The following is a 57,671-nucleotide window of genomic DNA, read 5'->3' on the forward strand; positions in this document are numbered from 1 at the left end:
GTGCGTGGTCGTGGCGCGTTGGTGAAGTATCTGAGCCATGGATCCTCCTCCGTTAGTGAGTCATACCATAAACCACTACACTCCGGGACCATACACCTAGCACATGGCAAATGCTGATTAGAACGACATTTTTTGCATGGCGCCCGCTTTTGAGTGGGCGCTTTTTTAAGTATTATGATCGGGTTTATTAGCCTTGCGTGGATTCGCGCCCTTTATTTAACAATTTAATTGTATTGTTAAACTTTGTGTTATAGATATCATGTGGACGCGATCCAAGGTTGGTGGCGACGATATATTTTTTAAGCTAACAAGTTGGTTTTGAAAGATGTCAAGCAGTGGAGTTAAAAATCTGCTTGCTCGGATAGGTAAACGAGGATGCTTAATAGTATCCGTTAGGATTGAGTATAAGGGAAGAAGTGCAAGAGATTTCATGGGTTTCAGCTGCATTTTATTGTGCATTCAACATTTTTGTTTTTTATCAGAGATTACATATAAAAAATTTTGGTGGTTCAAGCCAAGCCTTTCTCGTGGCGCTTAATATTTCAGCGTTTACAGGTATGCTAACCGGTCTTGGTTACCTTATATATTATGGCTGGTCAGTTGTCTGGTGGGCTCCTGTGTTAATTTTTGGTTTGGGCTTTTTGGCATCAATGCTTAGTTTCTTTGTGGAGCGTATTTTTGGGCCATTAGTGCTGAGCTTGAGCGCGTTTATTGGCTGGCCAGTCTGTGCTTTTTTGATGTTTCAATATGTGCCTCTCGTAAATTAAAGAGATGTTGCGATTGAATGTTTAGGTGTTTTGCCCTTCGGGTTTCGATTCATTCGCTCGACCTGACCATTGGTCCGCTGATGGAAGGATCGGATCAGGTGGTGCTCGATTACATTTTCATAGCAGATAGTGGCGGCGCGAACGTTGTAAAGCGTCCGTCTTGACGTACGTACCGTAAGGCGCACACTCCATCAAAATTGAGCGCATTGGGGGAATCATGATTGGCATTACGGCCACTGAGGCACGCAGCAACCTTTACCAGTTGATCGACGAAACCGCCGAGTCTCACCAGCCCATCGTCATCATGGGCAAGCGTAATAAAGCGGTATTGGTGTCGGAAGAAGACTGGTCGGCCATTCAGGAGACGCTCTATCTGCTGTCCGTGTCCGGCATGCGTGAATCCATTTGTGAGGGAATGGATACCTCCATCGATGAGTGCGAGGGGGAGCTGGACTGGTGATATGGATACTGATGTACACCAGGTAGGCTCAGCATTACGAATGATGCCTGCATTGGTCAGCAGCCCAACCCCTACCTCGCCGTATATCCCCCATCGATCGGCAGGCACACGCCGCTGATCATCCCCGCGCCATCGCTGAGCAGAAAGAGGATCGGTTCGACCACGTCTGCAAGCTCTGCAAAGCGGTTGAGCGGGATGGCGGCGAGCATCGGGTCACGCTTTTCTGGCGCCGACCACACTTTCTGCGCCATGGGGGTGAGCGTGACGGTCGGGTTGACGCTGTTGACGCGAATATTGTGCGCGCCCCATTCCAGACACAGCGACCGGGTGATGGCGTCCATCGCCGCCTTGGAAGCGCTGTAGGCCAAGTGATCATCGAGCCCCACCAGGGACGCCTGACTCGAGACGTTGACGATGCTGCCGCCCTTGTTGGCTTCGATCATGCCGCGAGCCACGCCGCGCGCGGCCATGGCGGCGGCGCGGGCATTGGTGTGAAAGACCTGGTCGATGGCGTCGGCTGGCAGGGTCAGCGCCGGTTCGACGTGAGTGATGCCGGCGCTGTTGACCAGCCCGTCAAACGGGCCGTGATCAAAAATGGCCTGCTCGAGTGCCTCGGTGTCGGTCAATTCCAGCGCGCAGGTGGTGCAGCCGGCGGCCTCGAGGGCGGTGAGCGCCTCGGGATTGCGCCCCAGCGCCACGACCTCGGCGTGCTGTTCGCGCAGGGCCAGTGCGACGGCCTGACCGATGCCGCTGGTCGCACCGGTGACCAGATAACGCCGGCCATTGAGGCCTGCATACGGCGTGACAGTACGGGTAGGGCTCATGGCGTCCTCATCGTTGGCAGGCGTTCGGGGAAAGCGTGGCATGTCCGGGCTACCAGAGGAAGTTTCGGGCATTGTCGGCGGTGACCAGGGTGGTATCGACCGGGACGGTCTCGGGCGCCTTTTCGCCGCGGTACTGCTTCACGGCCAGTGCCAGCGCCCGGGCGGCGATGTCGGCCGGGTGCTGCGCCATCATGGCGATCAGGGGCGAGTTGGGGCGGGTCAGCATTCTGACCGCTTCCGGACTGCCATCCACGCCGGCCAGTTTTACATTCCGGCCGGCGGTCTGGATAGCGACCAGCGCCCCCAGCACGCCCGTATCGTCGACGCTGAAAATGCCGGCCAGCTCCGGGTGAGTCTCAAGCATTTGTTCTGTCACGCTCAGAGCCTTGTTGCGCGCCTGATTACCGTTCTGCCGGTCGACCAGCTCGATGCCCTGGAACTCGGCCAGAGCCTTCTGACACCCTTCGACGCGCTGACGCATCGGGGCCACCGCCGCTCCCTCAAGAATGGCCACCTGCCCGCGGCCATCAAGCTGTTCGCCCAGATAGCGACAGGCCTGATAACCGGCGCCGACGTTGTTCGAGCCCACGAAACCGTCAATCGGCCCTCTGGCCGGTGTATCCACGGCGACGACCGTGACACCCGCCTCGTGCGTCGAGACGATGGTCTCCTCAATGGCGGCCGGATTGGCCGGGTCGATCAGCAGGATATCAATGTCGCGCGCCAGCATGTCCTCGACATCGCGGTGCTGTCTGGCGGTGTCACGGCGGGCGTCGGTAAAGATGAACCGTGCCCCCATGTCGTCGATTGCCTCCTGTAGCGCCCGCTGCAGGGTCACGAAGTAGACGTTATCGAGCGTCTGAAAGGACATGCCGATGACAAGCTCGTCATCATTCTTGTCATGAGGGTTGGCGGCCCGGGCCGTGGGCAGGGCGAGCAGCAGGCTGACCAGTACCGCGCACAGCAGCCACCGTATATGTTTGAGCGTGATGGGCATGGCGTTCCCCGACGATGTGTGAGGGCAGCGGTGCTGATGTCGTCATTGATCATTTAGCGGCGTTTTGCACACACTGACCATTCATCTTTGGATGATTGAATCAGGATGGATCCTGCACGGCGGCAGGATCGCGCCACGCCATCATCAGGAGCCTCCATGAGCGCCTATTACCTGGGAATCGATGTGGGATCGGCCAGTGTCAGGGCCGGCGTGTTTGATCAGCACGGTCACTGTCTGGCGCAGGCCGCCTGCGAGATCGAGCAGTATCGACCGCGTGCCGGGTTTGTCGAGCAGTCGAGTGACAACATCTGGTCGCAGTGCGTGACGGCGGTGCGCGCGGCGGTGAGCGAGGCGGGCATCGACGGTGAGGCGGTCCGGGCGGTCGGTTTTGATGCCACCTGCTCGCTGGTGGCGCTGAATGATCAGGGCGCGCCGGTGTCGGTCTCTCCCGACAATGATGACGCCCACAACATCGTGATGTGGATGGATCATCGGGCCATCGAAGAGGCCAGCGAGATCGCCGCCACCGGACATCCGGCGCTGGAGTATATCGGCGGACAGGTCAGCCCGGAGCTTGAACTGCCCAAGCTGTTGTGGCTCCACCGCCACCGGACGGATCAGTTCGAGCGGGCGGCGCTCTTTCTCGATCTGGCCGATTTCATGGTGGCGCGGGCCATTGGAGATCTGGACGGCCGGCATGAGCCGGAGCGCAGCGTCTGTACGCAGGTGTGCAAATGGCTCTATCTGGCCCATGAAGGGCGCTGGCCGGAGGATCTGCTCGAACGGCTCGGTCTCGATGAGCTGATGTCGCGTCCGGCCATGCAGGGCGAGATTCGTGCCCCCGGTTCCCGGGCCGGCACGCTCTCCAGTGAGGCGGCCGAAGCGATGGGGCTGTCACCGCAGACGGTGGTGGCCACCGGGCTGATCGATGCGCACGCCGGGGCGCTGGGCATGCTGGGGGAGGACCCGGAGGGCAGTCTGGCCGTGATTGCCGGGACGTCGGCCTGTCATATCGCGTTCTCCCGCGAGGCCTGTTTCGTACCCGGCGTCTGGGGGCCCTACTGGGGCGCGGTCCTGCCGGATGGCTGGATCAACGAAGGCGGACAGAGTGCGGTCGGGGCGCTGATCGATCATGTGATTCACGACAGCGGAGCGTTCGAGGCGCTCAGCCGTGCGGCCGAGGCAGACGAGGTCAGCCATTTCGAGTGGCTCAATCGCCGGCTGGCGGCGCTGGAGGAGGAGCGCCGCGACGAGCTGACCCGGCATCTGCATCTGCTGGACCATCACCACGGCAATCGTTCGCCGCTGGTGGATGCGTCGCTGACGGGCATGATCAGCGGGCTGACGCTGGACCGTGACCTCGATGCACTGGCGGTGCGCTATCTGGCCACGCTGCAGGCGGTCAGTCTGGGCACGCGCCATATTGTCGAGACCCTCAACGCACACGGCCATGACATCAAACGATTGCGCCTGTGCGGTGGGGCGCTCAAGAATGCGCGCTGGCTGAAGGAGTTAAGCGACGCGACCGGCCTTGTGATCGAGCTGCCCGAGGAGCGCGAAACGGTGCTGCTGGGCAGTGCCATGCTGGCGGCGACCGCCTGCGGCGATTACGCAGGGCTTCGAGACGCGGCGGCGGCCATGAGTGCGACCGCGCAGAGAGTGGCACCGGATACCACACGCCGTGCCTTTTTTGACGCCAAATACCGGGTCTACCGGCAAATGCACGCTGATCAGCTGCGCTATCGCGACCTCATGAAGGCGCGCGGCAACTGACGCGGGATGAGTCCGACGCCGTCAGGTGACTGACGGCGCGTTGTCGGCCAGCACCTTGCGCAGAAAGCTGCGGGTGCGTTCATCGCGCGGATTGGTGAACAGCTCCGAAGGCGGGGCCTGTTCGACGATGCGTCCGCCGTCCATGAACACCACTCGATCGGCCACTTCGCGGGCAAACTGCATCTCGTGGGTGACCACGATCATGGTCTGCTGCTCGGCGGCGAGCTGTTTCATCAGGGCCAGCACTTCCTCGACCCACTCCGGGTCAAGCGCCGAGGTCGGCTCGTCAAACAGGATGACTTCAGCGTTGGCCGCCATGGCGCGGCCGATGCCGATGCGCTGCTGCTGCCCGCCGGAGAGCGCCGCCGGGTAGGCATCCGCCTTGTCGGCCAGACCGATGCGCTCGAGAATCTTGCGCGCGCGTGCGTGGGCTTCAGCCTTTGACAGCCCCTCGACCACGATCATGCGCTCGGCGATGTTCTCCAGCGCCGTCTTGTGGGCAAAGAGCGCATAGTTCTGAAACACGAACGCCGTGCGCCGACGCAGGCCCAGAATGTCCTCACTGCGCGCTGCCGGCACATCGACCGTCAGGTCTCCCACGGTGAGCTGTCCGGCATCGGGGCGCTCGAGAAAGTTGATGCAGCGCAGAAGCGTTGACTTGCCGGTGCCGGACGGGCCGATGACCACGATGATCTCGCCGCGCTCAAGCGACAGGTCGATGCCATCGAGCACGGTATGCGCGCCAAAGCGCTTGGTGATGTTCTTGAGTGCAATCATCGCTGGTAGGCCCGGTTGAGACGTTTTTCCAGCCGCCGCTGACACCAGGAGAGCGCCTCGACGATGACCCAGTAGATCAGCGCCACGACCAGAAAGGCCTCGAAATAGAGAAAGCTGCTGGCGGCTTCCTTCTGGGTCGCGCCCATCAGCTCGGTCACGCCCAGGGTAAAGGCCAGTGAGGTCGACTTGATCATGTCGATGAAGTAGTTCATCAGCGTGGGCGTGGCCACGCGCGTGGCCTGGGGGAGAATGATGCGGCGCATGGTCTGGGCGTGGGTCATGCCGATCGACTGGGCGGCTTCGGTCTGGCTGCGATCGATACCGGTAATGGCAGCACGGATCGATTCGGCCATGTAAGCCGAAAAGTGCAGCGTCAGCCCCATGATGGTGGCGGTCACGCCATTGATGGAGACCAGAAAGGAGAGAAACTGCGGCAGTCCGTAATAGAACAAAAAGAGCTGCACCAGCAGCGGAGTGCCGCGAAAAAACGAGATGAAAAGCTGTGCGGCCTGATCGAGCCCGGGCAGACGCGAGACGCGAATGACGGCCAGCAGACAGGAAAGCATCAGGGCACAGACCATGCCCGCAGCGGCCATGCCCAGCGTCAGCGGGAGATAGTCCAGCAGCACAGGCACCAGCCCGGCCATGTAATCAAGATTGAGTGCGTGCATGGCAATGCGCTTTAAAACGAGCGACCCGCATCAAATGCCTGCGAGGCGCTAGAGAGTGGAAACAAAACGCCCCGGACATGCCGGGGCCATCGGGCAGAGCATAGCGCCGATCAGGCGTCGCTGCCGGTCTTTTCCGATCCTTCGGACTGCGGCGCTTCGGTGATGTCGTTGTCGAACCACTTCTCGGAAATCGCCTTGAGTTCGCCGCTGTCGCGCAGGGTTTCCAGTGCCTTGTTCACGCGATCGCGCTGGGCACGGCCCTGCGCGTTGTCACGAAACGGCAGGGCGTTTTCGATCTTCGAGAAGGGCTGACCGGCCAGCTGCAGCGGCAGCGGCTTGTCCTTGATGACCTGAGAGGCGCTGGTACGGTCCATCACGAAGGCATCGGCGCGCCCCAGGGCCACATCCTGCTCGATGTTGGACTCATAGGTCTTGAGGTTGATCTCATCGGCGTAGGGCAGCGCCTTGAGCAGGGTTTCGTAGTTCGAGCCCAGGTTCATGATGACTGTCTTGCCCTTGAGATCTTCCACGCCGTGGATGTCGTTGTTGCCCTTGCGAACCACCACCTGGGCACCGTCATAAACGTAGGGCTCGGAGAAGGCGTATTTGGCCTGGCGCTCCGGGGTAATGGTGATCTGGTTGGCGATGGTATCGATGCGGCCGGAATCCAGCATGCCGGCCAGGCCCGAGAAGCTGGCGGTCACGAATTGGATGTCATCACCGGTCTGCTGGCCGATGGCGTTCATGACATCGACTTCAAATCCCTGGAGTTTGTCGTGATCGACAAACGTGAAGGGGTAGTAGCCGCCGGACATGCCCACGCGCAGCGTCTCGGCCTGAGCCGCCGTGACCGTGCCCATGAAAGTGGCCAGTCCCAGCGACGTGATCGCAAGAGTGCGTGCCAGTGTTTTGAAAACTGCCATGGAGATCTCCTGAAAGAGGGCGCCCAGAGACGCTGAATGCGTCCAGCGTAACGCAACCTGCCTTGAAGGAATAAGAAAAAGTTTTTATATGCGAAGCGGTTTTTAACTATGGCCGAACGGTAGAGAGATCCTGTTTCCGGGTGTCTGGCCCTGGAGTGAAAAACGCCTCGGAAACGGAAGATGACAGCAGGCAGGGAAGGAGACCTTAGAAGGAGGCCAGGCTGGGATCGGACTCGTTGTCGATCTGATTGGCAAGCACCATCTCGATGAAATCGGCAATGATGTCCTGCACCCTGTCCTGGGTGAGATCGCCGCAGGAAATCCAGGATTCCCCCTGCTCTTCATGGCGATGATGCTTCATGAAGCTTCGATCGATGCGCAGCCCGTCATGGTCGGCATCATGGCTGATGCGCAGATGATTGAAGTTGGTGAAGCCCTTTTTCATCCGCACGTGCTGCACCGGCAAAAGGTGAAACTCCACCGCCTCGATATCGCGGGTTCTGGATTCATCTTCGCAGTGCACGTGAATCTCGCTGGCGTAATGATTGCTGCCGGCGATATCGCGCGCCCACTCCATCGCGGGAATCAGGACGCGCTGGGCAATCTCGTCGAAGCTTGCCGGCTCTTCGGGGTCAGCATCCTCAACCGCTTCCTGAGCGGGATGCGGGCGCAGGGGATTCCTGCCGCTGACCTGCTGCTCATAGTGTTTGAATACACGATTCAGGTCTTTCATGTTCCTCTGCCTTCTGTGCACCGCTCCAGCGGTTCGAGTGTCTGATAAAGAAGTGAGGGGGACGCTGCCGGAATTGAGTGCTTCAACGTCTGTTGAAAGGAAAAGAGAAGATCCCTTTGCGGTGCCGAGCGATATGGCGCAGGGAGACGTTCGGGCATTGATAGCACGCTTTGAGGCGAGAGGCTACCGCCAATGGTGCTTGCTATTCCTTAACACAGGTTATCAATCTGTATGGCCGTCTACCGCTCAAGGGCGATGCAGACTGTAGAGATGGGGATTCAGAGCCCTTTTTCAATTGCAGGGCCCTGATGGCATGAACATCGAAGGGATGACGCGCCTTTTTCAGGGATTGGAAAGAGGGAGCGTCCTGAGGCACGAGAAGGGCTCTTCCCTTCGTTATTTTGTATCCCGCGGCCAGTCGTGATCGAGCCAGTGCTTGAGCTGCTCGTCAAAGGTGCCGCTTTCCCGGAGCTGGCGCAGCCACTGATCGACAAAGAGCTTGAGGTCCATGTCCTTTGGCAGCAGGACCGCCTTCTCGGAGAAGTTGAAAGGTTGATCAGGATGGATGGCGCACAGCTCGGGATGCAGATTGGCCTGCAGGCGCGTCTCGATGGCGTCGGTCATCATCAGATCCGCCTTGCCCTGCACGATCTGGTCGAAAATGGTGACGTTGTCGTCGTAGTCGACAATCGTGGCCTGGTGCAGATGCTCGCGGGCAAAGCGCTCGTTGGTACCGCCGGGATTGACGATGACGCGAACGCCGGGCTGATCGATCTGCTCCAGCGTCTGATAACGCGATTGATCATCACAGCGGGCGATGGGTGTTTTGCCGTCGCGCTGGTAGGGCGTGGAGAACCAGGCGTTTTTCTGACGGTCCAGATTGACTGAAATGCCGCTCATGGCGATATCGAAGCGGTGGTTCTGAAAGTCCTGCATCAGACTCGGCCAGCTGGTGGGCACCAGTTCGAGTTTTACGCCCAGGGTCTCGGCCAGATCAGCAGCCATGTCCGGATCAAGGCCGATGAAGCGGTCATCACCGGTTCGATAGCTGAAAGGCTTGTAGTCGCCGGTGGTGCCGACCCTGAGCGTGCCGCGCTCGATGATCTGATCCAGCGCTGACGGCTCGGGGGTATCGGCCGCCTCGGCATGCGGCGAGAGACAGATGGCCAGCATCAGGGTCAGGGAAGTGATCCAGAGCAGGACCGCCACCAGAGCGGAAGAGAAGCGGCGACCCGGCAGGGTGCGGGCATGCGTGCGCAGCAGTCGAACCATGAGATGTTCCATTGATGCCGGGCCCGACAGGTGGCGGGCGGATAGCGGGAATTTTAAAGGCGCGAGATTACCTCCATAGTGATGGCCGGTCAAAATCTGTGTATCCCGCGCCGCCTGTCATGAGTCTTTGCCTGTCTAGTGCAGGTCCTCGAGCAGCATGGGGCTTCCCCAGCCTTCAAGGTGTGCGTTGCCCCGCTCGAAATAGCCGGCCCAGAACGTTTTGAGACGATCCATGGTGCGCTCGCTGCGATAGGCCGCCTTGTTACCCTGAGCAATCAGCCCGGCGCCGATGATATAGACCCGAGCGCCATCCCACTCGCTTTCAAGCCCGGCCCTGTCGAGCCTTGCAAGCTCCTGATCCGGGTCGATCGTTCGGACATTGCCGCGCTGATAAAAGCTGGTGAGATCCGAATTTTCCAGCATGTCGGAAAACAGCAGCACCACCTTTTGCTCTGCTTCGCTGTTGCGCACCAGCGTGCTGATGGCGGCCAGGTTGCCCGCCAGCTCCGTTTTGGGAATGTCGGGGTGATCACCAAAACTGTCGTTGATGGCTTTACCCAGTTGACGCTTGACGTAAGTGGCCTGCCGCTGGAAACAGCTGTCAAAGCTGTTCAATGCCCGCTTTGAGATCGAATAACGCTGGTCTTCTGACAGTCGTTCATCGATGCGGCCCTTGAGCATCAAACGCGAGTAGTGATCGCCGGTGAAGGCGGCAAACCGGACAACCTCCAGCGCATCGCCCGGGCGAATAAAACGCAGGGTCTTTTCAATGACGGATTGTTGAATGCGCTCATCGGCATCGACGGTTTCATCGATCAACACAAACAGTTCGCGCTCCGGTGCGCCCTGCTGCGGTGCATCCTTGCCCAGCGTCTGGTAACAGCTGGGAAAGTCATCGCGCGTATCGGCATGGGCCAGAAGGCCGGTGCTGCCAAGCCAGAGGCCTGCCAGCGCGATCAGAAAGTGTTTCATGACGACGAGCCTCCACTGTCCAGACCCATTTCCCGACGAAGGCGCGCTTCATAGGCGGCATCATCCTCTTCCTGAGCCTTGAGTGCCTTCTGGCGGCGCTCTTCCTCGAGGCGCTGACGTATGGCTTCGCGACGATCGGTCGGTGACCTCTCGTCTGATCCCTTGTCACCCGTCATGGCAGGTGTTGCTGTCGGCTGGCTGGATGACGTCCCGGGCGTGGTTTCGGGCGTCGGCGTGGCGGCATTCGCGGTCATATCGCCGGCACGTGTTTGATGCTGGTGCGCCAGGTCACGGGAGTCGGATTCGCGCTGCTCGCGCTCGGAGGTTTCTGCATATCTCTGAAAACTGCGATCACCGGCGTGTTTTAAAAGCTCGATGCTGTGGCTGTCGGTATTGTTCTGCAGCGCGCGACCGAGCATGCGCTGTTGCAGGGTCGAGAGGTGTTTTTGAGCAATATGAATAACCCGGTTGCGCCGCCGAACGTGATAATTGACGTACTCGTCCTTGTTGCGGAACTTGCCGATGTAGCTGCGCGCCTTTGAGGATTCCTTGCCTGCAAAGCCGGTGAAGTAGCCGATCATGGTGCCCATGATCTGAAGGAAGACAAAGATGAAGGCCAGCACGATGAAGGTGCCCCAGCCGCCCTTGCGCTGATGGTCAATAACGCTTTGTTCGGCACCGCTGTCAGCGTCACGCTGAATGCTGGCGAGCTCATCGGGCAGGGCAGCATCGGAGTAGGGGTCCTGATACTGGGCGCCGGCCATGCCGCTGCCCTGGGACATCTGCTGGCTGGAGAGCATTTCATCCAGCGCCTGTCCTCGGACATAGGTGGCGCCGATGGCGATCGCGATAATGAACGCCGCCGTGATACCTGTAATGGCCCAGCTCGGCTTGACGTTGGCATTGGTCCTGAGCCGATTGAGCAGCTGACGCCAGGTGGGCGCGCCGTCATCGATCTCATTTTGTTCCAGGGTGACACCGCCGTCCGGCATCAGGTTACCGTCCTGACCGTTGAACCAGGTGCGTACCTTGCGCACCAGATGGTTTTGATGCATCTCCTGTCCGGTCTTGTGGGTCAGATACACCAAAAGCGCCGAGATCAGAAAGGCGATGCCCAGCGCGCCCTTTTGCTGCAGGGCCTCACTGGCGCCGGGAATGGTCCAGCCTGCCAGCACGTAGGAAAATCCCATGGCTTCCACGAAGACCATGGCGGCGATCAGCACCCAGCCCAGCAGGGGCAGCTCCCGACGGCCCGTTTCCTGCGCCTTGTCCAGATAGCTCTGACATTTGACGAAAAAGGCCGGGCTGGCCCGGTCACGCTCTTCAAGATGTTGCCTGAAATGGGCGCACAGCTCGTTTTCGCTGGTGAACCAGCCGGTCTGGCTGTCATGGGACTGGCTGTTTTTGGAAAGCCTTGCCACCTTACCGATGCCGGGCAGGGCGCAGTGAATTCTCAGTACCATCAGGCTGATCCGATCCCAGAAGCGATGGATGAGCAGGGCGGTCAGCAGCAGCAAAACGATCGCACCCAACAGGATGCGATAGCTGTTGATCAGATGAAGAAGATCATTCATTGGTGTTCCCCTGAAATATTAGCGCTGCGGTCGAGCCGGCTGGTAGGTAGCGGCCATCAGGCCGGATTCACCCTGATAGAAGAGACGACCGTCCTGAGCCCGCTCACCGCCAGTCTTGTCAAAAACGATATCCATGCATTGAACCGGTGCCTTTTCATCCACCATGAAGGCGCGATACAGCAGCGTATCCGCGCCTTCATACACGTTGACGTGCGTTTTCATCCTGAGATCGGCACGCTTTTGGTTGGCCGCATCGTAATAGACATATACCTGCGGCTCGGAGGCGGGCGAGTAGTCCTTCAACACTGCCACCGGACCCACGCCCACCAGGCTGTCCTGCATTTTTGTGACCAGCACGCTGCCGTTCAGGCCCTGCAGATAATCCGACGCCGAATGTGAAATGGCCTTGCCGCTGCCCAGCGAATGGATATCGCCGCTGGGGCGGAACTCGTCCATGTAGCACGCATGCTGCAAACGCTCTGCCTGATCGCTGGCCCGGGCACTGGCCACCGGCGAGAGCCGTTTCAAAAGGCTGCGATTATCCTTGAGCTGAAAGCGGTTATAGAGTTCCAGGTCAGCCTGGTCGATGCGCTGCCCACCCAGTGCCAGGCCCTTGTAGGTCGACGCCGACACTGAAGGTGCTGCAGGTTCGGACGACGTTTCGGGGGGTGCGGTGCGGCGTTCCCCGGATGCGCCTGAACGCTTGCTCGGGCTGCGGTGGGGATCAGGCGAAGACGCGGCAGGCGTCGAGGAAGCCGCGCCGATGTTACGGGTGCGCTTCTCGACGTTGTCCTGTGACAGCGTGGAGTAGGACAGGTTATCCAGGCTGCGCTGACTGCTGTTGGAGTATTGGGCCAGCGCCTGCTCTGACGGGATTTCAACGATCTGGACACGCCGGTTGAGCGCTCTGCCCTCGGGCGTCTCGTTGCTGGCCACGGGCCTCGAAAGCCCGGCGCCCTGGTAGTAGATCTGTCCGGCATCAAGCCCGGTCTGCTGAAACAGGCGCGCCACGGTTTTTGCCCGCTGCTCTGAAAGTCGCTGATTGAGTGTGCCCGAGCCCGTGGCATCGGTGTGCCCGATAATCAGAACCTTTTGCTGAGTCCCGGTATAGGCCCCGGCGACCTGACGCAGCTTGTTGTTTGCCTCCGGTGTCAGGCTGGCCGAGCCGGAGGCAAACATGGCCTGATCATTGATGGTCGCGCTCAGGCCTCGCTCGGCCTGCTGCGACGATGTCTTTTGGGTGTCGATCTGTTGATAGACCACCGCCAGATCATTGGCTTGTGCGACCTCTTCAAGCGCCTTGCGACGCTGATCGACCCACGAGCCGATGGCCCAGCCGGCACCGGCACCGGCCGCCATGCAGGCTGCCTTTTGAACATCGTTTTTATCCTGGCAGGCCAGATAGCCAACGCCTGCCCCAACGGTGGCGCCGATGGTGCGGCCGGCATAATCCGACATGGTGCTCATGGTGTCCTGCATTGAGGCGCAACCTGACAGCAGCAATGCAGGCATCAGGCTAAGCGATATGAGACGCTTGCTCATGGCCCGGCGTTCCCTTGATGATATTTTAATTGAGTTTTACTGAATAAACCGGCAACTCTAAGGGCAGACCGGGGGGCATGCAAGACAGGTCTCAGGTTTCTGCCGCGAGATGACGCCAGAGCATGGGGCTCCGGGGTTTCAATCAACCCGGCATCTCAAAAAAACGCCGCGGCATCCATGGATGCCGCGGCGCTTGAGACACGAGCCTTCGTCCGTGGTCAGGTCACCGTAAACTCGATCTCCTCACCACTTTCCGAGCAACTGCCGATCTGCGCCCGGAAAAGCCCCGGCTCCTGCACGCGTTCGAGCTCGGCGTTCAGAAAGCTGCGCATGTCGGGCGTGATGTGGAAGACCACGCGTTCGCCTGCGCCCGGGGCCAGCTGGATTCGTCTGAAATCCTTGAGTTCACGCAGCGGGCGCACGACGCTGGCATGCACGTCCTGCAGGTAGAGCTGAACCACCTCGATGCCGTCACGCTCGCCGGTGTTGGTGACGGTAAGACTGACCTCGAGCGTGTCGTCCGGGCCAATCTCCGAACACGCCGTTTCGATCGCGCCGTATTCAAACGTGGTGTAGGAAAGCCCGAAGCCAAAGGGGTAGAGCGGCGCGTTGGGGATATCCAGATACTGCGAGGCGTACTTGGGATCGACGCCTTTGGGGCGCCCAGTGTTGAAAGCGTTGTAGTAGATCGGGACCTGACCGACGCTGACCGGAAAGCTCATCGGCAGCTTGCCCGAAGGGGGCACGTCTCCGAACAGCACGTCCGCCACGGCGTTGCCGGCTTCGGTGCCCGGCCACCAGGCTTCCAGAAGGGCGGGCGCCAGGTCGTCAAGCTCGGTCAGGGTGAGCGGGCGGCCGTTGAAGAGCACCGTGGCCACGGGGGTATCGCCGGCGGCTTCCAGCACGCGGCGGGCCAGTTCAAGCTGCGCCCCGGGCAGGCCGATATCGGCGCGGCTGGCGGCTTCGTCGGCGTAGTCCTCGTCCTCGCCCAGCGCCAGCACCACGGCGTCAGCCTGACGCACCAGATCCAGCGCCTCCTCGATGCCCGAGGTGTCGTCTTCGCCGATCTGATTGGAGACACCCTGAGCGCAGAGGATGACCGCGTCCTCGCCGAGCCGGTTGGCAAGGCCTTCGCGCAGGGTCACGGTGTCGTCGTGATCACCATTGCCGCGCCAGGAGCCGAGCAGGCGTGGCGTATTGCCCAGCGGCCCGATCAGGGCGATCTTTTGATGCTGATCGGACAGCGGTAGCACGTTGCCCTCATTTTTCAGCAGCACCATCGATTGTGCTGCCTGTTCGCGGGCGGCGCGGCGGTTTTCGCCGGTCAAAAGACACTGCGCCTCGCGCTCATCACTGGTGTAGCGATACGGGTCCTCGAACAGGCCCAGCGCGGCCTTGAGCCACAGGATGCGCCGCACCGCCTCGTCGATGCGCGTCTCTTCGACCTGACCGTTCTGGACCAGTGTCTTCAGGGTCTCGATGAAGTAGCCGGACTGCATGTCCATGTCGACGCCGGCATTGACCGATTTGCGCGAAGCCTCCGAGGCATCGGCGGCCACGCCGTGCTGCCCGAGTTCCATGATGGCGGTGTAGTCGGTCACTACCATGCCTTCAAAGCCCCACTCGCGACGCAGGATCTGATCGAGCAGCAGCGGGTGACAGGTGGCGGGAAGGGCGTTAAGGGTGTTGAACGCCGTCATGACACTGGCGCAGCCCTCCTCGAGCGCGGCCAGAAAGGGAGGGAGATAGATCGAGCGCAGACGCCACTCGGACATGTCGACGGTGTTGTACTCACGCCCGGCTTCGACCGCACCATAGGCGGCGTAGTGCTTGACGCAGGCGGCCAGCGTGTCCGTTGCGCCCGGCTCGTTGCCCTGAATGCCGCGTACCTGGGCACGGGCGATCAGCGAGGTCAGATGCGTATCCTCACCTGCACCCTCCATTACCCGGCCCCAGCGCGGGTCACGGGCGATATCGACCATGGGGGCAAAGGTCCAGTGCACGCCAGCGGCGGCGCCTTCCTTCGCCATGATGCGGGCGGCACGCTCGATACCCTCCAGGTGCCAGCTGGCTGCCTGACCCAGCGGAATCGGGAAGATGGTACGAAAGCCGTGGATGATGTCGTAGCCAAACAGCAGCGGAATACCCAGCCGCGAGTGCTCCACAGCATCGCGTTGCAGCTCGCGGGTAAATTCGGCTCCGAAGGCGTTGAATACCGAGCCGACCCGGCCGGTACGCACGTCTTCCTCGATATCGGTATTGGCCGGCGCGCCCGTGGTATCGCGACTGCCGGCCACCTGATTCATCTGACCGATCTTCTCTTCCAGCGTCATCTGACACAGCAGCGCTTCGACCTGCTCACCCAGCGCCAGGTTGCGCATTTGATCTACCCCGAAGGGCCGTCCTGCCGTCTGATTCAACCCCGTTACCGCCATTGCCGCCTCCCTCAGGTCGAGCGTTCGAAGTAGTGCACGTCAAAGAGTCCCTGATCATCACTCCAGTGACCCTGCAGGGTAAAGCCGGCGTGACCGGCCAGTGTCTCGAAGCCGGCGCGGCTGTATTTCCACGAGTTTTCGGTGTGGATGTGTTCGCCTGCGGTCAGCGCGATGGTCTGGTCATCAAGGCTGAAGGTCTGGTCGCGCTGGCTGACCAGATGCATCTCGATGCGCGAGGCGGACTCGTTGTAGAAGGCCAGATGCTCGAAATCCTCGGGGGAGACCTCGGCGTCCAGTTCGTCGCGCAGGCGGTGAATGAGATTGAGGTTGAACTCGCGCGTTACGCCCGCGGCATCGTTGTAGGCGGCTTCCAACCGGTTACGGTCCTTGATGCGATCCACCCCGATCAGCAGCCCGCCGCCGGGCGGGAGCTGGTCGTGCACCCGGCCGAGCAGTTCGCCGGCCTCGCGGGGAGTGAAATTGCCGATCGAGGAGCCGGGGAAGAACACCACCGGCCGGGCATCCCCTTCCAGTTCCAGCAGGCTGAACGGCGCGGTGAAGTCGGCGCACAGGGCATGTACCGACAGCCACGGATAGTCATCGGCCAGGCGCTGGGTATTTTCCAGTAGAAAGTCACGAGAGATATCCACCCCCACATAGTGGTGCGGTCGCAGCGCGTCGAGCAGCAGCCGAATCTTGTGCGAGGCGCCACTGCCCAGCTCGATCAGATCGATCTCGCCACCTGCCCGAGCGGCGATGTCGGCCACCGAGCTTTCCAGAATCGCTTCCTCGGTGCGAGTCGGATAGTACTCCGGCTGCTGACAGATTTGATCAAACAGCTCGGAACCACGGTGATTATAAAAGTGCTTGGGTGAGATCCAGCGCGGCGAGTCGGTCAGCCCGACCGTGATCGCCTCCAGCAGGCTCTGTTCACCGGCCGGATCTGCCATCTGATCGTGAAACCGCACCCGGTGGCGATTGCTCGGAGAGGAAAATGCAGAGATGAGTGCCTGTGACATGACGACTGGTCCTTTTTTCAGGAGTGCCAGAGCTCAAGGGTCCGGATCGGGCCGCCCGGCAAGCAGGCGGCCCGCCGAGGTTCAGACATCGCGCGCCAGCCGAATGCCGGAAAAGGCCCAGCGCGCCTGGGGTGGGAAGAAATTGCGATAGCTGGCCCGGACATGATTGCCGGGCGTGGCACAACAGCCGCCGCGCAGCACCATCTGGCCGGACATGAACTTGCCGTTGTACTCGCCAAGGCTGCCTTCCAGCGGCGTAAAGCCGGGGTAGGGCAGAAAGGCGCTGCCGGTCCACTCCCAGACGTCGCCAAACATCTGCTGCGGCCCCTGGTCCTGCGTGTCGGCCGCCCCCAGCGGCTGAAACACGCCATCCTCGACGAAGTGGCCCTGAACGCTCTGATCGACGGCAGCGGTTTCCCACTCGGCCTCGGTCGGCAGGCGGGCGCCGGCCCAACGGGCGTAGGCATCGGCTTCATAGAAGCTGACATGACACACCGGCGCGTCCGGGTCGACCGGCACCAGTCCGCCCAGGCTCATGGTGTGCCAGCGGCCATCGACCTTCTCCCAGTATTCGGGCGCCTGCCAGCCGGTGTCATGGATCGTGCTCCAGCCGTCCGACAGCCACAGCTCGGTGCGCGAGTAGCCGCCCTCCTCGATGAATTCGATGAATTCGGCGTTGGTGACCGGGCGGTCCGCGAGCTCGAACTCGGCCACGTACTGGCGGTGGCGCGGGGTTTCGCTGTCAAAGACGAAGCCTTCGCCGTCATGATCAAAGGCAGACTGCGTCGGGTAGTCGGCGCCGATCTGGCGCACGCCAGCGGCAAAACGGTGCCAGCGTGGTTCATTGTCGCCAGAACTGTGAACGTAAGAATTCTGGACGGCAAGGGGCTGAACGGCAGAGACCTGCTCGCCCCGGGCCAGCAGCCGCTGTCGAACGTCGTCGCGATAGACCGGATGCAGCGGGTTGCAGGAGAGGATGTGCTTGATGTCCATCACCAGCAGCTCCTGATGCTGCTGCTCGTGGTGCAGACCGATCTCGAGCCGGTCGATGATCTCGTCAAGATGCTCAAGCGGCGGGGCGCTCAGAAGCCGTTCCATCTCCTGATCGATGTGGGCGCGGAACTGATAGACCCCGGCCACCGTCGGGCGCGAGATGGTGCCGCGCAGATGGCGCGGAAACGGCGTGCCGTGGGTTTCGTAATAGGAGTTGAACAGGAAGTCATACGCCGGATCGGGCGTTTGATAGTCCTTGAGATAGGGCGTGAGGATAAAGGCTTCAAAGAACCAGCTGACATGGGCCAGATGCCACTTGGGTGGGCTGATGTCCGGCATGCTCTGGACCATGTAGTCCTCGGTTTCCAGCGGCGCGCACAGGGCCTCGCTGGCGCTGCGCACACGCTGAAAGCGCGCCAGCCACTCCCGGGTGTGAGCGCTTTCGGCGCGATTGATCGGCGCTCGAGTCGTCTGGGTCATGACGTGTCCTCGTGATGCTGTCGCATCAGGTCTGCATCAGATATAAAACAAAAAGCGGCCCGACGCCGATGCCGGCGCGAGGCCGCACTTTACTTCAGCGTAGCAACGCCCTAATGACATGCCCGATTCGATCTCCGGAAATTTGTGACGGTGGGTAAGGGCATGTGCAGAGCGTCCTCATGCCGTGATGCTGGACTGGCGCCTTTCTGCTGGCCGCCAGCGGCCCGCGGCTGTTCGGGGCGCTGCACGGCGTGACCGGCGGCTGGAGCGTGTCGATGGGGCTGTTGCTGGAGCTTCCGGGCCTTCAGACCGTGACCGGCCTTCTGGCCGGCCGGCCACGGATGGTCACACTGCGCAAGGAGGGTTAGTTCGCCTGTTGAGAGTCGGTGCTTTTGGCACACTCATCGATGCTGGTGGCGATGTGGGTGATCAGCGCGTCATAGAGCCCCGGGCCGGGATCGATGCCGGCGCCCAGCGGATCCAGCACGATCGAGGTGTTGATCGCCGTGTCGCCGAAGATGCTCTCGATCATGCGCGGGTTGAACTGCGGCTCGGAAAAAACGCACTGCACGTTCAGCGACTTTACCTTGTCCTGCAGCTCGCGTATCCGGGCCGGTCCCGGGCTTGAGGCGTCGCCGATCGAGATGGCGCCGGCGGCGTGGACGTCAAAACGCTCCTCGAAGTACTGATAGGCGTCGTGGAAGACGATGAAGCGGGTGTCGTGATCGTCTTTCAGGCGCTGCTCGGTGTCCGCGATCAGCGCATCGAGATGCTGCTGGGCTGCTTGAGCGTTGTGACGATAGGTGTCGGCATGTTCGGGGTCGGCCTCGGCCAGCGCTTTCGCCATGACGCCCAGCCAGGCACGGGCATTCTGCGGGTCGAGCCAGGCATGCGGGTTCAGGCCGGTATGGCTGTGACTATGGTCGTGATCGTGGCTGTCGTCGTGAGTGTGTCCGCCGTCGTGGTCATGATCGTGGCCATCGCCGTGATCATGTTCGTCACCGTGTCCATGCTCGTGTTCATGGGCATGGGACTCGAACGTGGCGCCTTCACGGTAGTCAAGGCGGGTCGTGCCGGGCGCGTCGAGCAGCACGACCGAGTCGGCATCACCGGCCAGCGTGTTGATGGCATCGGCCAGCCACGGCGTCAGGGGTGGCCCGACCCAGAACACCACGTCGGCATTGTCCAGCGTCGAGGCTTCCGACGGGCGCATCGAATAACCGTGCGGCGAGGCGCCGGCCGGCATGACCATCTCGGGTGAGCCCAGATCGCCCATGACCTGGGCGGCCAGCGACTGGATGGGGGCGATGTCCACTGCCACGCGAGGCACATCGGCCAGCGCCAGCGACGGAGTAAAGAGCAGCGGCAGTAACCAGCGGCAGGGGTGTTTCATGAGAGGCCCTCTGAATGGGAGTGAATCGGCGTTTAATGTTATGTTATAACGTGTCACATTAATGATCGGCGCACCGGCTGACAAGTCCTGCGCCCTCGGGCCGGGTCAGACTCGCCTGATACGCATGACGCGCGCCCACCCCCTTTTATCGGCAGGAAACGGCATGTCCCTTTTGATGCTTGACGCCATTGGTGTGGTCAGAAACGGCAACGTCATTCTCGATGACGTGAGCCTTGAGCTCGCCAGAGGCGAAATCGTGACCATCGTCGGGCCCAACGGCTCGGGCAAATCCACCCTCCTGAGGCTGATCATCGGCGCGCTGGCCCCCTCCTGCGGTCGGGTCACCCGCGACGAGCATTTGAGCATCGGCTACGTGCCGCAGCGGATTCAGATCGACCCGACCCTGCCCGTGACGGTCGGGCGTTTCATGGCCCTGCCGCATCGCCGCCACCAGAGCGATATCGAGGCGGCGCTGACCAGTGCCGGCGCCGGTGATCTCATCAAACGCCAGCTCTCGGCATTGTCGGGCGGTCAGCTGCAGAAGGTGCTGGTGGCCCGGGCGCTGCTGGAGCGCCCGAGTCTTCTGGTGCTCGATGAGGCCAACCAGGGGCTGGATCACCGCGCCACGGCGGAGTTCTATCGCCACATTGATCGGGTGCGCACCGAGCTGGGCTGCGCGGTACTGATGGTCAGCCACGAACTGCATGTCGTCATGAAGGCCTCGGATCGCGTGATCTGTCTCAACGGCACCGTCTGCTGTCAGGGGCGTCCCGAACGTGTGGCCGCTTCTCCCGAATGGCAGTCGCTGTTCGGCATCGAGGAACGCGATGCGGTGGCGTTTTATCGTCACACCGAACCGGGCCATGCTGAACCGGACCAGGGTGAGCAGGCGCATGACGCACAGAGCCATGCCGGGTCGGGGCACGAGGCCCCGGCAGCACCGCAGCAGGAGAGGGCCTGTCGCCATGCTGGATGATTTCATGATACGCGCGGCGCTGGCCGGCACCGGGGTAGCGCTGGCGGCGGCGCCGCTGGGCTGTTTCGTGGTGTGGCGGCGCATGGCCTATTTCGGCGACGCCACTGCTCATGCCGCGATGCTGGGGGTGGCGCTGTCGCTGGTGCTGTCGGTGTCGCTGCTGGCCAGCGTTCTGGTGGTAGCGCTGATCATGGCGCTACTTGTGTCGCTGCTCAGTGACCGCGGCTACACCATGGATACGCTGCTGGGAGTGATGGCGCACGCCGCGCTGGCCTTCGGGCTCGTAGCGGTATCGCTGGTGCAGGTGGCCCGACTGGATCTGATGAGCTACCTGATTGGCGACATTCTCGCCGTCGGCCGGCAGGATCTGATGCTGATCTGGGGCGGCGCGCTCCTGGTGGTGCTGATCATCGCCCTGCGCTGGTCGGGGCTTTTGATATCAACGCTCAATCCGGATCTGGCCCGCGCCAGCGGCGTCGACCCACGGCGCGAGCAGCTTTTGCTGACCCTGTCGCTGGCCGTGGTCGTAGCGGTGGCGCTCAAGGTGGTCGGCGTCCTGTTGATCGCGGCGTTTCTGATCATTCCGGCCGCGGCAGCGCGCCCCTTCAGCCGCACGCCGGAGGGCATGGCGGTGCTGGCCGCCGCAGTGGCGATCGTGTCCGCCAACGGCGGCCTCGTGATCGCCTGGCATTTCGATACGCCGGCCGGCCCATCCATGGTCAGCCTGGCCGCCGTCTGTTTTGTGCTCATGACGCTGGCGGGGCTGGTGTGTCGCCGCCTCGGTGAGCGCCACACCCGAACCACCTGACCGGAGAGACCATCATGTCCCACTCCAGCGCCCTGGAAACGCCTGATTCCGCCCTGTTGATGGCTCGTGAGCTGGCCACTATCTTCGATGCCGAGCGGGAGATCGCCATTGCCCCAAGGGCACTGCCGGCCGATCTGCAGGCAAGCGTCGAGGCCCAGTGCCGAACTGCCCACGGCTGGAGCATTACGCTGACGGGCGCACCCGATGCGGCGCTTGAAGCCGAACTGTGCGAACGGCTGCCTGTTCCTGAGCAGGCGCAGGCGCTCGTTGATGATGTGATGGGGCTGGCCCGGCTGATGGCCTTGCTGATGGAGGCGGATACCCTGCGGATCAAACTGCGTCTGCTGGAGGAGACCATGTGCCCGCGCTTTCACTGCGACAACGTCACCGTACGGCTGATCACCAGCTGGCTGGGGCCGGGCAGTGAATGGCTGCCCGAACACGCGCTGGACCGGCAGGGGCTCGGGGCGCCGTCCCCTGACAAGCCGGAAATCGTGGTGAACCCGAATGCCATCAAGCGGCTGGCGACCGGCGATGTGGCCTTGATCAAGGGCAGCGCCTGGCGCGGAGAGGGCCGGGGCGGGCTGGCGCATCGCAGCCCGAGCCTTGCCCCAGGCCAGCGCCGGCTGATGATGAGCATCGATCCGCTGTGAGCAGACGTTCGCGGGGCCAGTGTGATCCGACCAAAGACCAGGCGCGATCAAGGACATAACTGATCACGATCAAGTCAGGGTGATCGGCGTTGCGCCATGCTGATCGCCTGCGATGGCGCCTGCCGGCGTCGTCGATTCCACCGGAGAATGCGCCATGTTCACCTCACTGCTCGTCCCCGTGGATGGTTCGGCTCATGCCCGCAAGGCCATGAGCATCGCTGCGCAACTGGCGTCACCCGATGCCACTCTGCACCTTCTATATGTACGCGAGCTGCTGCCGCATCTGCACTACGGCAGTCTGCTCAGCCTTCAGGAGGCCGTTGCGGCCTCGTCACCGGAAAACGCCGAGACAGAAATCAGGACCGTTCTTGAACAGTCGCAGGCACACCTGCGCCAGCGTTTTGACGGGTGCATCGAGACCCACGGCCGCCACGGCGACCCGGCCCGGGTGATCGCCCATGAGGCCGATACGCTGGGCGCGCAGGTCATCGTCATCGGCAGCCGGGGACTGAGCGACTGGAATGGCATGATCATGGGCAGCGTCTCTCACAAGGTCAGCCATATCGCTTCCTGCATGGTGATCAGCGTGCATGACGACGAGGACACGGCCCTGCCGGACGAGGTCGACGACAACCCGTATCAGGGGCTGTAGTCGACGGCGGTGGAGCTAGGGCAGGCGATGGGTCAGGTCGTTGATGTCAGCCCCAGCGTTTCAAGGCAGGCGGTGAGCGAGCGTTCGCTGCGCTTCTCATAGAGGGCGAACTCGTCTTTTACCGCCACGCCGAGGGCGGCTTCGAAGTCTGCCTGGCTGTCGGTGGCGGCGTAATGCTGTGCGCTGCCATCGCCCAGGTTGGAGCGAAAGATGCCCGCCGCGCTGACCGGCAGAAAATCCTCATAGATGATCGGCCGTGCCTGGATCAGATTACGCTCAATCAGCGCCTCGGCCAGCGCGCCGCGCTCGCTCGGCAGGTGCTGCGAATCGGTCACGCTTGCCCCTTCCTCTACCTGATACTCAAACCAGGCCAGTCCCTCGCGGCGCAGGGTCGCCTCGTCATCCGGGAAATCATGGAAGGCTTCTGCCAGTGCCCGTTGCTGGGCGTCACTCTCCAGGCCGTGCGTCACCTCGCGCGAAGCCGCCAGCAGCTGGTCGTACCGCTTGCGGCCGCGCCGGGTGAGTGCGGCGCCGCGCTGTTCGATCTCACCGAAACGCGCCGTGTGGGTGCCGGCTTCCTCGCCGCTCTCGTCGCCATTATCGGCAGGAAAGATGATCGGCTCCTCCAGCGCCTTGAAACTGGTCTGGCGCAGCAGGATTGGGCAGTCACGCTGCGGCGGACCTTCGATGGTGGCCTTGGGCGTGATGCCCCACTCGGGCATGGCCTGCTGGGTGGCATCAATGTCCAGCGTGCGCGGCGTCAGATGGTTGATGTGCGGCCCGCGAAAGCACACCACATCGGCGATCAACCGGTGGGCCTGATGAAAGGCGTGGTAGGTCTCGGCATCAACGGTGGCGTGGCTGTGCCAGCGAAAGGTCTCCAGCGCCTCGATCACAAAGGCGGTGGCGTCCCGGTCATCAAGCCCGCCGTCCAGATCAGATTTATCCAGCAGGGCGAGAAGGCCATCGGTGAAAATCTGTCGACGCTCGAGAATGTCTGCCGCGCGGTGTCTCAGGCTGTCATCCTCGATCAGTTCCAGACGCAGCAGCGAGGTGAACACCCGAAACGGATTGTGGGCCAGTGCCTCATCATCCACCGGCCGAAAGGCGGTGGCGTGCACCGGCATGCCGGCCGGGGCCAGGTCGTAATAACTCACCGGGAACATGCCCATCACCGCGAACACGCGCCGCATGGTGTGCAACTCTTCCGGCGTGCCCAGTCGAATCGCGCCGTGGCGCTCGATTTCGATGCGCGCCATCTCACTGCCGCCGCGGTTGGCCAGAGCGTTTGCCTCCGGGGTGCGGTGATAGAGCGTTTGCGCGTTGATATCGGCGACCAGCTTCAACAGCGTGCCGTACTGAGGCACCTCCGCGCGATACATGTCGGACATGGCATGTGAAAAACGGGTGCGGATGTCGTCGGGACTGACGTGCCGGGCCATGAGCGTGCTCCGTGACAACGATGAAGGTGTTACGATTTAACGCCCGCGAGAGGCCGGCGTTCAAGCACCATGCGTCACGCCGCGGTTTCTGTTCAGGACAGAAGCGCCCTGAGATGGCTGAGCAGTTGCCCATGGTAGAGCACGCTGGCGGCCAGGGTCAGTCCGGCCAGCGCGATGATCAGCGTTGTTACGCGGATGGCCAGAATCGCCGGGAGGGTGACCGGTGCCTTGCTGGTCATGATCATGCGCAGGCGCCACCCGGCCCAGGCATACATGGCGCCGGTTGCCATCAGCAGTACTACCCCCGACCAGGCAAGCCAGTGTTCATGGTGAACAATGCCGCCACGCAGCAGCAGCGCCGACATCAGCAGCATCACAAAAGCGGTACGTGACCAGGCCAGTCCGGTTCGTTCGGGTTGCAGGCCGGGGTCGCGCGTCGTCGGCGGTTCGGAGTCGGTCATGACTTCAGCCCGAGAGCAGCAACAGGCCCAGCACCAGCGCCACGGCCATGACAAACAGCGCCAGAATCAACAGCAGTCGCGTATAGGGCAGGGCGGCATCGCTTCGCATGGCCTGCTCATTGCCGGACCAGCGGCGATAGGCCGCCAGTGCCAGCACGGCGCCTGCAAGCGACAGCAGCACCGCCATCGCCTCGCGCGCCCAGGGCGTGGCGACATCCGGAGCAAATTGATAAAGGCCCACGGCGCCCGCCATGAACGCCAGAGACGTGCGAATCCAGGCCAGAAAAGTACGCTCATTGGCCAGCGAGAAACGATAATCCGGATGCTGGCCAAGGCGCTGCCAGCGTGGTCTGAAGGCGCGTCGGCGACTATGGTCAGGTGGCGGTGTGGTCATGGTAAACGTGGTCTGATCATGGGCCGTGAAGGCTGTAGAATAAAATGGCCGGCTATTTTCGGCGTCCGTCGTGTCACAACGTTATGGTAGCAGGAGAACGTCATGACCCTTCTCACTAGAAGCTGCGCCCTTGGGGCCCTGATGCTGCTGGCCGGCTATCTGTCTGGCGCTGTGCTGCAAAACGATCCGGCCTTCATGCACTGGCCGCTACCGGTACGGCTGACGGTAATCGTATTTGCGCTCGCTGTTGCGGTGGTATGGCTGCTGGTACATCTGTTCGTTCGCGATCAGGACTGATGGGCATAGCCCGCCATGATAATCACCGAACCTGCCAGCGCCAGCCCGCCGCCCACGTAGTCGGTCAACTGTAGCGGCTGACCCTCCACCAGACGCAGCCACGCCAGTGCTGTGATGAGATAGACCCCCGCATAAGCCGCATAAATGCGCCCGCTGGCCGCCGGATGCAGGGTCAATAGCCAGGCAAACAGCGCCAGTGATGCCGCCGACGGAACCAGCCACCAGGCACTTTTGGCCAGTACCCACCAGCGATAGACCAGATAGCAGCCGACGATCTCGGCCAGCGCCGTCAGGACAAAGAGCAAGGTGGCGATCACAGGGGGCATGGCGCGCTCAAACAGTGAAGGAGCCCTTACTCTGCCACAGGGGCTGGGCAAGGCAAAAAGGCATGGCTAGAATGAGCGTCGGGTTCGCCGGTATAGCTCAGCTGGCAGAGCAACGCATTCGTAATGCGTAGGTCGGTGGTTCGAGTCCACTTACCGGCACCATATATATCAGGGAGTTAGCGCCAATAAGCGCTGACTCCCTTTCTATTTATGGCCTATCTGGTGCACTAAACCAAAGTCAATAATGGCGTCTGTAATAAAGGATGTGATGCTTTGAGTCCTGTGCAAAGCACTATTCTATATAGGATGTCGCTGTGTTGCTCAGTGCTTCTCGGTGTGAAAAAATTTCTGTTAGTGCTGATACGTCATGCTTTTGTTCTTTTCCTTCTATAAATAGTCCGATACGCCAAACACTTTTTGAATTGAAGTGCAGGCGGCAAAGTGGTTTTCGGTTATTGTTATCCAGCAGTATTGCGCAATAGGATTTTGCATCGCGCATGTGTATACGGCTTGGATCGACAATGTCCGCCAGAATAGCGCGCACTATATTGTAAGCGTCGATTTCTTCTTGCGTGGTAATAATGTCATTATTTTCTTCGACAGCTGCTTGTGAGGTTTTGTTGTCGCTGTCATTAATCTCTACTTGTTCTGGCTCCTCACCAGATGTGGTGGCTAACGCTGACTTCAGACGATGAGAGACCTGCTCTTTGATATGCTGGGCCATTGCGTCACGCACTATCGGTGTGAAGTCATCAATCACTTGTTGAGTCATACGACCCTCATAAAAATTCTGCGCCAGAGATTTGATAAAATCGCGTGATGGGTCTTTTACCAAATTGGCAAAAGCTGTCTTGGCCAGGTTGGTATACTTTAATCGATTGGCAGTGCTAAGGATTGCATCGACATCAAAAACGGGTTTGGCAAACTTCTTTAGTTCATCTACATCGCGTTCGTTGTAATCGTTTAATTTGAAAGTAAAAAAAGGTCTGGTGTCGAGTCGATTGGTGTCGTCTAAATCAGAGTAAAAGCGATATTCGATTCCGTTGGTCAGGATAGCGAACTTTGCCTCAGTACAGTTGAAATATCGATATAGTTGACTGAATTGAGTGTTAGCAAGATCCGTTGTGCGTGGCTTACATTCGACCAGGATTGAAAGCTCACCACCGTGTTTGATGGCATAGTCTACCTTCTCGCCTTTTTTTAGTCCTACATCGGCAGTGAACTCAGGCATCACTTCTGTAGGATCAAACACGTCATAACCCAGAGTCTGTATGAAGGGCATGACCATCGCGTTTTTGGTTGCTTCCTCGTTCACGACGTGTTGCATCTGCTCTTTGACCCGGCCTGCCAAAATGGCAATCTTTTGTGTTATATTCATTGGTATCCCCGCCCATTCTTCGTTTCATTTGTTCACGAGCAACTATCTGATAGTAAACATGGAGGGAGTATCAGGTAAAGTTAATATGTGATGCGTTATATAGAGCTCGAAAAATTGATGATGATGTGATTGTTGAGGGGTTTTTGGGGCAAGCAGTTTCACCTGAAAGGCTTACCTTTTTTCCATGCACGGATAGGACGTTTTTTTCGCGTGCATAACTTGATCAATGATGCTGGTCACCTATGTGCTCGTGCTTCAGTACCGGGAAAAAAATTGCTGGACCGGAGTGGCTGCACCCTGCGCTACGTCATATCACCAACTGCGCTATTCATATCCGTCTTTCTTGTCTCCTCACGCCTGCAAGCCGCCTCCATTTCGCTCTGATGGTCTTAGGGCTGGTCATCTTGTCTCGGTAGCGCACGTTGGCGAGCCAGTTGAAGCTGCCTACGATCGCGTACTGCTTATCCACAATCAGAAGCTTCCCGTGCTTGGCGCGCTGCAACACAGCCAGGCGTCCCTGCGTCCCGGTTTCATTAACTGGTTAGCGCCTTGATCAAGGCGTCGGACAGTTAGTGCTGGCGCTAGGCGGCGACATACAGACCGTCGATGAAGCTCGTGCGAGCACTGGCACCCATGAAGGCCTCCAGTTTTTGCCACGTGATTGATGTGTCGGCAGGAAAGATGTCGAGAGAGTGACTCAGCCTTGCCTGTTTAAAACGTGCAATACCTCTTCCAGTGGCATTGGATGGTAAAAGAAATATCCCTGCCCGATATTGCAGTGGAGCTTTTCAAGCTGAGCTGCAGTGGTGGCGTCTTCTACGCCTTCCGCGACCACTTCAAATCCCAGGCTCTGCAGCATCTGAATCAGGTGCGTGGCGATCAGGAGGCCATCAGGGTCCTTGTCAATATTGGTGATGAGACACTTGTCGAGCTTGATGACCTGGGCCGGTATCCGTTGAAGATATTTCAGGTTGCTGTAGCCGCTGCCAAAGTCATCCAGTGCGATGCGAATGCCCTGGTGTTTCAAGGCATCGAGCGTGCTGACAGCCTGAGGGTTATTGAGAAGCTCCTCGGTTTCGAGGCATTCGATTTCGATCAACTCTGCGTTGACATCAAGCTCGAAGAGTATTGTCGAGACGTGGTCTGCAAACTGATCGTCGACCAGATTGGTGGTGGTGGCATTGATGGAAACAGGGAGGTGTACGTTAAGGGCCTCAAAGCGTTTTAGCGTTTTGGCGACTTCACGAACGACCCAAAGCGTCAGCGGGTTGATCAGGGTAGTCTGGCTGACCAGGGGAATAAAGTCCAGGGGAGGGATGGTGCCCAGTTTGGGATGATGCCAGCGAAGCAGCGCTTCAAAGCCGACAATCTGACGTGTTTCCAGGCAGACCTTGGGTTGATAGACCAGATAAAGCTGATTGTCGCTTTTTAAAGCGGCACTGATGCCGTTGGCCAGTTCGAGTTTCCTTCTCTGCGCCTTGTCGAAGTCCGCTCGATACGGCATGACCGTTTCGCTGTTGGTCAGTGCGTCATATAGCGCGCAGAAGGACCTGCGAAAGGCTGTTCTGGCCCTGGTCGTTGCGGGGTCAAAATCATGATAACCCGCTTTCAGGTCCAGCCTGACCGGTAGCCGTGTGCGAAATGCCTTTTCCATCCTTTTGTCGAAATCTTTCAGGACATCAAATGCCTGCTGCCTGTCTGCCTGCGGTACCAGAATGGCCATGCGGGAAAGCATGACCGAGTAGAGCTGCAGTCCGGGGGGCAGCGAGATTCTCAGCAGGTTGGCGATTTTGTAGGAGATGTGTTCGACCGCATCAATGCCGAAACCACGGGCCAGCTCGAAGTAATACCCTTGCCGGGTGGTTTCCAGAAAGATCAGGGTGTGCGGTTTGTCACTTTGCGTGGTGAGATCTTCCAGATCCCGCATGAGGCGCAGGCGATTGGGCAGCAGTGTGACCGGGTCGATAAATCCGACGTTGTTGCTGGTTTCCAGTATGCCGCTGGCAATGTCGGCGAAGGACCTGAGCAGGTTGCCTTCCTTCTCATCAAGCCGGCGGGGGCGGTAGTCAATGATGCATACGCCCCCGACCAGGTGGCCATCCGGCGTGGTTAGCGGTACGCCGGCATAAAATCGGATATGAGGCTCAGCGGTGACGAGAGGGTTGTCCTTGAACTCACTATCCAGCGTGGCATCTTCGACAATGACCAGGTCATTGCGCTCGACGGTGCGTCGGCAGAAGGAAGCATCTCTTGAGGTTTCATCCGGCCCGAAATTGCATTTTGACTTGAGCCATTGCCGATCAGACCCCAGCAGGGTCACCAGTGAGGTGGGCACATGCAGAAGCTGAGCCATGAGGCTGGTGAGCTTGTCGAGCAGCTGGTTGGTACCCAGCCGTGCCAGACGGAAGGCTTCCAGTTCTGCCAGTTTCTGCTTTTCACTGGTGCTCAGGTTTTGTTCAGGGCTCATGTGGCATTCCGCTGGGAGGCTCTGGTCTGGAAGCCATTCATACTACGGCGATCAGCTTTTTTTCAGTGTCTCGATCAAAAGGCATACAGAGCCTTATTTCCTTTGTTGCTCTTTTAAAGCCCGATAGTGGATCAGGCTTTGATGACAATCTGGAGAAAATGCCCGGCGGCTGCCGGGCCTGAAACAGGGATAACCCAGTGGTTAGAAGGTTTCCCACTCTTCAGCATCGCTCTGCTTGTGAACGGTCGGTTTCGGTGCCGATGCCCTTTTGGCGCTGCCGGTTTCGTCCTTTCTGGCCGAAACGATGGGTGAAGGCTTTGATAGCACCGGCCTTTTTAACGGCTCCGGAACGGAGGCACTGCGTGTATCTGACATGACCCGGAAGTAGGCCACCTGTTCTTTCAGTGTTTGAGCGCTATGTTCCATGGCACGGCTGGCAGCGGCGGCTTCTTCGACAAGCGCTGCGTTTTGCTGGGTCACGCTATCCATCTGTGAGATGGCCTGGTTGATCTGCTCGATGCCGGAGGTCTGTTCGTGACTGGCTGACGCAATTTCGGTCACGATTTCGGCCATGTTATTAATACCGGTCACAATCTCTTCAAGTGTCCGGCCGGAGTGATTGACAAGTTCAGCCCCATTGTTGACTTTCTCGACGCTGTCGTTGACCAGTGCCTTGATGTCTCTTGCGGCATCGGCACTTCGGCTTGAGAGCGTGCGAACTTCACTGGCAACGACTGCGAACCCACGGCCCTGTTCTCCCGCCCGGGCGGCTTCTACCGCGGCATTCAGGGCCAGCAGGTTGGTCTGGAAGGCGATCGAGTCGATCAGTCCGACAATCTCGGCAATTTTTCGACTGGAGGCGCTGATCTCTTCCATGGCAAGGGTGGTCCTTTCAACCACCTGACTGCCGTCACGCGCCTTATGGCGTACGCTTTGCGCCAGCTGGCTGGCCTGGGCGGCATTATCAGCGTTTTGACGCACCGTTGAGGTGATCTCTTCCATCGAAGCGGCCGTCTCTTCGAGGCTGGCGGCTTGCTCCTGTGTCCGCCGGGAAAGGTTGTCGTTACCCGAAGCAATGTCGCTTGAGGCGCTGCCAACGGCTTCAGCGTTGTTTCTGACGTCGCTGACGATATGCCCCAGCTGTTTCTGCATGTCGCTCAGGTTGCGCAGAAGACCGGCAAACTCATCCTGTCCCTTGACTTCGATGCGATTGGCGAGATTGCCCTGTGCAATCTCGCTGGAGATACTGCTGGCCTGCTTCAGAGGCATCAGGATGCTGCGAGCAAAGCGCCAGAATGCGAGCAGAGTAAGTACCAATGCAAAGAGGACGGCACCTGCTATCTCCCAGAGCAGGGTGTTCATGTCGCTTTCGCTTTCAATAAATTTGTTTTCTACCTGTTCGGTATTAATGGCTGCCGCTTTACTGATGTTCTCGTTGATGGTGTTGTAGGCCGGGCGGAGTTGAAGATCACTGGTCGGGGAGGAAAAGTCCCCGTTTTTCATGCGCTCGACATTGGCATCAAACCGACGCCAGTACTCGATGAGTGCCGGTGCTGTCTGATTGGCGAGTGCCTCTTCCTGAGGCGCCGTGGCATTGTGGGCCTGATATTGCTGCCAGTTTTGTTCTGCGGTGTTGCGATAGCCTGGATAAGCCGCAAGTAGCTGCTCCAGCTGTCGCCCTGTGCTGTCATTTTGCGCTCTCAATATATCGATTTGAGAGTATGAAACTGCGGATTCCACCTTGTTAAGCAGTTGAAGCGGCAACACATCACGGTTGTAGGCGTTATTAAAGTTCCGGGTGATGTTGTTCATGCCCCAGGCGCCTGCCATGCCAATTAAAATCAGTAGCACTATCATGGCTGCCGCAATGGCAACCAGCCGGTATTTCACGCTGCGATTCAGAGTCATGATGGATGTTTTCCGGGGGTTTATTAAAGGAATTTAATATTGTTTCCCCTGTTATCGACCTGAAAACGATAGAGCTGGAGCCGGCGTCTGAAAAAAAGTGATCTGTGCTGTCTATCTGTTTGTTTTAAAAAGACACTGATATTTGCATTTCAGAATCGTCTGTACTGGTGCCGGGGGCTGTACCAAATATCACGCCTTGAATGGATGAAGCAGTCAGCCCCTGGTTGGCGGCAACGCTGAAACGCCTCTCAACGCCCATTACTGCGCCGGCATTACCTTCAGTACCCGCCCTTCAGCGCTATCCGTCAGCAGATACACCGCGCCGTTCGGACCGGTGCGTACATCCCGAATGCGCTCATCCAGCTCGCCGAAAAGCCCTTCGATGTCTTCTGCTCGAGTAGCATCGTCCGAAAGCGTGACGCGGCGCACTTCGCGATCCACCAGCGAGCCGATCAGCAGGTCGCCCTGCCACTGGGGAAACAGCGCGCCGTCGTAGCGGGTCATGCCGGAGGGTGCGATGGAGGGTGTCCATTCCAGCAGGGGTGGTTGCGTGCCGGGGTAGGTGTCAAAGGGCGTGACGCGGGCGCCGGTATAATCAAGCCCGGTGGTGGCGATCGGCCAGCCGTAGTTACCCCCTGGGGTAATGAGATTGACCTCGTCGCCGCCCTTGGGGCCGTGCTCATGCATGAGGATGCGGTCTTCTTCATCCACGACCAGGCCCTGCACGTTGCGGTGGCCGTAGCTCAGGATCTCGGGGCGGGCAGTGTCGTCATTCACGAAGGGGTTGTCCGCGGGCACGCTGCCATCCGGATTCAGGCGCACGATCGCGCCGATGTGGTTGGCGGTGTTCTGGGCCTGCTCGCGGTAGTCAAAACCATCGCCGAGGGTAAGGATCAGCGTGCCATCCGACAGCGATGCGAGGCGGCCGCCGAAGTGCGCATTGCCCCGCTTGGCCGGCTGTGCCCGAAAGATCTCCTCAACCTGCTCAAGGCCGGTATCGCTGAATACAGCGCGTGACAGGCAGGCGTGATTGGCGGCCTGTGTGCCGCACGAATAGGCGAGAAACAGCGTCCGGTCCTGCTCGAAGTCCGGTGACAACAGCACGTCGAAAAGCCCTGACTGACCCGAGGCAAACACCCTGGGAACGCCTTCAAGCGATGGGTTGATCGTCTCGCCCCCGGCGTTTAAAAGCCGCAGGCGGCCGGGGCGTTCGGTGACGAGCATGCGTCCGTCGGGCAGAAAGGCCAGCGACCAGGGGTGTTCCAGTCTTTCGGCGACCGTCTCGATCCGGTAATCGGTGGCCTCGGATTGTGCCAGCGCGTCAGAGGCAGGCGTCATACCGGCAGCGCCGATCATCAAAAGCGCTATTGTGGCGCTCGAAGCTGTCGGGGCTGAATGACGGCTGGTGCCTCTCAGCCAGGCCAGCACCGCACCGGCGCCCCCGGCCGTCAGAACCATTGCGGCCATGCCTGTCGCAGTACGCGTGGCCGCAATCAGGGTCGGCATGGGGGCAAAATGATCGACCAGATGAAAGGTGGCCCATAGCGCTGCCATGGCCGAGAGCGTGCAGAGCCCGAGTCGGTGTCGGCCGTTCCAGTAGCGGCGTGAGATCCATAGCGCCACGATCTGAGAGATGACGAATCCGACCGAAAACAGGGCGAAATAAACGGGTGAAAACGTGACCAGATCCCCGAGCGTGGTAGTGAGACGCTGCATGATCGGAATATCCACGCCCAGTTGCTGCAGCGCGGCCAGATTGATCTGGGTCTGAACGATGCTGCCCAGCAGCGTTCCCGTCAGTAGTGCCGCCACGAAGTGGGTCGCGGTGATAGGCCAGGCTAGTCGATGGCGCATGATGGTGACCCTTGAGTCGTTAGTGGTGACAGGCCTGAACGGTCTCTGCCCTGATGGACTCAAGCGTACCCTGCATTCCTCGGTTCCAGTTTAAGGCGGCAAGGGATCATCAAGGGCCGCCCGGTCTGGCGGCCTTCGGGTGAGTGATCAGTGGGCCATCATTTCCTGAGCAATCTGCTGGTCGCTCAGGCTGGCGGGATAGTAGGTCGGCCAGTTGACCACGTTGTCCAGCAGCGCCTGGCGGTCATCGCCCATATAGAGGTGGTAGTGGTGGGCGTCGGTGGGGGCGATGTCGTGATCGCTGAATTGAATGAACTCAGGGGCCTGCTCATCCCCCGCAGTCTTTTTGAAGCTGTAGCGGACACCGCGATTCCCGGCCTTGTATTCAAGGATCTCATGTCCGTCATCGGCGTACCGGCCTGTATAGGCGTCACCATTGGCATGGAAAGTCACGTCCTGGCCGTGAATGTCGATACGCTCGACGTCGGTGCGGTAGCCTTCGCGGTAGTACTGCTTGTACGCCTCGGCACTCTTGTCGCCATCCTGCGCCTTGTGGGCGAAGACTTCGTCCAGAGTACCGCTCTGCAGCAACGGATAGACGGACCGCCAGTCGCCTTCCCAGTCGGATAGTGCGCGCGCCTTGACCTGATCGTCATCAAAATAGCCGGCATGAATATCCTCATCATGATTGTGGGAGTGTGCGCTCTCATCGGCATGGCCTTGGTTATGATCGTGCGTGTGGGCGCTGTCATGAGAATGGTCGTGACCGTGTGTGTCGGAAGCGAGCACGGCCTGAGTGCTGCTGGCCGCGAGCAGGCCCGCGGTCATCAAGGCCGTAGCGGTATGGCGGAGGAAGACAGATGGCATGGGACATGTTCCTGGCAATGATCGAGTAGTCTTTTATAAAACGTTATAACGTAACATTAATTGGTGTGGCGGCAATAGCAGCTGTCGGGACTTCTGTCGCAACGTCATCCCTTTCTCGTCTGGCTTGTGGATCTTTCTCGTCTGTCCCGTGGGTTCAGAAAGCCGGCAAAAACCCTCTCTTGACCATGGCTGAAGGTCTTTCTGGCTCCCACGTCGATTTGTCAGAAGTGGCCTTTTGTTTGTAACCCCGTGTCGCGTCTGGTGTTCAGGCGTGCATAGGCTGACTCTTTGCGACATTTGGCGTTTCAAAAACGACGTTTTCAACTAACGGAGGGCAATACAGTGTCCATAAAACCGTGTATACGTGTCTGTAAGCGACAAATTAAGAGGCGACTACTGAAGCCGGAATGGTGCATGATGGGCCATGGCAACCGTGCTTTCGTTAGATCGTAGACGAGTCTGCCAGAACAATTACAAAAGCAGGAAAAAGTTGAGGAGGCATGACGGCATGTTACCTGACCACAAGGCAGGCTCTGTAACGGGAGCCAGCGGCATTACGACGCCGCAAACCATCGGTTTTCTATTGCTGGACAACTTCACGCTGATTTCGCTGGCATCGGTGATCGAACCGCTGCGCATGGCCAATCAGCTGGCCGGACGCGAGCTGTATCGCTGGTACACCCTGACTCGTGACGGGGCGCCGGTCCGTGCCAGTGACGGGCTGCAGGTGACGCCCGACGTCTCGATCACCGTGCCGCTGTCGCTGGACTGGGTCGTGGTCTGCGGCGGTGTGGCCCCCAATCAGAGCGTCACCCGCGAGCACGCCCACTGGTTGCAGGCGCAGTCGCGTCAGTTGCGGCGTATCGGCGCCATCTGTACGGGGAGCTGGGCGCTGGCCCGGGCCGGACTGCTGGATCACTACGAGGCCAGTATCCACTGGGAGTGTCTGGCGTCCATGCAGGAGGCCTTCCCCAATGTGACGCTGACCACGCGGCTGTTCTCGATCGATCGTGACCGGTTCACGGCCTCCGGCGGCACCGCGCCGCTGGACATGATGCTTAATCTGATCGCTCACGATCACGGCCATGAGCTCTCGGCGGGAATCTCCGAGATGTTCATCTGCGAGCGGGTGCGCAACGAGCAGGATCATCAGCGTGTGCCGCTCAAGCACGTGCTGGGCACCACTCAGCCCAAGCTTCTGGAGATCGTGGCGCTGATGGAGTCCAACCTCGAAGAGCCGATCGAGCTGGATACCCTGGCCCGCTACGTCAACGTCTCCCGGCGCCAGCTGGAACGGCTGTTCCAGCGCTATCTGCACTGTTCGCCGTCGCGCTACTACCTGAAACTGCGACTGGTGCGGGCGCGTCAGCTTCTGAAACAGACGTCGCTGTCGATCATCGAAGTGGCCTCGGTGTGCGGATTCGTGTCGACGCCGCACTTCTCGAAGTGCTATCGCGAGTACTTTGGCGTGCCGCCCCGGGGTGAGCGCTCCGGCAACAGCACCTGGCAGGGCCGCAACGCCAGCGCTGCCAACGCCCTGCAGCAGGGCAAGATCGTGGCGGTCGAGCCGACCTCGACCGAGCCCATGTCGAGCGCGATGATGTCGCTGGTCTACGCCCAGGGCGAGCCGACATTTGCCAGCGTGCCGCTGTCACGCTGACGTCACATGCCAAAGGCTATCATCAGGGAGCTGCCTACCGGGCAGCTCCTTTTTTGTGAGCGAAAATGGCCTGATCGCCCGGGCACGGCCGCATGAGCAGGCAGATCATCTGGTATGCCGATCGGATGTATTGACCGGGTGTGCCGGTGTTGACACTTGAGCGGCCTCCAGGTCGCTCTTTGGCAGGTCATGACGCTTTTGGAATTTTCCCCGTCGTTTCCAGGCGTCGGGCAATGCCGGGGCAGGGATATGCTCCTTGCATTAGTCACCATCTGGAGCCTGACCATGACCCCTGCCGAACTGCATGACGACGCTATCGTGATCGATGGCCTGATCATCGCCAAATGGAACCGAGAGCTGCTGGAAGACATGCGTCGCGGCGGACTGACCGCGGCCAACTGCACCGTCTCGGTCTGGGAAGGGTTCAGGGCAACGGTCGACAATATCGTCGCCTCCAAAAAGCTGATGGACGAGTGCAGCGACCTGGTTCGCCCGGTACGCACCACCGCCGACATCACCCGCGCCAAGGAAGAGGGCAAGACCGGCATCATCTTCGGTTTCCAGAACGCCCATGCCTTTGAAGACCAGATCGGCTATGTCGAAGTCTTCAAGAACCTGGGCGTGGGCATCGTGCAGATGTGCTACAACACCCAGAACCTGGTCGGTACCGGCTGTTACGAGCGTGATGGCGGCCTGTCCGGCTTCGGGCGCGAAATCGTGGCCGAAATGAACCGTGTGGGCATGCTGTGCGACCTGTCCCACGTCGGCGCGAAAACCTCCGAGGAAGTCATCCTCGAATCCAAAAAGCCGGTGTGTTACTCCCATTGCCTGCCGTCAGGCCTCAAGGAGCACCCGCGCAACAAGTCTGACGAAGAGCTCAAGTTCATCGCCGACCATGGCGGTTTTGTCGGCGTGACCATGTTCACACCGTTTCTCAAAAACGGTGTCGATTCGACCATCGATGACTACTGCGAAGCGATCGAATACATCATGAATATCGTGGGTGAGGATGCCATCGGTATCGGCACCGACTTTACTCAGGGTCATGACCAGAACTTCTTTGAATGGCTGACGCACGACAAGGGCTATGCCCGTCGCCTGACCAACTTCGGCAAGATCATCAATCCCGAGGGCATTCGTACCGTCGGCGAATTCCCCAACCTGACAGAAGCGCTTCTAAAGCGTGGCCTGAGCGAGCAGCAGGTCAGAAAGATCATGGGCGAAAACTGGGTCAGAACCCTGAAGGACGTCTGGGGCGAGTAAGCCCTGCCCGCGGCCGGAGCGGTGCCTGACCCGACTTCGGCCACCTTCACCATCGCTCCCCCGGGGCCGATAGCGGCTCCTGAATAATGACAAGTTTGAGGAAGACGACCGTGACGAAACAAGCCCCCGAACTCCCGATTGAAGTCGACAGCGAAACCGGTATCTGGACAACCGATGCCCTGCCGATGCTTTACGTACCGCGTCATTTCTTCGTCAACAACCACATGGCCATTGAAGAGGCCCTGGGCGCCGAGAAATACGCAGAGATCCTCTACCATGCCGGCTACAAGAGCGCCTGGCACTGGTGCGAGAAGGAAGCCGAACTGCATGGTCTCGAGGGCGTGGACGTCTTCGAGCACTACATGAAGCGCCTCTCCCAGCGCGGCTGGGGACTTTTCATCACCGAAGAGTTCGATCTGGAAGCCGGTACGGCCCGTGTGCGTCTTGAGCACAGTGCCTTCGTCTATCAGATGGGCAAGGTGGACCGAAAGGTCGAGTACATGTTCACCGGCTGGTTTGCCGGCGCCATGGACCAGATTCTGAGCGCCCGTGGCAGTGAGCTGCGCACCGTTGCCGTACAGACCCAGAGCGGCGCCCAACAGGGCCACGATCACGGTCTGTTTGTTGTCACGCCCGCGTAACCGAGGATCCTTGCAATGGCATTCGAAGCTTTGTTCAAGCCGATCCAGATCGGCAAGCACACCATCCGCAACCGCGTGGTCAGCACAGCGCATGCCGAGGTGCACGCCACCGACGGCGGCATGACCACCGACCGCTACGTCAAATACTACGAAGAGAAGGCCAAGGGCGGCTGTGGCCTTTGCATCTGCGGCGGCTCGTCGATCGTTTCCATCGACAGCCCGCAGGGCTGGTGGAGCTCGGTCAACCTGTCGACCGATCGCATCATCCCGCACTTCCAGAATCTCGCCGACGCCGTGCACAAGCATGGCGGCAAGATCATGATCCAGATCACCCACATGGGGCGTCGCTCGCGCTGGGACGGTTTTGACTGGTCCACGCTGGTCTCGCCGTCCGGTATCCGCGAGCCGGTGCACCGCTCGACCTGCAAGACCATCGAGGAAGAGGAGATCTGGCGCATTGTCGGTGACTTCGCCCAGGCGGCCCGCCGGGCGAAGGAAGGTGGTCTGGACGGCGTCGAACTTTCCGCCGTGCACCAGCATCTGATCGACCAGTTCTGGAGCCCGCGCGTCAACAAGCGGACCGACCAGTGGGGCGGCACCTTTGAAAACCGCATGCGCTTTGGCATGGAAGTGCTCAAGGCGGTGCGCGCCGAGGTCGGCGACGACTTCACGGTCGGCATGCGCATTACCGGGGACGAGTTCCACCCGGACGGTCTCGATCACGACGAGATGAAGCGCATCGCGGCCTATTACGATGCCACCGGCAAGATCGATTTCTTTGGCGTGGTGGGTTCGGGCTGTGATACCCACAACACCCTGGCCAACGTCATTCCCAACATGTCCTATCCGCCGGAGCCGTTTCTGCATCTGGCCTCGGGTATCAAGGAAGTGGTCAGCGTTCCGGTCATCCACGCCCAGAACATCAAGGACCCCAACCAGGCGCAGCGCATTCTGGAAGGCGGCTACGTCGACATGGTCGGCATGACGCGTGCCCACATTGCCGACCCGCACATCATTGCCAAGATCAAGAACAACCAGGTTGATCAGATCAAGCAGTGCGTCGGTGCCAACTACTGCATCGACCGTCAGTATCAGGGGCTCGACGTCCTGTGTATCCAGAACGCGGCCACCTCGCGTGAATACATGGGCCTGCCGCACATCATCGAGAAAACCGAAGGGCCAAAGCGCAAGGTCGTTGTGGTCGGTGGTGGTCCCGGCGGGATGGAAGCGGCGCGTGTCTGCGCCGAGCGCGGCCATGACGTCACGCTATTCGAGGCCAATGAGCAGATCGGTGGTCAGATCACCATCGCTTCAAAGGCGCCGCAGCGCGATCAGATCGCCGGTATCACCCGCTGGTATCAGCTCGAGCTGACGCGTCTGGGTGTCGATCAGCGTCTGGGCACCAGGGCCGACGAGGCGACCATTGCCGATCTGCGACCGGATGTCGTGCTGCTGGCAACCGGCGGTCAGCCGTTCCTCTCGCAGGTACCGGAGTGGGGCTATGACGCTGACAGTGGCAAGAGCCTCGTGGTCAGCACCTGGGACATCCTCAACGGCACCGTCGAGCCCGGCAAGAATGTGTTGATCTTTGACACCATCTGCGAGTTTGCCGGTGTCTCCGCGGCAGACTATCTGGCCGACAAGGGCTGCCGGGTCGAAATCGTCACCGATGACATCAAGCCCGGTGCTGCCGTGGGCGGGACAACCTTCCCGACCTACTACAGAAGCCTGTACGAGAAAGAGGTCATCATGACCTCGGATCTCGCGCTGCATAAGGTCTATCGCGAAGGCGACTCCCTGGTGGCAGTGCTCGAAAACGAGTACACCGGTGCCCTGGAAGAGCGTGTGGTGGATCAGGTCGTGGTGGAAAACGGAGTGCGTCCGGATGAGGCGCTGTACTACAGCCTCAAGGAGAAGTCGCGCAACAAGGGCCAGACCGATATCGAAGCGCTTTACGCGATTCAGCCCCAGCCCTGCATGAGCGAAAACGGTGACGGCTTCGCGCTGTTCCGTCTGGGCGATTGCACCGCACCGCGCAACACGCACGCCGCCATCTATGACGCGCTGCGGCTTTGCAAGGACTTCTGAAACAATAACGCTGTAAGCTGAACGTCATGGGCCTGCGGGCCCGTGACGTTCGGTGCTTACGGTGTCTCCGAGAGGAGAGACGCCATGCTTGATATCCTTTTGCCGATACTTCTGTTTGCCGCACTTGCGCTGGCCGTCATCGGTGCGGTTCGCCGTCTACGTCTGTGGCGCCAGGGGCGGCCCTCTCCCGTGCCCGTCATGAAAGGGCTCCTGCAGGTACCCCGACGCTATCTGGTCGATCTGCACCACATCGTGGATCGTGACAAGTACATTTCGAAGACCCACGTGGCCACTGCCGGCGGCTTCGTGCTGGCCGCGCTGATGGCGATTGTCGTCCACGGCTTCGGGCTGGACAGCGCGATTCTTGCCTGGGTGCTGCTGGCCGCGACCATCAGCATGTTCGTGGGCAGTCTCTTTGTGGCCAAACGCCGCAGTCCGCCGCCGCAGCGCCTGTCGAAGGGCCCGTGGATGCGCCTGCCCAAGAGCCTGATGGCTTTTTCGGTCGGTATGTTCATGGTCACCCTGCCGACCGCCGGCATCCTGCCGGCCGATGCCGGCGGCTGGCTGATCGCGCTGGTGCTGGCCGCGGTCGTGACCTGGGGGCTGGGCGAGATGTTCTTCGGCATGACCTGGGGCGGGCCGATGAAGCACGCCTTTGCCGGAGCGCTGCATCTGGCCTGGCATCGTCGTCCGGAACGCTTTTCCGATCGCAAGGGCGGCGAGCATCGCTCGACCGGTCTGAAAGCGCTGGATCTCGAAGATTCCAGCAAATCGCTGGGGGTTGAAAAGCCCACCGACTTTACCTGGAACCAGCTGCTGGGCTTTGATGCCTGCGTGCAGTGCGGTCGCTGCGAAGCGATGTGCCCGGCCTTTGCTGCCGGCCAGCCGCTCAACCCTAAAAAGCTGATTCAGGACATGGTCATCGGCATGGCCGGTGGCACCGATGGCAACTACCACGGCTCGCCCTATCCGGGTAAACCGGTCGGTGAGCACGGCGGCAGCCCGAACGGGCCGATCGTGCCGCGCGAAGGCCGCGCACTGGTGGATGCCGAGACGCTGTGGTCCTGCACCACCTGCCGCGCCTGCGTCGAAGAGTGCCCGATGATGATCGAGCACGTCGATGCCATCGTCGACATGCGCCGCTTCCTGACGCTTGAGCACGGCAATACGCCCAACAAGGGCGCGGAAGTGCTGGATAACCTGATCGCCACCGACAACCCCGGCGGCTTCGATCCCGATTCCCGCCTGCACTGGGCGGCGGATCTCAATCTGCCACTGATGGCGGACAAGAAAGAAGCCGACGTGCTGCTGTGGCTGGGTGACGGTGTCTTTGACATGCGCAACCAGCGCACGCTGCGCTCGCTGATCAAGGTACTGCGTGCCGCCGGCGTCGACTTTGCCGTGCTCGGCAACGAAGAGCGTGACAGCGGTGACGTGGCCCGTCGCCTGGGCGATGAAGCCACCTTCCAGGCGCTGGCAAAACGCAACATCCGGACCATGAGCCAGTATCGCTTTTCGCGCATCGTTACCTGTGATCCGCACAGCTTCCACGTGCTCAAGAATGAGTACGGCGAGCTGGGGACGAGCGAGATGCCTTCCAGCTATGAGGTCTATCACCACAGCACGTTTATCAACGAGCTGGTCAAGGCCGAGCAGCTCACCTTCAAGGCCTGGAAGGGCGGCAGCGTGACCTATCACGATCCGTGCTATCTCGGGCGCTACAACGGTGAATACGAGGCCCCGCGTGATGTGCTCAGGGCGCTGGGCATCGAGGTTCAGGAAATGGCGCGTTCCGGCTATCGCTCGCGATGCTGCGGCGGTGGTGGTGGTGCGCCGATCACCGATATTCCCGGCAAGCAGCGTATTCCTGACATGCGTATGGGAGACGTTCGTGAAACCGGCGCCGATACGGTCGCGGTAGGCTGCCCGCAGTGTACGGCGATGCTGGAAGGTGTGGTGGAGCCCCGCGCCGATATCAAGGACATCGCCGAGCTGGTCGCCGATGCACTGCTTGCCGATGCGCCGGCCGAAAAGGGCGCGTCAAAGGGTGCCACGCAGACCGAGCGTAATGTCGAGGAGGTAACGTCATGAGCGAGCTTGTTCGTCGCGATCCCCGCAAGGAGTGGATCGCCCGTAACCGTCTGCATCCGCAGCACCTTGAAGTGCTGGCCGAGATCGGCGGTGGCAGCGTGGCCAGTGAGTGGATGGGACCCAACGGCCTGATGCGGCGCAATCCGCACGCCGTCGGTTTCATGGGCCCCAACGGCATTCGTCGAATCGACCGCAGCGGCGCTCAGCAGGCGTCGCAGGCCACCGGGCGCAGCGCCGAGGCCAAAGACAGCCGTCGTCGCGTCACCATCGAAAACCCGGCCTTTACCATTGCCGTGGTGCCTGACATGGCTGGTGGTCGCCTCTCCGGTCACGATCGCGATCTGCTGGGTCTTGCTCGTCAGCTGGCCGACGCCGACCCGGAAAACCCCGGTGCGGTGCTGGCCATCGTTTATGGCGAGCACAAGGAGACCACGTTCGACGAGGCCGGCATCGATCGGATGCTGATGCTGGAGGGGGATCAGTTCGATGGTTATACCCCCGAAAACCGGATTGCGGCCCTGCAGGGCGTGGACCGCGAAGTATCGCCACGTTTCTGGATGCTGCCCGATTCCACCCAGGGCGGTGGCGAACTGGGCCGACGGTTGAGCGTACGCCTTGGCGAGCGCGCGGCCACCCAGGTCTGGCAGGTCGAAGCCCACAGCGACAGCGCCACCGGCTGGCGCTGCACCACCCGTGGTGCAGCGGGCACGACAGATATCGTTCGTGATCTACCGCGCGTTGTAATTGCGCTGGCCGAGTGCGCCGATCCGATCACCGAAACCCGTCATGCGGCCGAGGCCATTGAGCTCTCCCAGCCGCTGCCCAATGTGCTCGGCCGTATCGAGGACATCGGCGAAGTGGCGGTCGATCCGGCGAGCGTGTCGCTGGCGGAAGCCGAATTCATCCTGTCCGCCGGTAACGGCGTCAAGGACTGGGACAACTATCACCACGCCGCCGAGGTACTCGGTGCCACCAAGGGTGCCTCGCGCGTGGCGGTCGATGACGGTTATATGCCGCGCGACCGTCAGGTCGGCGCTACCGGCACCTGGGTGTCAGCGAAGGTCTATGTCGCCGTGGGCATCTCGGGCGCCATTCAGCACCTGCAGGGCATTCAGACCTGCGAGAAGGTCGTCGCCATCAACCTCGATGAAGGCTGTGACATGGTCAAACGCGCCGACCTGGCCGTGATCGGGGATGCCAACGCCATTCTGTCGGCGCTGGTCGAGCGCGTGGAACAATACCGCGCCGAGCAGGAGGAGAGCCGCAATGCCGCCTAACGCTGAAGCTTCAGGTGCCGCCGGCCTCAGCGTGGCCGTGCTGGTGTCGATCGGGCGTCACCCGCTGACAGCCCGCACGCGTCGCGCCGATCAGGACGCTCGTGCCGTAGAGATGGCGCTGAACATGAAGGGTGCTGCCATCAGCCTGGTGCATGCCGGTCAGCATGACAGTGATCATGAAGAGGCCATTCGTGGCTATCTCGGCATGGGCATCGATGAGGTGCGTCTGCTTGAGCAGGGGCCGCAGTCCGATGTTGTGCCGGCTTTGACCGATGCACTGCGGGACAGCTCGCCACAGATGGTCCTGACCGGAACCCGCGCTGAAACCGGCGAGGCCTCCGGTATGGTGCCCTATCTACTGGCCGAGACGCTCGGGTGGCCGGTCATCAACGGACTGGCTGCGGTCGAGTCGGTTGAAAAGGGCGTGGCTACGGTGCTGCAGGCTCTGCCACGCGGCAAGCGTCGTCGTCTGCGCGTGCGCCTGCCGGCCATCGCGACAGTCGATACCAGTGCGCCGGCGGCGCGCCAGAGCGCCTTCGGTCCCGCGCGGCGCGGTGAGCTGGATGTTCAGGCCCTTGCCAGTGAAACCGATGAGTCGCTGGCGCAGTGGCAGATCCAGCCGGCACGCAAGCGGCCCAAGCGTCTCAAGGTCATCAAGTCCTCCTCCGCCCGTGACCGTTTCAAGGCGGCGGCGGCCAAGTCCGATGGTGGCGGTGGGCAGACACTCTCCGATGTCACACCGGAGCAGGGCGCCGAAGCCATCTTTAAACTGCTCAGGGAAGAGGGTGTGCTGCGCTGATGACTTGCCGCGCGCTTCCATTGGCGGCGCGCGGGATCACGAGCATCGGTTAAAAAAAGGGATCAAAACGCATTTTGCCCCGCCTCATGGCGGGGCATTTTATTGTGGGCAACCGGAAAACCCGAAGGGCGTGTCGCATCGATGCCGCGCCTGGAAAACCAGTGCTCCAGAAGCGTATTCGAGGAGACACCCCCCTGAAAGAAAACATCCGGGTAGAAGGCGCCCCGGGGGGAGATAGCTCCGGGAAGAGATAGCTCCGCGAAGAGATAGAAGCCCCGGGAAGACAGTTCCGGTGAGACGGTGTCGCGAAAAACGATATCAGGAGACACTACCCGAGAGGGTAGCCTTCGAAAGCAGTGACTGAGCCTTCTGACCGGCCCCGAGGCCGGTCAGAAGTGAGCATCAGCAGTCTTCAGGAGTAGGTGGCGCTCAGGAGGCGTGGGCGGTCTGCAGGCTGGCCGCCTTCTGGCGACGCTTGCTCACTACCCAGTAGCCCGTGCCACCGGCGGCCAGCAGCATCAGGCCACAGCCGGCGGCCAGTAGATAAGCGCCGGTCGTGGCCTGCTCCGGAACGCCAAATTGCTCGGCCAGCGAGTCCAGCGTCGAGGCGTACTGAACCCACAGGAAGATACCCACGGCGATGCCGGCCAGCATGGTACAGGCGGCAATGATGCGCGTGCCCGAGATCCAGTTGGCACTGACCTCGCGATCATATTCATGCAGAAAGTCGCGATACGCTCGCTGGATGTCGGTGACCCGGGTCAGTTTCGAGGCCACGATGATCGCCACCAGCGCGGCCAGCGTGCTGAGCACGACCGGATGCAGATAGACGGGCAGCGATATCCACTGCGCCTGATCCATCAGCGACAGGGCGATATTGCTGACAAAGCCCACCGCCAGCCCCCAGCCGGCGCCGGCAGCGGTAATGCGACGGCTCCAGACGCTCATCAGAGCGACCGGCCCCCATGAAGAGGCAAAAAGCGTGGCGGCAAACCAGACCACCGCCATGACCGCCGGCGACTGAAACAGCGCAATGATCAGTGACACCAGCCCGGCGCCCAGAATCGACAGACGGCTGGCCCGCATGGCGGATTGTTCGCTGCGGTTGGGCGGCAGAATGTCATTGGAAATGCTGAAGCCGATGATCGACAAAAACGTTGAGCACGAGGAGAGCCCGGCGGCAAAGACACCGGTAAGAATTACCACACCCAGCCAGGTCGGCAGGATGTTGAGCGAGGCCCAGACCATGGCACGCTCGCCGTCGAGCCCGCTGTCATAGAGGTTGATGGCCGCGCCGGTCATCATCATCAGGGCATAGAACACGGCCAGTGCCACGGCGGTGAGCATGGCCGAGCGCATCACGACGTGCTCGTTGCGCGCCATGAGATAGCGGCTCGACTGCCAGGGACTGGCGGCCAGCACGGCGGCCCATACCAATCCGAGCGTTATGCCCCAGGTCAGCGCCTCGCCCGGCGTCGAGAAGGTAGCGTCCGGACCTTCAAGCATGCCGTGCCACAATGCGATACCGGGTTTGTCGGTCTGGGTAAGCAGGCCCTCGATCACGCCGTGCCAGCCGCCCAGGTCCTGCAGGATGTAGATCGAGCCGCCCAGCGCTGCCAGCGAGAAGATCACGAACATGATGGTGTCGGTCAACATCACGCCCGGCGAGCCGGAGTAGAGAATAAACCCGGTATAGGTCAGCCACACCAGCACCAGTCCGGTCCAGTAGGGCAGGCCGGTCAGCTCGGAAAACATGATGCCCGCGCCCTGCATGACCCCGATCAGATAGGCGCCCAGCCCGATGATGGTGGTCAGCCCGGCAATCATTTGTACGCCTCTGGAATCAAAGCGCTTGCCGAAAAACTCCGGCACCGTTTTGGCCTCGCTGCGCCGCAGGTAGCGACCGAAGGCGAGCGCGCCGAGCAGACAGCCCGAGGTGCTGATGGCGGCAAAGATCAGCATCACAAAGGGGTAGCCATCGTAGGCAAAGCCGGTCTCGCCCAGAAAGGCGCTGGTGCTCAGATAGCTGGCCACCAGCGTGCCCAGAATGAAAAAGGTCGGGGCGTTGCGGCCGGCCACCAGATAGTCGTCAAGATGCTTGACGCGGCGTCCGGCCAGATGACCGATCAAAAAGTAAGCGACGAGGCTGCACAGGATGGCGATGGTGTAGACCATGTAAAGCTCCAGCATGATGGATCTTGTATTACTTGTATGAAGAGAATGTCGCGAGAGCTTCGGCTGCTCATGCTTGCCAGCGTCACGGTAGATGACATTTGCGACATGACGATCCCCCGGGGCTATTTTCCAAAAACAACAGGGCCGCCTCAAAGGGCGGCCCTGTTGTTCAATGCAGTCCATTCAGCGCGCGGCTTTAAAGCGCCCGGGCGGCCCTGGTTGGTGCCTTCGGGCCATACAACTCTCGATGTAGACCCATATAGAGGCTGCAGCACATCAGTATCAGCACCACGGTAAAGGGCAGTCCGGTGGCCACTGCGCCGGCCTGTAGAGCGCTCATGGCCGTGGTGCCGCCGCCATAGAGCAGTACGCCGGCAATCGAACCCTGCATGGTGGCCCAGAAGACACGCTGGCCGCGCGGGGTATCGGTCTTGCCGCCGGCTGTGATGTTGTCGATGACCAGCGAGCCGGAATCTGACGAGGTGATGAAAAACACCAGCACCAGAATGATGGCCAGAAACGACGTCACACCGGAGAGCGGCAGCTGCTCGAGCATGTGGAACATGGCAAGCGAGACATCATCGATGCCCCCGGCCAGCTTGCCGATGTTGTTGGTGACCTGATAGAGCGCCAGCCCGCCAAAGGTGCTCATCCAGACCAGAGTGACCAGCGTCGGGATCAGCAGAACAGCGATCAGAAACTCGCGAACGGTACGGCCCTTCGAGACACGCGCAATGAACATGCCGACAAAGGGCGACCAGGAGATCCACCACGCCCAGTAGAAGATGGTCCAGCCGTGATACCAGGTGCCGTCGTCACGCCCGATCCAGTTCGACAGCGGAAGAATATGGCTGGCGTAGGCGAGCGCGGTCGTACCGATACCTGCCAGTACGGTCAGGGTGGGGGCGACCGCAATGACAAACACCAGCAGCAGGGCGGCGATGAACATGTTGATGTTGGAGAAAAGCTTCACACCGCCGTCGATGCCGCGCCAGACCGAGATCAGGGTCAGTACGCTGACGACCACGATGATGGCCAACTGGGTGCCCAGCGTGTTGGGGACATTAAACAGGTACGCCAGGCCGCCGGCCGCCTGAGAAGCACCGAAGCCAAGCGAGGTGGCAAGACCGAAGACCGTGGCCAGCACGGCCAGGATGTCGATGATGTGACCGGGCCAGCCGCGGGTATGCTTGCCAAGAATCGGATAGAAGGCCGAGCGCAGGGTGAGTGGCAGGCCGCGGTTATAGGCGAAAAACGCCAGCGACAGGCCCACGACGGCGTAGATCGCCCAGGGGTGCAGCCCCCAGTGGAACATGGTGGCCCCCATGGCCGCACTGGCGCCTTCAGGCGTGCGGGCCGGCGCATTGAGCGGCGTGCCGTACCAGTCGGTGTAGTAGGCTACGGGCTCGGCCACACTCCAGAACATCAGCCCGATCCCCATGCCGGCGGCGAAGAGCATGGCAAACCAGGACATGCGGGAATATTCGGGTCGGGCATTGCGTCCGCCCAGTCGAATACGACCGACCGGCAGCACGATCAGCGCCAGACAAAAGAGCACGAATATGTTGCCGGAGATCATGAACAGCCAGTCGAAGTGTTCGATCGACCATGTCTTGGCCAGACCCAACTGAGCGTTGGCCATATCAGGATAAATCAGGGCATAAACAAGAAAGGCGAGAATGGCGGCGGCCGAAAGCGGGAAAACGGGATGGTGGAAATCCATGCCCATCATCTGCTTGTTGTCCTGGCCCGACGTCAGTAATGAGTTCTGGTCATCCATACGCGGTCCTCTTTGTTGTTATACAAAAAGTTGTGGTGCAACCAGCCCCCCCAATCGGCTGTGATGCATTCTTGTGCGCACCTGTTGCCGACATTTATTCGAAAGCGACGTCGACATATCCATTGCCGCTGGGCCGGGCGCGCCATTGGTCTATTGCCTTTAATATCGGCGGGCAGGTAAACAAAAAGAGGGCGTGACCATGATGATTGTCGATCTGATCGATGGTGATGATTTTCGGGCGCGACTGGTAGCGCTTGGCGTCCACATTCCTGAGGGGGCGGGCCCGGATACCTGCGCCCGCATGGCGCTGTGCAAGCATCGTGGCGAGGGTGTCGATGGATTGAAGGAACTGGTCGATGAGCTGGTCAGGCGGTCCGATATTCTGCTGCCGTCGGTGCGACAGGCCATCGATCACTATCTGCTGCCGGCACTGAACTGAAGCCGGCTGCTACCGGTACCGAGCTGAAAAGAAGTACTCAATGAAAGAGACCGGCCACACAGTATGTGGCCGGTCCCTGTTGGCGCATCATTCATACCCCGGTCAACCGTGTTGACCGGGGCAGATGATCAGCCCTTGGCCAGCTGCAGGGCCGGGGCATCCTGGCCCAGATGGGTCAGCATGCGCTCGCTGTACCAGTTGACGAAGTCAATGACACCGAACTCGTAGGTCTCGGAGTAGGGGCCGGGCTGGTAGGCTTTCGAGTTGATGCCGCGCTGGTTCTCTTCGGCCAGCTGACGATCCTGGTCGTTGGTGGCATCCCACACGTGGCGCAGGTTCTCGACGTCGTAATCCTCGCCTTCAACCGCGTCCTTGTGGACCAGCCACTTGGTGGTGACCATGGTCTGCTGCGGACCCAGCGGCAGGACGCGGAAGACCACGGCGTGATCGCCCATGAAGTGGTTCCACGAGTTCGGCAGGTGCAGAATGCGCAGCGATCCCATGTCGGGGCTGGTCAGACGACCCATGAGCTTCTTGCAGCCCGGCTTGCCGTCCATGGTCATGGACACCACGTTATCCAGCAGCGGGGTGCGGGTCAGGCGGTTGCGCTTGCCGAAACGCTTGAGCTGCCAGGGGACCTGCTCCTGGTTCCAGTCGGCCTGCTTGCGGGTCACCAGCTCCTTGTACTTCTCGGTGGCCCGCGGGTCCTCGGTGTCGTCAAACTCGATCAGCGAGTTCAAAAGCTCCGGGTGGGCACCGTTACAGTGGTAGCACTCGCGGTTGTTTTCGATGACCAGCTTCCAGTTGGCCTGCTCAACGATGGTGGTCTGCGTAGCCACCTTGATGTTGTCCATGTCATACGGCTCGAGGTAATGCTCGAGCGTGACCAGAAAGTCATCAATGGCAGGCGGTTCTTCACTCAGGTTGATGAAGATGAAGCCACCGGCGGTGCGCACGTTGACCGGCTTGAGGCCGAACTGGTTGAGATCGAAATCCGTGCCCATGTCGCTGCCGGCGAACAGCAGGCGGCCGTCGAGCTCGTAGGTCCACTGATGGTAGGGGCAGACGAGCTTGGCGACCTTGCCCTTTTCCTTGGTACAAAGCCTTGAGCCGCGGTGGCGGCAGACATTGTGAAAGGCATGTACCACGCCTTCGGCGCCCCGGACGATGACGACCGGATTGCTGCCGATCTCCAGCGTCATGAAATTGCCCTTGGCGGGAATTTCACAGGTCATGCCGGCGAAGAGCCACTCTTTCTCATACACCTCCTGCATGTCGAGCGCGAAAAAACGCGCATCGTTGTAGAAGGGCTGAGGCAGTGAATAAGTGGGGTTTCGGTTCTGAAGCAGGTCACTGGCGGCCTGGCGTGCCTGATTCAGAGCGTCATCCGGTCCGTTTGAAGCTGTCATGTCCATACCAAATATCCTTTTCATTGTCGCCACGGCGCAAAAGCGACAATACGGTTGAGAGGATGTTATTTATATTGTCTGGCCTGGTATTCATGCATGGAAAAAATAGATCCAGCCTGATTGTTGGCGATTGTGGTATACGGCAATAAAGCCCGGTTGTCTGCCCGCGACATGAAAGAGTGTCACGACGACCTGAGGGACCGGACAAAGGTAAAAAATGGGGATGACAGGTATGTGCGTGTCGCTGACAGACAAGCCTGTTGTGAAAGGCGTCACCAGAATGCAGTTGGAAACGGTGTCGGCCCGTGTCGTCAACACGGATCGGCGAGCGCATAGCTGTGGCACTGCCAGGCAGAGATTATCATGACAATGAATTACTTCAATCCAGTTACGACCCAGACCTGGACCAACGGCCGCCACGAGGTTCGATGTGTCAAGATTATCCAGGAAACCTGGGATGTGCGCACCTTCTGTTTCATGGCCGAGCAGCCTGTCCTCTTCTTTTTCAAGCCCGGTCAGTTTGTGACCCTGGAGCTCGAGATCGAGGGTGAGCAGATCATGCGCTCCTATACCATCTCCAGCTCGCCCTCGATTCCCTACAGTTTTTCGATCACCGTCAAGCAGGTACCCGGTGGCAAGGTTTCCAACTGGCTGCATGCCAACATGAGCGTGGGCGACAAGATTGCCGTGCACGGGCCGGTCGGCAACTTCAACTCGATCGATTTCCCTGCCGACAAGGTGCTGCTGCTCTCCGGCGGCGTTGGCGTTACGCCGTTGATGTCGATGACGCGCTGGTTCTTTGACACCAATGCCAGTGTCGACGTCGAGTTTATCCACAGCGCCCGTGCGCCGCGCGATGTCATCTATCACCGCGAACTGGTGCATATGTTCTCGCGTATTCCCGAGTTCAAGCTGCACATTGTCTGTGAGAAGAAAGAGGACATCGGCGAGGCGTGGGCCGGCTATCGCGGTTTCCTGACCCAGCCCATGCTGGAGCTGATGGCGCCCGACTTCCTTGAGCGCGAGATCTTCTGTTGTGGTCCCGTACCCTACATGAACGCGATCAAGAATATCCTGCGTGCCAACAACTTCGACATGGATCACTACCATGAAGAGTTGTTCGGCGCGACGCCTGCAGATGTCAAGGAAGATGCGCTGGAGCAGGCCGAGATGGCCGAAGAGGCGGCCGAAAACATCGACGAGTCGGATCTGGTCAACATCGAGTTTGCCGCTTCCGGCAAGAGCGTTCAGATCCATCCGGGCGAGACAGTGCACAGCGCCGCTGCCCAGTTGGGCCTGCACATTCCCAAGGCCTGCGGCATGGGTATCTGCGGCACCTGTCGGGTCGAGCTCAAGTCGGGTGAGGTCGAGATGGAGCACAACGGCGGGATCACCGACGAAGACATCGAGGAAGGCTACATCCTGTCGTGCTGCAGCCGTCCCAAAGGTGATCTGGTCGTCGATTTCTAAATCATTCGCCTCGCGGATGGCGATGACTCGCCATCCGCGTCATCGTCTTTTGTCACCACTGTTTTTTCCAGACCATCGTCATTGCATGTCTCTGTCCTTTTAAATGTTGCTCTTTTCAATATTGAACAGTGCCGCTCGGAGCTCAGACAGTCATTGAATAAAGACATTAAAAAACGCTCATGGCCGGGGCCATGAGCGTTTTTGTGTCTGCCGTCAGTTGATCGATCAGGCAGCGCCCAGCATGCCATGCGGATCGAGCACGAACTTGCTGGCCACGCCTGCATCGAACTCCTCATAGCCCTTAGGTGCGTCTTCGAGCGTAATGATCTGCGCGTTGACGATCTCGGCGATGTTGAGACGTCCGTGCAGGATGGCCTGCATCAGCTGGCGGTTGTACTGAACAACCGGGGTCTGACCGGTATGGAAGGAGTGACCCTTCGCCCAGCCCAGACCAAAGCGCAGGCTCAGGCTGCCGGTCTGTGCGGCCTTCTCGGTCGCGCCCGGATCCTCGGTCACGTACAGGCCCGGAATGCCGATGGAGCCACCTTCGCGGGTCACTTCCATCATCTGGTTGAGCACTACCGCCGGCTGCTCCTTGCCGCCATGGCCGACCGCTTCAAAACCGACGGCGTCGATGGCGCTGTCCACGCTGGGCTCGCCGACAACAGCAGCAATCATCTCGCCGAGGCGGTCGTGCTTGTTCAGGTCGATCGGTTCAAAGCCCATCTTGCGGGCGTGTTCCAGACGCTTGTGGTTGAAGTCACCGATCATGACCACGGCAGCACCCAGCAGGCGCGCAGAGGCGGCGGCGGCCAGACCGACCGGGCCGGCACCGGCGACATAGACGGTCGAGCCCGCGCCAACGCCGGCCTTCAGTGCGCCGTGGAAGCCGGTCGGCAGAATGTCGCTGAGCATGGTCAGGTCGCGAATCTGGTTCATCGCCTGATCGCGATCCGGGAACTTGAGCAGGTTGAAGTCCGCGTAGGGCACCATGACGTAGCGCGCCTGGCCGCCAACCCAGCCGCCCATGTCGACGTAGCCGTAGGCACCGCCGGCACGGTCATCGTTGACGTGCAGGCACAGGCCGGTGTGGCCTTCCTTGCAGGTCCGGCAGCGGCCGCAGGCCACGTTGAAGGGCACGGAGACGATATCCCCGATATCGAGAAACTCGACGTCACTGCCCTTCTCGATGACCTCACCGGTGATCTCGTGGCCCAGCACCATGCCCTGGGGGGCAGTGGTACGACCGCGCACCATGTGCTGGTCGGAACCGCAGATGTTGGTGGAGACCACCTTCAGGATGACTCCATGGTCGATGGGCTTGCCGTTGGGCGTTTCCATTTTCGGGTAGGCAATGTCCTTTACCTCGACCTTGCCCGGACCCATGTAAACCACGCCGCGATTATCTGACATGCTGGAACCTCCTGGTGCCATCACTTGCGTTTAAAGAGACCAGGCCAATAGGGCGCGTCCTGCACCACGATAGTGCAAAAAACGGCCAGAACGCATGCCTGGAAGCCTAGAGTGGAACAGGGCGCGGGGAAAGAGTTATCCGTGGGCGACGTTGCAAGGTGGCTGGGCGACCTCATTATCCCATGGTCTTATGCCCTGTAAGCGGTCATGAGCATGTCGCAAATACACCAGGCAGTGACGTCGGCAAGCATTTCAGGGTGGGGGAGCAGCGATACCATCGCAACAGGATAGCGTGCAATAACATCCCTCTGGCACTGCATTCGACTCATTCCCGTATAACAAACGACTTGATGATAAGGAGGCGTGATGCTTCATCATGGTTTCTCCCCCAGCGCTCAGCTGTCTGATTACGACACGGACCTGGCCGAGGCGATCGCTGAAGAGACGCAGCGACAGGAAGCGCATATCGAGCTGATCGCTTCCGAAAACTACACCAGCCGTTATGTCATGCAGGCGCAGGGCACGCAGCTGACCAACAAGTATGCCGAGGGCTATCCGGGCAAGCGCTACTACGGTGGCTGCGAGTTCGTCGACAAGGTCGAGGCCATGGCCATCGAGCGCGCCTGCGAGCTGTTTGGCTGCCACTATGCCAACGTTCAGCCCCACTCCGGTGCCCAGGCCAACGCTGCGGTATTCATGGCACTGGTCAAGCCCGGCGACACCATTCTTGGCATGAGCCTCGCCCACGGCGGTCACCTGACCCATGGTGCAGCGCCCAACTTTTCCGGCAAGTACTACAACGCCGTGCAGTACGGTCTGAACCCGGAAAACGGTGAGATCGACTACGATGAGGTTGCGTCCCTGGCACGCGAGCATCAGCCGAAGATGATCATTGCAGGCTTTTCCGCCTATTCGCGCGTGATCGACTGGCAGCGTTTCCGCGAGATCGCCGATGAGGTCGGTGCCTATCTGATGGTCGACATGGCCCACATCGCCGGTCTGGTGGCCGCCGGTCTCTATCCGAGCCCGCTGCCCCATGCGCACGTGGTCACCACGACGACCCACAAGACACTGCGCGGCCCGCGTGGTGGCCTGATCCTGTCGGCCGACTCTGATGAGACGCTTTACAGGAAGCTCAACGGCGCGGTCTTCCCGGGTCAGCAGGGCGGCCCGCTCATGCACGTGATTGCCGCCAAGGCCGTGGCCTTCAAGGAAGCAATGAGCCCGGACTTTGCTGACTATCAGCGTCAGGTACTGGCCAATGCGCGCGCCATGGCGGAAGTCTTCATCGAGCGCGGGTTTGACGTGGTCTCCGGTGGCACCGACGACCACCTGTTCCTGGTCTCCCTGATCAAGCAGGGTGTGACCGGCAAGGATGCGGACGCCGCGCTCGAGCGCGCCCACATTACCGTCAACAAGAACGCTGTACCCAACGACCCGCAGAGCCCGTTTGTCACCTCGGGGCTGCGTATCGGAACACCGGCGGTGACCACGCGTGGATTCGAGGAGCAGGACTGCCGCGAGCTGGCCGCCTGGATCTGCGACATTCTGGATGTGCTTGAAGCACAAAAGGACACCGAAGCGGTCGAGAACGAGGTGCGTGGCAAGGTGGAATCACTTTGTGCCCGTCATCCGGTCTATGGCCAGAGCACCGACCGGGCGGATCAGCGACTCGAGAGTGAAACCTCCGTAGTCTGAATACGGCCGACAGCAGGCTCCGATGGAGCCGACAAGGAGAAAGCTCATGCAACGTTATTCCGGCTTCGGTCTGGTTAAACACGCGTTCGGTCATCATGAGAACTGGGAACGTCAGTGGCGCAACCCGGAACCCAAGAAGCAGTACGACGTCATCATCGTCGGTGGCGGCGGCCACGGGCTGGCCACGGCCTATTACCTGGCCAAGGAATTCGGCGTCAAGAACGTCGCCGTGGTTGAAAAGGGCTGGCTGGGCGGCGGTAACACCGCTCGTAACACCACTATCGTGCGCTCCAACTATCTGTGGGACGAGGCCGCACGCCTTTACAACCACTCGCTGGATCTGTGGAAGGGGCTGTCACAGGATCTCAACTACAACGTGATGTTCTCCCAGCGTGGTGTGCTCAACCTGGGCCACACCCTGCAGGACATGCGCGACATCCAGCGCCGCGTCAATGCCAACCGTCTCAACGGCGTCGACAGTGAGGTGGTCACGCCTCAGCAGATCAAGGAGATCGAGCCCGAGATCGATATCTCCAATCGGGCGCGCTATCCGATCATGGGCGCTTCCTGGCAGAAAAGTGCCGGTGTGGCGCGTCACGATGCGGTCGCCTGGGGCTTTGCCCGTGGCGCCGACGCCCATGGCGTGGACCTTCTGCAGAACACTGAAGTGACCGGCTTCAAGATTCGCGATGGCAAGGTGCTGGGTGTCCACACCAACCGTGGTGACATCGAAGCGCACACCGTAGGCTGCGTGGCGGCGGGTAACTCCGGTGTACTGGCCGAAATGGCCGGCATCAAGCTGCCGCTGGAGTCGCATCCGCTGCAGGCGCTGGTTTCCGAGCCACTCAAGCCGATTCTCAACACGGTGACCATGTCCAACCACGTTCACGGCTACGTGAGCCAGTCCGACAAGGGCGACCTGGTCATCGGTGCGGGGATCGACGGTTATCTGGGCTACGGTCAGCGCGGCAGCTATCCCACCATCGAGCACACCCTGCAGGCGATCGTCGAGATGTTCCCGATGTTCTCGCGGGTGCGCATGAACCGTCAGTGGGGCGGCATCGTGGATACCTGCCCGGACGCCTGCCCGATTCTGTCGAAGACGAAGGTGAAGGGGCTTTATTTCAACTGTGGCTGGGGTACAGGCGGCTTCAAGGCCACCCCGGGATCGGGACACGTGTTCGCGGCAAGCCTTGCCAAGGGCGAAATGCATCCCATCGCAGCGCCCTTTTCCATCGACCGTTTCCATACCGGTGCACTGATCGATGAACACGGCGCTGCCGGCGTGGCGCACTGAGGAGAGCCATCATGTTTTATATCTATTGCCCTTACTGCAAGGAGCATCGCGAGGAAGAGGAATTCCATCCCCGCGGCCAGGCCCATCTCCTGCGTCCCGAGGATCCGGAAAATACCAGCGATGAAGAGTGGGGCGACTACCTGTTCTTCCGCGATAACCCGCGCGGCATCCACCACGAGATGTGGGTGCACTCCGTCGGCTGTCGCAAGTTTTTCAACATCACCCGTAACACGGTGACCTACGAAATTCTCGAGACCTACCCGATGGGCGAGCAGCCGACCATCACGGCTGAAACCGAAAGGGTACGCAAGGAGCAGGGCGTGCAGGCAGCTGACGGCGGCTGGCAGACCGTCGGTGCCCGGCCCGAGAACAAGGCGCTCAATGAGGAGACCTCGTCATGACCCAGACCAACCGGATTTCGGCAGGCGGGCGCATCGATCGCTCGCGCGGTCTCGAGTTCACCTTCAACGGGCAGCGCTATCAGGGCTTTGCCGGTGACACTCTGGCCTCGGCGCTGCTGGCCAACGGCGTTGATATCGTCAACCGCAGCTTCAAATACTCTCGTGCCCGCGGCATCGTTGCTGCCGGTGCCGAGGAGCCCAATGCGCTGGTGCAGCTGGGCGCTCGCAAGGACACTCAGGTCCCCAACGTGCGCGCCACTCAGCAGGGCCTTTACAACGGGCTGGTGGCGCGCAGCACCAACGGCTGGCCCAACGTTCAGCGCGATGTAATGAGCTGGGTCGGCAAGCTGGGCGGCAACTTCATGCCGCCGGGCTTCTACTACAAGACCTTCATGTCGCCGGCCTCAATGTGGATGACCTATGAAAAGTACATCCGCATGGGCGCAGGCCTGGGTCGCGCGCCGACCGAGTCCGATCCGGACATCTATGACCACATGCACCATCACTGTGATGTGCTGGTCGTCGGTGCCGGCCCCGCCGGTCTTTCTGCGGCACTGAGTGCTGCCCGCAGCGGTGCCCGCGTGATTCTCTGTGACGAGCAGGAAGAGATGGGCGGTTCGCTGCTGGACAGCCGCGAAACGCTGGATGACGTCGCTGCCGTACGCTGGGTCGAGCAGACGCTGACCGAGCTTGGCTCGATGGAAAACGTGACGCTGCTGCCGCGCACCACCGCCAACGGCTATCACGATCATAACTTCGTCACGCTGCACGAGCGCCGTACCGAACATCTGGCCGACACCGCAAGCGATGCCGGTTTCCCCGGCATGCCGCGGGCACGGATGCACCGCGTCCGGGCTACTCGCGTGGTACTGGCCAGCGGCACTCACGAGCGCCCGCTGGTGTATGCCAACAACGATCTGCCCGGCAACATGGTCGCCGGTGCGGTATCGACCTATATCCGTCGCTACGGCGTCGTGCCCGGCAACAGCCTGGTGCTTTCCACCAGCAATGATCACGCCTATCGAGCGGCGCTGGACTGGCAGGAAGCCGGCCGCAAGGTCGTGGCCATCGTCGATGCCCGCGCCAACCCGGAGGGTGATCTGGTCCGTCAGGCGCGTGACAGCGGCATTCGCGTCATCACCGGCAGTGCCGTGATCGAGGCGAAGGGCACCCAGCGCGTCAGCGGCGCTCGCGTCTCGGCCGTCGATCTGAACCATTTCGTGATCACCGGAAGTATCGAGGATCTGGAGTGCGACACCATCGCCAGCTCCGGTGGCTACAGCCCGGTGGTTCACCTGGCCTCGCACACCGGTACGCGTCCGCAGTGGGATGACAAGCTGCTGGGCTTTGTGCCCGGTGAGGTGAAGGGATTGATTGCTGCCGGCGGCGTCTCGGGTCATTACGCCCTTGAAGAGACCCTGGCCGACGGCGCTCGCGCCGGTCGCCAGGCCGCGCTCGACAGCGGTATCGAATCGGCCGAGGAGCTCGCGCTGCCCGCGACCCGCAAGCGTCGTGACGGTGAGTCCTGTGCGATCTATCAGGTGCCGCACGAGAAGAAGGGCCTGCGCGTTCCCAAGCAGTTCGTCGACATGCAGAACGACGTCACGGCGTCCGCCATCGAACTGGCGACCCGTGAAGGCTTCGAGTCCATCGAGCACGTCAAGCGCTACACCGCGCTGGGC

Annotated in this window: 49 protein-coding genes, 1 tRNA gene and 1 pseudogene (1 of these 51 running past the window's edge); 22 read left to right on the forward strand and 29 right to left on the reverse strand. The window is 60.5% G+C overall.

The window, feature by feature from the left end; translation table 11 throughout:
- Positions 1 to 416 precede the first annotated feature (416 nt).
- Complete coding sequence (locus BM079_RS16625; protein WP_139215302.1) at positions 417 to 767, forward strand: hypothetical protein; 351 nt, start codon at positions 417 to 419, stop codon at positions 765 to 767.
- Between the two features lie 20 nt (positions 768 to 787).
- On the opposite strand, the pseudogene BM079_RS17005 reads toward BM079_RS16625, so the two are convergent.
- Positions 788 to 895 (reverse strand): annotated as a pseudogene (locus BM079_RS17005) (IS481 family transposase); the annotation flags it as partial.
- 89 nt (positions 896 to 984) lie between these two features.
- On the opposite strand from BM079_RS17005, the gene BM079_RS11685 reads away from it, so the two are divergent.
- Positions 985 to 1,227 (forward strand): type II toxin-antitoxin system Phd/YefM family antitoxin, encoded by a 243-nt coding sequence (locus BM079_RS11685; RefSeq protein WP_090134299.1) that lies wholly within the window; start codon positions 985 to 987, stop codon positions 1,225 to 1,227.
- Positions 1,228 to 1,298: 71 nt separating this feature from the next.
- Here the strand turns inward: BM079_RS11685 and BM079_RS11690 are convergent, their stop codons facing one another.
- Positions 1,299 to 2,093 (reverse strand): SDR family oxidoreductase, encoded by a 795-nt coding sequence (locus tag BM079_RS11690; protein ID WP_245743013.1) that lies wholly within the window; start codon positions 2,091 to 2,093, stop codon positions 1,299 to 1,301.
- 7 nt (positions 2,094 to 2,100) lie between these two features.
- The gene (locus tag BM079_RS11695; RefSeq protein WP_090134304.1) at positions 2,101 to 3,048 is read right to left on the reverse strand and encodes an ABC transporter substrate-binding protein; all 948 of its coding nucleotides are present in this window, start codon (positions 3,046 to 3,048) and stop codon (positions 2,101 to 2,103) included.
- A 156-nt stretch (positions 3,049 to 3,204) separates the two neighbouring features.
- Between BM079_RS11695 and BM079_RS11700 the strand changes: the two genes are divergently transcribed.
- Positions 3,205 to 4,821, forward strand: a complete 1,617-nt coding sequence (locus BM079_RS11700; RefSeq protein WP_090134307.1) for an FGGY-family carbohydrate kinase — start codon at positions 3,205 to 3,207, stop codon at positions 4,819 to 4,821.
- A gap of 21 nt (positions 4,822 to 4,842) precedes the next feature.
- Here BM079_RS11700 and BM079_RS11705 read toward each other — a convergent pair whose 3' ends face one another.
- From BM079_RS11705 to BM079_RS11760, 12 genes are all read right to left on the reverse strand, one after another.
- Entirely contained in the window at positions 4,843 to 5,598 is a 756-nt protein-coding gene (locus tag BM079_RS11705; protein ID WP_090134309.1) for an amino acid ABC transporter ATP-binding protein, read from the reverse strand.
- Entirely contained in the window at positions 5,595 to 6,269 is a 675-nt protein-coding gene (locus tag BM079_RS11710) for an amino acid ABC transporter permease (RefSeq protein ID WP_090134311.1), read from the reverse strand. Before BM079_RS11710 ends, BM079_RS11705 begins: the two co-directional genes overlap by 4 nt.
- Before the next feature lie 110 nt (positions 6,270 to 6,379).
- Complete coding sequence (locus BM079_RS11715) at positions 6,380 to 7,192, reverse strand: amino acid ABC transporter substrate-binding protein (protein WP_090134314.1); 813 nt, start codon at positions 7,190 to 7,192, stop codon at positions 6,380 to 6,382.
- Positions 7,193 to 7,397: 205 nt separating this feature from the next.
- Positions 7,398 to 7,925 carry a hypothetical protein gene (locus BM079_RS11720; RefSeq protein WP_090134315.1) on the reverse strand — a complete coding sequence of 176 codons (528 nt, stop codon included), beginning with the start codon at positions 7,923 to 7,925 and terminating at the stop codon, positions 7,398 to 7,400.
- Positions 7,926 to 8,321: 396 nt separating this feature from the next.
- A complete protein-coding gene (locus tag BM079_RS11725; RefSeq protein WP_217639684.1) occupies positions 8,322 to 9,197 on the reverse strand; it encodes a transporter substrate-binding domain-containing protein in 876 nt (291 codons plus the stop codon).
- A 135-nt stretch (positions 9,198 to 9,332) separates the two neighbouring features.
- Positions 9,333 to 10,169: a hypothetical protein gene (locus BM079_RS11730; RefSeq protein WP_090134317.1), complete on the reverse strand. Its 837-nt coding sequence runs from the start codon at positions 10,167 to 10,169 to the stop codon at positions 9,333 to 9,335.
- Positions 10,166 to 11,743 (reverse strand): hypothetical protein, encoded by a 1,578-nt coding sequence (locus BM079_RS11735; protein WP_090134319.1) that lies wholly within the window; start codon positions 11,741 to 11,743, stop codon positions 10,166 to 10,168. Before BM079_RS11735 ends, BM079_RS11730 begins: the two co-directional genes overlap by 4 nt.
- A gap of 18 nt (positions 11,744 to 11,761) precedes the next feature.
- The gene (locus tag BM079_RS11740; RefSeq protein ID WP_090134321.1) at positions 11,762 to 13,285 is read right to left on the reverse strand and encodes an OmpA family protein; all 1,524 of its coding nucleotides are present in this window, start codon (positions 13,283 to 13,285) and stop codon (positions 11,762 to 11,764) included.
- 218 nt (positions 13,286 to 13,503) lie between these two features.
- Positions 13,504 to 15,720, reverse strand: a complete 2,217-nt coding sequence (gene bglX / locus BM079_RS11745; RefSeq protein ID WP_090134323.1) for a beta-glucosidase BglX — start codon at positions 15,718 to 15,720, stop codon at positions 13,504 to 13,506.
- Positions 15,721 to 15,731: 11 nt separating this feature from the next.
- Positions 15,732 to 16,739, reverse strand: a complete 1,008-nt coding sequence (gene egtD, locus BM079_RS11750) for an L-histidine N(alpha)-methyltransferase (RefSeq protein ID WP_217639685.1) — start codon at positions 16,737 to 16,739, stop codon at positions 15,732 to 15,734.
- A gap of 81 nt (positions 16,740 to 16,820) precedes the next feature.
- Positions 16,821 to 18,212: an ergothioneine biosynthesis protein EgtB gene (gene egtB, locus BM079_RS11755; protein WP_090134325.1), complete on the reverse strand. Its 1,392-nt coding sequence runs from the start codon at positions 18,210 to 18,212 to the stop codon at positions 16,821 to 16,823.
- 364 nt (positions 18,213 to 18,576) lie between these two features.
- Complete coding sequence (locus BM079_RS11760; RefSeq protein ID WP_090134327.1) at positions 18,577 to 19,605, reverse strand: zinc ABC transporter substrate-binding protein; 1,029 nt, start codon at positions 19,603 to 19,605, stop codon at positions 18,577 to 18,579.
- 163 nt (positions 19,606 to 19,768) lie between these two features.
- Here BM079_RS11760 and BM079_RS11765 point away from each other — a divergent pair, with 163 nt between their 5' ends.
- From BM079_RS11765 to BM079_RS11780, 4 genes are all read left to right on the forward strand, one after another.
- On the forward strand, positions 19,769 to 20,581 hold the full coding sequence (locus BM079_RS11765; RefSeq protein WP_090134329.1) for an ATP-binding cassette domain-containing protein: 813 nt from the start codon (positions 19,769 to 19,771) through the stop codon (positions 20,579 to 20,581).
- A complete protein-coding gene (locus tag BM079_RS11770) occupies positions 20,571 to 21,389 on the forward strand; it encodes a metal ABC transporter permease (protein WP_090134330.1) in 819 nt (272 codons plus the stop codon). Before BM079_RS11765 ends, BM079_RS11770 begins: the two co-directional genes overlap by 11 nt.
- A gap of 14 nt (positions 21,390 to 21,403) precedes the next feature.
- Positions 21,404 to 22,042 carry a DUF1826 domain-containing protein gene (locus tag BM079_RS11775; RefSeq protein ID WP_090134332.1) on the forward strand — a complete coding sequence of 213 codons (639 nt, stop codon included), beginning with the start codon at positions 21,404 to 21,406 and terminating at the stop codon, positions 22,040 to 22,042.
- Positions 22,043 to 22,196: 154 nt separating this feature from the next.
- A complete protein-coding gene (locus BM079_RS11780) occupies positions 22,197 to 22,694 on the forward strand; it encodes a universal stress protein (protein ID WP_175489681.1) in 498 nt (165 codons plus the stop codon).
- Positions 22,695 to 22,726: 32 nt separating this feature from the next.
- On the opposite strand, the gene hglS is transcribed toward BM079_RS11780, so the two are convergent.
- From hglS to BM079_RS11795, 3 genes are all read right to left on the reverse strand, one after another.
- Positions 22,727 to 24,136: a 2-oxoadipate dioxygenase/decarboxylase HglS gene (gene hglS / locus BM079_RS11785; protein ID WP_090134338.1), complete on the reverse strand. Its 1,410-nt coding sequence runs from the start codon at positions 24,134 to 24,136 to the stop codon at positions 22,727 to 22,729.
- Between the two features lie 92 nt (positions 24,137 to 24,228).
- Positions 24,229 to 24,597 (reverse strand): DUF202 domain-containing protein, encoded by a 369-nt coding sequence (locus BM079_RS11790; RefSeq protein ID WP_090134340.1) that lies wholly within the window; start codon positions 24,595 to 24,597, stop codon positions 24,229 to 24,231.
- Positions 24,598 to 24,601: 4 nt separating this feature from the next.
- Positions 24,602 to 24,991: a YidH family protein gene (locus tag BM079_RS11795; protein ID WP_090134343.1), complete on the reverse strand. Its 390-nt coding sequence runs from the start codon at positions 24,989 to 24,991 to the stop codon at positions 24,602 to 24,604.
- Positions 24,992 to 25,093: 102 nt separating this feature from the next.
- Between BM079_RS11795 and BM079_RS11800 the strand changes: the two genes are divergently transcribed.
- Positions 25,094 to 25,288 carry a hypothetical protein gene (locus BM079_RS11800; protein WP_090134345.1) on the forward strand — a complete coding sequence of 65 codons (195 nt, stop codon included), beginning with the start codon at positions 25,094 to 25,096 and terminating at the stop codon, positions 25,286 to 25,288.
- On the opposite strand, the gene BM079_RS11805 is transcribed toward BM079_RS11800, so the two are convergent.
- Positions 25,279 to 25,614, reverse strand: coding sequence for a YnfA family protein (locus tag BM079_RS11805; RefSeq protein WP_090134347.1), 336 nt, complete (start codon positions 25,612 to 25,614; stop codon positions 25,279 to 25,281). The two genes, BM079_RS11800 and BM079_RS11805, sit on opposite strands and share 10 nt — an antisense overlap.
- An 86-nt stretch (positions 25,615 to 25,700) precedes the next feature.
- Here BM079_RS11805 and BM079_RS11810 point away from each other — a divergent pair.
- Positions 25,701 to 25,776, forward strand: a tRNA-Thr gene (locus BM079_RS11810).
- Positions 25,777 to 25,906: 130 nt separating this feature from the next.
- On the opposite strand, the gene BM079_RS11815 is transcribed toward BM079_RS11810, so the two are convergent.
- From BM079_RS11815 to BM079_RS11835, 6 genes are all read right to left on the reverse strand, one after another.
- Positions 25,907 to 26,992: a type I restriction endonuclease gene (locus BM079_RS11815; RefSeq protein WP_090134349.1), complete on the reverse strand. Its 1,086-nt coding sequence runs from the start codon at positions 26,990 to 26,992 to the stop codon at positions 25,907 to 25,909.
- A 328-nt stretch (positions 26,993 to 27,320) separates the two neighbouring features.
- Positions 27,321 to 27,497, reverse strand: a complete 177-nt coding sequence (locus BM079_RS17010) for a phospholipase D-like domain-containing protein (RefSeq protein WP_175489682.1) — start codon at positions 27,495 to 27,497, stop codon at positions 27,321 to 27,323.
- Between the two features lie 192 nt (positions 27,498 to 27,689).
- Positions 27,690 to 29,459, reverse strand: coding sequence for a sensor domain-containing diguanylate cyclase (locus tag BM079_RS11820; protein ID WP_090134351.1), 1,770 nt, complete (start codon positions 29,457 to 29,459; stop codon positions 27,690 to 27,692).
- 201 nt (positions 29,460 to 29,660) lie between these two features.
- On the reverse strand, positions 29,661 to 31,367 hold the full coding sequence (locus BM079_RS11825; RefSeq protein WP_090134353.1) for a methyl-accepting chemotaxis protein: 1,707 nt from the start codon (positions 31,365 to 31,367) through the stop codon (positions 29,661 to 29,663).
- 258 nt (positions 31,368 to 31,625) lie between these two features.
- Entirely contained in the window at positions 31,626 to 33,221 is a 1,596-nt protein-coding gene (locus BM079_RS11830; protein WP_090134356.1) for a PQQ-dependent sugar dehydrogenase, read from the reverse strand.
- Positions 33,222 to 33,368: 147 nt separating this feature from the next.
- Positions 33,369 to 34,088, reverse strand: coding sequence for a ZinT family metal-binding protein (locus BM079_RS11835; protein WP_090134358.1), 720 nt, complete (start codon positions 34,086 to 34,088; stop codon positions 33,369 to 33,371).
- A 508-nt stretch (positions 34,089 to 34,596) separates the two neighbouring features.
- On the opposite strand from BM079_RS11835, the gene gbdR reads away from it, so the two are divergent.
- From gbdR to etfB, 7 genes are all read left to right on the forward strand, one after another.
- Entirely contained in the window at positions 34,597 to 35,748 is a 1,152-nt protein-coding gene (gbdR, locus tag BM079_RS11840; RefSeq protein WP_090134360.1) for a choline metabolism transcriptional regulator GbdR, read from the forward strand.
- Positions 35,749 to 36,033: 285 nt separating this feature from the next.
- Positions 36,034 to 37,011, forward strand: a complete 978-nt coding sequence (locus BM079_RS11845) for a dipeptidase (protein WP_090134362.1) — start codon at positions 36,034 to 36,036, stop codon at positions 37,009 to 37,011.
- A 110-nt stretch (positions 37,012 to 37,121) separates the two neighbouring features.
- Positions 37,122 to 37,652: a 4-vinyl reductase gene (locus BM079_RS11850; RefSeq protein WP_090134364.1), complete on the forward strand. Its 531-nt coding sequence runs from the start codon at positions 37,122 to 37,124 to the stop codon at positions 37,650 to 37,652.
- A 15-nt stretch (positions 37,653 to 37,667) separates the two neighbouring features.
- Entirely contained in the window at positions 37,668 to 39,740 is a 2,073-nt protein-coding gene (dgcA, locus tag BM079_RS11855) for a dimethylglycine demethylation protein DgcA (RefSeq protein ID WP_090134366.1), read from the forward strand.
- Between the two features lie 84 nt (positions 39,741 to 39,824).
- Positions 39,825 to 41,831, forward strand: a complete 2,007-nt coding sequence (locus BM079_RS11860; RefSeq protein ID WP_090134368.1) for a (Fe-S)-binding protein — start codon at positions 39,825 to 39,827, stop codon at positions 41,829 to 41,831.
- Positions 41,828 to 43,108, forward strand: coding sequence for an electron transfer flavoprotein subunit alpha (gene etfA / locus BM079_RS11865; protein ID WP_090134370.1), 1,281 nt, complete (start codon positions 41,828 to 41,830; stop codon positions 43,106 to 43,108). The genes BM079_RS11860 and etfA overlap by 4 nt, the downstream gene beginning before the upstream one ends.
- Complete coding sequence (gene etfB / locus BM079_RS11870) at positions 43,098 to 43,907, forward strand: electron transfer flavoprotein subunit beta (RefSeq protein ID WP_090134372.1); 810 nt, start codon at positions 43,098 to 43,100, stop codon at positions 43,905 to 43,907. Before etfA ends, etfB begins: the two co-directional genes overlap by 11 nt.
- A gap of 429 nt (positions 43,908 to 44,336) precedes the next feature.
- Here the strand turns inward: etfB and BM079_RS11875 are convergent, their stop codons facing one another.
- A complete protein-coding gene (locus tag BM079_RS11875) occupies positions 44,337 to 46,097 on the reverse strand; it encodes a sodium:solute symporter family protein (protein ID WP_245743014.1) in 1,761 nt (586 codons plus the stop codon).
- Between the two features lie 181 nt (positions 46,098 to 46,278).
- Positions 46,279 to 47,862 carry a BCCT family transporter gene (locus BM079_RS11880; RefSeq protein ID WP_090134374.1) on the reverse strand — a complete coding sequence of 528 codons (1,584 nt, stop codon included), beginning with the start codon at positions 47,860 to 47,862 and terminating at the stop codon, positions 46,279 to 46,281.
- A gap of 199 nt (positions 47,863 to 48,061) precedes the next feature.
- On the opposite strand from BM079_RS11880, the gene BM079_RS11885 reads away from it, so the two are divergent.
- A complete protein-coding gene (locus BM079_RS11885; RefSeq protein ID WP_090134376.1) occupies positions 48,062 to 48,301 on the forward strand; it encodes a hypothetical protein in 240 nt (79 codons plus the stop codon).
- A gap of 128 nt (positions 48,302 to 48,429) precedes the next feature.
- Here BM079_RS11885 and BM079_RS11890 read toward each other — a convergent pair whose 3' ends face one another.
- On the reverse strand, positions 48,430 to 49,716 hold the full coding sequence (locus BM079_RS11890; RefSeq protein WP_090134378.1) for an aromatic ring-hydroxylating oxygenase subunit alpha: 1,287 nt from the start codon (positions 49,714 to 49,716) through the stop codon (positions 48,430 to 48,432).
- Between the two features lie 357 nt (positions 49,717 to 50,073).
- Here BM079_RS11890 and BM079_RS11895 point away from each other — a divergent pair, with 357 nt between their 5' ends.
- Positions 50,074 to 51,180, forward strand: coding sequence for a hybrid-cluster NAD(P)-dependent oxidoreductase (locus tag BM079_RS11895; protein WP_090134379.1), 1,107 nt, complete (start codon positions 50,074 to 50,076; stop codon positions 51,178 to 51,180).
- A 225-nt stretch (positions 51,181 to 51,405) separates the two neighbouring features.
- On the opposite strand, the gene fdhA is transcribed toward BM079_RS11895, so the two are convergent.
- Positions 51,406 to 52,593 (reverse strand): formaldehyde dehydrogenase, glutathione-independent, encoded by a 1,188-nt coding sequence (gene fdhA, locus BM079_RS11900; protein WP_090134382.1) that lies wholly within the window; start codon positions 52,591 to 52,593, stop codon positions 51,406 to 51,408.
- Between the two features lie 366 nt (positions 52,594 to 52,959).
- Here fdhA and glyA point away from each other — a divergent pair, with 366 nt between their 5' ends.
- The 4 genes in view from glyA to BM079_RS11920 are tightly spaced (at most 46 nt apart) and all read left to right on the forward strand, a layout consistent with a single transcriptional unit that may run on beyond the window.
- Positions 52,960 to 54,291: a serine hydroxymethyltransferase gene (gene glyA / locus BM079_RS11905; RefSeq protein WP_090134384.1), complete on the forward strand. Its 1,332-nt coding sequence runs from the start codon at positions 52,960 to 52,962 to the stop codon at positions 54,289 to 54,291.
- Between the two features lie 46 nt (positions 54,292 to 54,337).
- Positions 54,338 to 55,588, forward strand: coding sequence for a sarcosine oxidase subunit beta family protein (locus BM079_RS11910; RefSeq protein WP_090134385.1), 1,251 nt, complete (start codon positions 54,338 to 54,340; stop codon positions 55,586 to 55,588).
- 11 nt (positions 55,589 to 55,599) lie between these two features.
- Complete coding sequence (locus BM079_RS11915; RefSeq protein ID WP_090134388.1) at positions 55,600 to 55,989, forward strand: sarcosine oxidase subunit delta; 390 nt, start codon at positions 55,600 to 55,602, stop codon at positions 55,987 to 55,989.
- Positions 55,986 to 57,671, forward strand: partial view of a sarcosine oxidase subunit alpha gene (locus tag BM079_RS11920; protein ID WP_090134390.1) — the 5' portion only. Its footprint extends 1,356 nt past the window's final position; only the first 1,686 of its 3,042 coding nucleotides appear in the window; its start codon is at positions 55,986 to 55,988; its stop codon lies beyond the right edge, outside the window. The genes BM079_RS11915 and BM079_RS11920 overlap by 4 nt, the downstream gene beginning before the upstream one ends.

Origin of the sequence: Kushneria avicenniae (assembly GCF_900112585.1) — a bacterium.
Taxonomy (GTDB): Bacteria; Pseudomonadota; Gammaproteobacteria; order Pseudomonadales; family Halomonadaceae; genus Kushneria; species Kushneria avicenniae.

Bases quoted from the DNA above. Each gene is read 5' to 3' on its own strand.
- BM079_RS11685 (WP_090134299.1), top strand. From the start codon at position 985: ATGATTGGCATTACGGCCACTGAGGCACGCAGCAACCTTTACCAGTTG.
- BM079_RS11880 (WP_090134374.1), bottom strand. From the start codon at position 47,862: ATGGATGACCAGAACTCATTACTGACGTCGGGCCAGGACAACAAGCAG.
- BM079_RS11910 (WP_090134385.1), top strand. From the start codon at position 54,338: ATGCAACGTTATTCCGGCTTCGGTCTGGTTAAACACGCGTTCGGTCAT.
- BM079_RS11765 (WP_090134329.1), top strand. From the start codon at position 19,769: ATGTCCCTTTTGATGCTTGACGCCATTGGTGTGGTCAGAAACGGCAAC.
- BM079_RS11790 (WP_090134340.1), bottom strand. From the start codon at position 24,597: ATGACCGACTCCGAACCGCCGACGACGCGCGACCCCGGCCTGCAACCC.
- BM079_RS11740 (WP_090134321.1), bottom strand. From the start codon at position 13,285: ATGAGCAAGCGTCTCATATCGCTTAGCCTGATGCCTGCATTGCTGCTG.
- BM079_RS11700 (WP_090134307.1), top strand. From the start codon at position 3,205: ATGAGCGCCTATTACCTGGGAATCGATGTGGGATCGGCCAGTGTCAGG.
- BM079_RS11730 (WP_090134317.1), bottom strand. From the start codon at position 10,169: ATGAAACACTTTCTGATCGCGCTGGCAGGCCTCTGGCTTGGCAGCACC.
- BM079_RS11770 (WP_090134330.1), top strand. From the start codon at position 20,571: ATGCTGGATGATTTCATGATACGCGCGGCGCTGGCCGGCACCGGGGTA.
- etfB (WP_090134372.1), top strand. From the start codon at position 43,098: ATGCCGCCTAACGCTGAAGCTTCAGGTGCCGCCGGCCTCAGCGTGGCC.
- BM079_RS11830 (WP_090134356.1), bottom strand. From the start codon at position 33,221: ATGCGCCATCGACTAGCCTGGCCTATCACCGCGACCCACTTCGTGGCG.
- BM079_RS11890 (WP_090134378.1), bottom strand. From the start codon at position 49,716: ATGGACATGACAGCTTCAAACGGACCGGATGACGCTCTGAATCAGGCA.
- BM079_RS11705 (WP_090134309.1), bottom strand. From the start codon at position 5,598: ATGATTGCACTCAAGAACATCACCAAGCGCTTTGGCGCGCATACCGTG.
- bglX (WP_090134323.1), bottom strand. From the start codon at position 15,720: ATGGCGGTAACGGGGTTGAATCAGACGGCAGGACGGCCCTTCGGGGTA.
- BM079_RS11780 (WP_175489681.1), top strand. From the start codon at position 22,197: ATGTTCACCTCACTGCTCGTCCCCGTGGATGGTTCGGCTCATGCCCGC.
- BM079_RS11825 (WP_090134353.1), bottom strand. From the start codon at position 31,367: ATGACTCTGAATCGCAGCGTGAAATACCGGCTGGTTGCCATTGCGGCA.
- BM079_RS11720 (WP_090134315.1), bottom strand. From the start codon at position 7,925: ATGAAAGACCTGAATCGTGTATTCAAACACTATGAGCAGCAGGTCAGC.
- egtB (WP_090134325.1), bottom strand. From the start codon at position 18,212: ATGACCCAGACGACTCGAGCGCCGATCAATCGCGCCGAAAGCGCTCAC.
- BM079_RS11835 (WP_090134358.1), bottom strand. From the start codon at position 34,088: ATGCCATCTGTCTTCCTCCGCCATACCGCTACGGCCTTGATGACCGCG.
- BM079_RS11805 (WP_090134347.1), bottom strand. From the start codon at position 25,614: ATGCCCCCTGTGATCGCCACCTTGCTCTTTGTCCTGACGGCGCTGGCC.
- gbdR (WP_090134360.1), top strand. From the start codon at position 34,597: ATGTTACCTGACCACAAGGCAGGCTCTGTAACGGGAGCCAGCGGCATT.
- fdhA (WP_090134382.1), bottom strand. From the start codon at position 52,593: ATGTCAGATAATCGCGGCGTGGTTTACATGGGTCCGGGCAAGGTCGAG.
- etfA (WP_090134370.1), top strand. From the start codon at position 41,828: ATGAGCGAGCTTGTTCGTCGCGATCCCCGCAAGGAGTGGATCGCCCGT.
- BM079_RS11815 (WP_090134349.1), bottom strand. From the start codon at position 26,992: ATGAATATAACACAAAAGATTGCCATTTTGGCAGGCCGGGTCAAAGAG.
- BM079_RS11735 (WP_090134319.1), bottom strand. From the start codon at position 11,743: ATGAATGATCTTCTTCATCTGATCAACAGCTATCGCATCCTGTTGGGT.
- BM079_RS11690 (WP_245743013.1), bottom strand. From the start codon at position 2,093: ATGCCACGCTTTCCCCGAACGCCTGCCAACGATGAGGACGCCATGAGC.
- BM079_RS11715 (WP_090134314.1), bottom strand. From the start codon at position 7,192: ATGGCAGTTTTCAAAACACTGGCACGCACTCTTGCGATCACGTCGCTG.
- BM079_RS11695 (WP_090134304.1), bottom strand. From the start codon at position 3,048: ATGCCCATCACGCTCAAACATATACGGTGGCTGCTGTGCGCGGTACTG.
- hglS (WP_090134338.1), bottom strand. From the start codon at position 24,136: ATGGCCCGGCACGTCAGTCCCGACGACATCCGCACCCGTTTTTCACAT.
- BM079_RS11875 (WP_245743014.1), bottom strand. From the start codon at position 46,097: ATGCTGGAGCTTTACATGGTCTACACCATCGCCATCCTGTGCAGCCTC.
- BM079_RS11725 (WP_217639684.1), bottom strand. From the start codon at position 9,197: ATGGTTCGACTGCTGCGCACGCATGCCCGCACCCTGCCGGGTCGCCGC.
- egtD (WP_217639685.1), bottom strand. From the start codon at position 16,739: ATGTCACAGGCACTCATCTCTGCATTTTCCTCTCCGAGCAATCGCCAC.
- dgcA (WP_090134366.1), top strand. From the start codon at position 37,668: ATGGCATTCGAAGCTTTGTTCAAGCCGATCCAGATCGGCAAGCACACC.
- BM079_RS11820 (WP_090134351.1), bottom strand. From the start codon at position 29,459: ATGAGCCCTGAACAAAACCTGAGCACCAGTGAAAAGCAGAAACTGGCA.
- BM079_RS11915 (WP_090134388.1), top strand. From the start codon at position 55,600: ATGTTTTATATCTATTGCCCTTACTGCAAGGAGCATCGCGAGGAAGAG.
- BM079_RS11760 (WP_090134327.1), bottom strand. From the start codon at position 19,605: ATGAAACACCCCTGCCGCTGGTTACTGCCGCTGCTCTTTACTCCGTCG.
- BM079_RS11775 (WP_090134332.1), top strand. From the start codon at position 21,404: ATGTCCCACTCCAGCGCCCTGGAAACGCCTGATTCCGCCCTGTTGATG.
- BM079_RS11800 (WP_090134345.1), top strand. From the start codon at position 25,094: ATGACCCTTCTCACTAGAAGCTGCGCCCTTGGGGCCCTGATGCTGCTG.
- BM079_RS11710 (WP_090134311.1), bottom strand. From the start codon at position 6,269: ATGCACGCACTCAATCTTGATTACATGGCCGGGCTGGTGCCTGTGCTG.
- BM079_RS11895 (WP_090134379.1), top strand. From the start codon at position 50,074: ATGACAATGAATTACTTCAATCCAGTTACGACCCAGACCTGGACCAAC.
- BM079_RS11795 (WP_090134343.1), bottom strand. From the start codon at position 24,991: ATGACCACACCGCCACCTGACCATAGTCGCCGACGCGCCTTCAGACCA.
- BM079_RS11845 (WP_090134362.1), top strand. From the start codon at position 36,034: ATGACCCCTGCCGAACTGCATGACGACGCTATCGTGATCGATGGCCTG.
- glyA (WP_090134384.1), top strand. From the start codon at position 52,960: ATGCTTCATCATGGTTTCTCCCCCAGCGCTCAGCTGTCTGATTACGAC.
- BM079_RS11885 (WP_090134376.1), top strand. From the start codon at position 48,062: ATGATGATTGTCGATCTGATCGATGGTGATGATTTTCGGGCGCGACTG.
- BM079_RS11860 (WP_090134368.1), top strand. From the start codon at position 39,825: ATGCTTGATATCCTTTTGCCGATACTTCTGTTTGCCGCACTTGCGCTG.